This is a genomic window from Micromonospora sp. NPDC047730 (genome assembly GCF_043204765.1).
In the GTDB taxonomy this organism is placed as follows: Bacteria; Actinomycetota; Actinomycetes; order Mycobacteriales; family Micromonosporaceae; genus Micromonospora.
Map to the genome: position 1 here is coordinate 213,297 of NZ_JBIDCU010000009.1, position 57,417 is coordinate 270,713.

The 57,417-nt window shown below is 74.4% G+C and carries 50 protein-coding genes and 1 riboswitch (2 of these 51 running past the window's edge); of the genes, 17 read left to right on the forward strand and 33 right to left on the reverse strand.

Annotation, left to right across the window (positions count from 1 at the left end; all coding sequences use genetic code 11):
- Positions 1-433: the 5' portion of a class III extradiol dioxygenase subunit B-like domain-containing protein gene (locus ACGF5G_RS21975; protein ID WP_393265437.1), read on the reverse strand. It extends 338 nt beyond the left edge of the window; only the first 433 of its 771 coding nucleotides appear in the window; it begins with the start codon at positions 431-433; its stop codon lies off the left edge, out of view.
- Positions 434-583: 150 nt separating this feature from the next.
- Here ACGF5G_RS21975 and ACGF5G_RS21980 point away from each other — a divergent pair, with 150 nt between their 5' ends.
- On the forward strand, positions 584-1,792 hold the full coding sequence (locus ACGF5G_RS21980; RefSeq protein ID WP_363704966.1) for a DUF349 domain-containing protein: 1,209 nt from the start codon (positions 584-586) through the stop codon (positions 1,790-1,792).
- A gap of 96 nt (positions 1,793-1,888) precedes the next feature.
- Here ACGF5G_RS21980 and miaB read toward each other — a convergent pair whose 3' ends face one another.
- Positions 1,889-3,388, reverse strand: coding sequence for a tRNA (N6-isopentenyl adenosine(37)-C2)-methylthiotransferase MiaB (miaB, locus tag ACGF5G_RS21985; RefSeq protein ID WP_393265439.1), 1,500 nt, complete (start codon positions 3,386-3,388; stop codon positions 1,889-1,891).
- Between the two features lie 51 nt (positions 3,389-3,439).
- Here miaB and ACGF5G_RS21990 point away from each other — a divergent pair, with 51 nt between their 5' ends.
- On the forward strand, positions 3,440-3,670 hold the full coding sequence (locus tag ACGF5G_RS21990) for a DUF2277 family protein (RefSeq protein ID WP_393265442.1): 231 nt from the start codon (positions 3,440-3,442) through the stop codon (positions 3,668-3,670).
- A gap of 55 nt (positions 3,671-3,725) precedes the next feature.
- Here ACGF5G_RS21990 and ACGF5G_RS21995 read toward each other — a convergent pair whose 3' ends face one another.
- Both ACGF5G_RS21995 and selD read right to left on the reverse strand, forming a co-directional pair.
- Positions 3,726-4,205 carry a hypothetical protein gene (locus ACGF5G_RS21995; protein WP_393265444.1) on the reverse strand — a complete coding sequence of 160 codons (480 nt, stop codon included), beginning with the start codon at positions 4,203-4,205 and terminating at the stop codon, positions 3,726-3,728.
- A 226-nt stretch (positions 4,206-4,431) separates the two neighbouring features.
- Complete coding sequence (gene selD, locus ACGF5G_RS22000) at positions 4,432-5,421, reverse strand: selenide, water dikinase SelD (protein WP_393265446.1); 990 nt, start codon at positions 5,419-5,421, stop codon at positions 4,432-4,434.
- A 192-nt stretch (positions 5,422-5,613) separates the two neighbouring features.
- Here selD and ACGF5G_RS22005 point away from each other — a divergent pair, with 192 nt between their 5' ends.
- The 4 genes from ACGF5G_RS22005 to ACGF5G_RS22020 are packed head-to-tail and all read left to right on the forward strand — an operon-like array spanning position 5,614 to position 9,035.
- Positions 5,614-6,369 (forward strand): amino acid ABC transporter ATP-binding protein, encoded by a 756-nt coding sequence (locus ACGF5G_RS22005; RefSeq protein ID WP_393265449.1) that lies wholly within the window; start codon positions 5,614-5,616, stop codon positions 6,367-6,369.
- Between the two features lie 57 nt (positions 6,370-6,426).
- Positions 6,427-7,305 (forward strand): glutamate ABC transporter substrate-binding protein, encoded by an 879-nt coding sequence (locus tag ACGF5G_RS22010; protein WP_393265452.1) that lies wholly within the window; start codon positions 6,427-6,429, stop codon positions 7,303-7,305.
- Between the two features lie 42 nt (positions 7,306-7,347).
- Complete coding sequence (locus ACGF5G_RS22015) at positions 7,348-8,055, forward strand: amino acid ABC transporter permease (RefSeq protein ID WP_357454096.1); 708 nt, start codon at positions 7,348-7,350, stop codon at positions 8,053-8,055.
- Positions 8,052-9,035, forward strand: a complete 984-nt coding sequence (locus ACGF5G_RS22020; protein WP_393265455.1) for an amino acid ABC transporter permease — start codon at positions 8,052-8,054, stop codon at positions 9,033-9,035. Before ACGF5G_RS22015 ends, ACGF5G_RS22020 begins: the two co-directional genes overlap by 4 nt.
- Positions 9,036-9,140: 105 nt before the next feature.
- Here ACGF5G_RS22020 and rny read toward each other — a convergent pair whose 3' ends face one another.
- From rny to ACGF5G_RS22065, 9 genes are all read right to left on the reverse strand, one after another.
- Positions 9,141-10,907 carry a ribonuclease Y gene (gene rny / locus ACGF5G_RS22025; protein WP_393265458.1) on the reverse strand — a complete coding sequence of 589 codons (1,767 nt, stop codon included), beginning with the start codon at positions 10,905-10,907 and terminating at the stop codon, positions 9,141-9,143.
- Positions 10,908-11,558: 651 nt separating this feature from the next.
- Positions 11,559-12,272 carry a 3-keto-5-aminohexanoate cleavage protein gene (locus ACGF5G_RS22030; protein WP_393265460.1) on the reverse strand — a complete coding sequence of 238 codons (714 nt, stop codon included), beginning with the start codon at positions 12,270-12,272 and terminating at the stop codon, positions 11,559-11,561.
- Between the two features lie 48 nt (positions 12,273-12,320).
- Entirely contained in the window at positions 12,321-13,022 is a 702-nt protein-coding gene (locus ACGF5G_RS22035) for a regulatory protein RecX (protein ID WP_393265463.1), read from the reverse strand.
- Positions 13,023-13,036: 14 nt separating this feature from the next.
- Positions 13,037-14,083, reverse strand: a complete 1,047-nt coding sequence (gene recA, locus ACGF5G_RS22040; RefSeq protein ID WP_088995380.1) for a recombinase RecA — start codon at positions 14,081-14,083, stop codon at positions 13,037-13,039.
- 184 nt (positions 14,084-14,267) lie between these two features.
- On the reverse strand, positions 14,268-14,468 hold the full coding sequence (locus tag ACGF5G_RS22045) for a DUF3046 domain-containing protein (RefSeq protein WP_350705093.1): 201 nt from the start codon (positions 14,466-14,468) through the stop codon (positions 14,268-14,270).
- Positions 14,469-14,472: 4 nt separating this feature from the next.
- Positions 14,473-15,855, reverse strand: a complete 1,383-nt coding sequence (locus ACGF5G_RS22050; protein WP_393265466.1) for an MFS transporter — start codon at positions 15,853-15,855, stop codon at positions 14,473-14,475.
- A 107-nt stretch (positions 15,856-15,962) separates the two neighbouring features.
- Complete coding sequence (locus tag ACGF5G_RS22055) at positions 15,963-17,105, reverse strand: acyl-CoA dehydrogenase family protein (RefSeq protein WP_393265469.1); 1,143 nt, start codon at positions 17,103-17,105, stop codon at positions 15,963-15,965.
- Between the two features lie 95 nt (positions 17,106-17,200).
- Entirely contained in the window at positions 17,201-17,905 is a 705-nt protein-coding gene (locus ACGF5G_RS22060; RefSeq protein ID WP_357693765.1) for a UdgX family uracil-DNA binding protein, read from the reverse strand.
- A gap of 282 nt (positions 17,906-18,187) precedes the next feature.
- Positions 18,188-19,528: an aminotransferase class I/II-fold pyridoxal phosphate-dependent enzyme gene (locus tag ACGF5G_RS22065; protein ID WP_393265472.1), complete on the reverse strand. Its 1,341-nt coding sequence runs from the start codon at positions 19,526-19,528 to the stop codon at positions 18,188-18,190.
- 34 nt (positions 19,529-19,562) lie between these two features.
- Between ACGF5G_RS22065 and ACGF5G_RS22070 the strand changes: the two genes are divergently transcribed.
- Positions 19,563-20,807, forward strand: coding sequence for a bifunctional pyridoxamine 5'-phosphate oxidase family protein/GNAT family N-acetyltransferase (locus tag ACGF5G_RS22070; protein WP_393265474.1), 1,245 nt, complete (start codon positions 19,563-19,565; stop codon positions 20,805-20,807).
- Positions 20,804-21,472, forward strand: a complete 669-nt coding sequence (gene leuE / locus ACGF5G_RS22075; RefSeq protein WP_350705081.1) for a leucine efflux protein LeuE — start codon at positions 20,804-20,806, stop codon at positions 21,470-21,472. The genes ACGF5G_RS22070 and leuE overlap by 4 nt, the downstream gene beginning before the upstream one ends.
- Before the next feature lie 176 nt (positions 21,473-21,648).
- Here leuE and ACGF5G_RS22080 read toward each other — a convergent pair whose 3' ends face one another.
- The 11 genes from ACGF5G_RS22080 to ACGF5G_RS22130 all read right to left on the reverse strand — a co-directional run bounded on the left by ACGF5G_RS22080 (position 21,649) and on the right by ACGF5G_RS22130 (position 33,876).
- Entirely contained in the window at positions 21,649-22,569 is a 921-nt protein-coding gene (locus ACGF5G_RS22080) for a sporulation protein (protein ID WP_393265477.1), read from the reverse strand.
- A 316-nt stretch (positions 22,570-22,885) separates the two neighbouring features.
- The gene (locus tag ACGF5G_RS22085; protein ID WP_393265479.1) at positions 22,886-23,950 is read right to left on the reverse strand and encodes a hemolysin family protein; all 1,065 of its coding nucleotides are present in this window, start codon (positions 23,948-23,950) and stop codon (positions 22,886-22,888) included.
- The gene (locus tag ACGF5G_RS22090; protein ID WP_393265481.1) at positions 23,947-25,296 is read right to left on the reverse strand and encodes a hemolysin family protein; all 1,350 of its coding nucleotides are present in this window, start codon (positions 25,294-25,296) and stop codon (positions 23,947-23,949) included. The genes ACGF5G_RS22085 and ACGF5G_RS22090 overlap by 4 nt, the downstream gene beginning before the upstream one ends.
- 216 nt (positions 25,297-25,512) lie before the next feature.
- A complete protein-coding gene (locus tag ACGF5G_RS22095; RefSeq protein WP_393265483.1) occupies positions 25,513-27,105 on the reverse strand; it encodes a M28 family peptidase in 1,593 nt (530 codons plus the stop codon).
- Positions 27,106-27,291: 186 nt separating this feature from the next.
- Positions 27,292-27,624, reverse strand: coding sequence for a monovalent cation/H(+) antiporter subunit G (gene mnhG, locus ACGF5G_RS22100; protein ID WP_393265486.1), 333 nt, complete (start codon positions 27,622-27,624; stop codon positions 27,292-27,294).
- Entirely contained in the window at positions 27,624-27,893 is a 270-nt protein-coding gene (locus tag ACGF5G_RS22105) for a monovalent cation/H+ antiporter complex subunit F (protein WP_393265488.1), read from the reverse strand. Before ACGF5G_RS22105 ends, mnhG begins: the two co-directional genes overlap by 1 nt.
- Entirely contained in the window at positions 27,890-28,474 is a 585-nt protein-coding gene (locus ACGF5G_RS22110; RefSeq protein WP_393265490.1) for a Na+/H+ antiporter subunit E, read from the reverse strand. The genes ACGF5G_RS22105 and ACGF5G_RS22110 overlap by 4 nt, the downstream gene beginning before the upstream one ends.
- On the reverse strand, positions 28,471-29,976 hold the full coding sequence (locus ACGF5G_RS22115; protein ID WP_393265493.1) for a Na+/H+ antiporter subunit D: 1,506 nt from the start codon (positions 29,974-29,976) through the stop codon (positions 28,471-28,473). Before ACGF5G_RS22115 ends, ACGF5G_RS22110 begins: the two co-directional genes overlap by 4 nt.
- A gap of 25 nt (positions 29,977-30,001) precedes the next feature.
- Positions 30,002-30,481 (reverse strand): Na(+)/H(+) antiporter subunit C, encoded by a 480-nt coding sequence (locus tag ACGF5G_RS22120; protein ID WP_393265495.1) that lies wholly within the window; start codon positions 30,479-30,481, stop codon positions 30,002-30,004.
- On the reverse strand, positions 30,478-33,312 hold the full coding sequence (locus tag ACGF5G_RS22125) for a Na+/H+ antiporter subunit A (protein ID WP_393265497.1): 2,835 nt from the start codon (positions 33,310-33,312) through the stop codon (positions 30,478-30,480). Before ACGF5G_RS22125 ends, ACGF5G_RS22120 begins: the two co-directional genes overlap by 4 nt.
- Positions 33,313-33,489: 177 nt before the next feature.
- Entirely contained in the window at positions 33,490-33,876 is a 387-nt protein-coding gene (locus ACGF5G_RS22130) for a hypothetical protein (protein WP_393265499.1), read from the reverse strand.
- A 150-nt stretch (positions 33,877-34,026) separates the two neighbouring features.
- Here ACGF5G_RS22130 and ACGF5G_RS22135 point away from each other — a divergent pair, with 150 nt between their 5' ends.
- The 4 genes from ACGF5G_RS22135 (at position 34,027) to ACGF5G_RS22150 (ending at position 41,202) form a co-directional block, all read left to right on the forward strand.
- On the forward strand, positions 34,027-38,811 hold the full coding sequence (locus ACGF5G_RS22135; protein ID WP_393265501.1) for a DEAD/DEAH box helicase: 4,785 nt from the start codon (positions 34,027-34,029) through the stop codon (positions 38,809-38,811).
- Between the two features lie 142 nt (positions 38,812-38,953).
- The gene (locus ACGF5G_RS22140) at positions 38,954-39,697 is read left to right on the forward strand and encodes an SDR family oxidoreductase (protein ID WP_393265504.1); all 744 of its coding nucleotides are present in this window, start codon (positions 38,954-38,956) and stop codon (positions 39,695-39,697) included.
- Positions 39,698-39,756: 59 nt separating this feature from the next.
- A complete protein-coding gene (locus tag ACGF5G_RS22145; RefSeq protein ID WP_393265506.1) occupies positions 39,757-40,680 on the forward strand; it encodes an RNA polymerase sigma-70 factor in 924 nt (307 codons plus the stop codon).
- Between the two features lie 129 nt (positions 40,681-40,809).
- Positions 40,810-41,202: a DoxX family protein gene (locus tag ACGF5G_RS22150; protein ID WP_393265508.1), complete on the forward strand. Its 393-nt coding sequence runs from the start codon at positions 40,810-40,812 to the stop codon at positions 41,200-41,202.
- A 176-nt stretch (positions 41,203-41,378) separates the two neighbouring features.
- Here ACGF5G_RS22150 and ACGF5G_RS22155 read toward each other — a convergent pair whose 3' ends face one another.
- A complete protein-coding gene (locus tag ACGF5G_RS22155) occupies positions 41,379-41,969 on the reverse strand; it encodes a hypothetical protein (RefSeq protein WP_393265511.1) in 591 nt (196 codons plus the stop codon).
- Between the two features lie 155 nt (positions 41,970-42,124).
- Between ACGF5G_RS22155 and ACGF5G_RS22160 the strand changes: the two genes are divergently transcribed.
- From ACGF5G_RS22160 to ACGF5G_RS22170, 3 genes are all read left to right on the forward strand, one after another.
- A complete protein-coding gene (locus tag ACGF5G_RS22160) occupies positions 42,125-42,931 on the forward strand; it encodes an S-adenosyl-l-methionine hydroxide adenosyltransferase family protein (protein WP_393265512.1) in 807 nt (268 codons plus the stop codon).
- 40 nt (positions 42,932-42,971) lie between these two features.
- Positions 42,972-43,823 (forward strand): zinc finger domain-containing protein, encoded by an 852-nt coding sequence (locus ACGF5G_RS22165; RefSeq protein WP_393265515.1) that lies wholly within the window; start codon positions 42,972-42,974, stop codon positions 43,821-43,823.
- Between the two features lie 248 nt (positions 43,824-44,071).
- Positions 44,072-47,716: a hypothetical protein gene (locus ACGF5G_RS22170; RefSeq protein ID WP_393265518.1), complete on the forward strand. Its 3,645-nt coding sequence runs from the start codon at positions 44,072-44,074 to the stop codon at positions 47,714-47,716.
- Here the strand turns inward: ACGF5G_RS22170 and ACGF5G_RS22175 are convergent, their stop codons facing one another.
- From ACGF5G_RS22175 to ACGF5G_RS22205, 7 genes are all read right to left on the reverse strand, one after another.
- Positions 47,717-48,496, reverse strand: coding sequence for a hypothetical protein (locus tag ACGF5G_RS22175; RefSeq protein WP_393265520.1), 780 nt, complete (start codon positions 48,494-48,496; stop codon positions 47,717-47,719). It abuts the gene before it with no gap.
- A gap of 28 nt (positions 48,497-48,524) precedes the next feature.
- Positions 48,525-49,397, reverse strand: coding sequence for a PspA/IM30 family protein (locus ACGF5G_RS22180; protein ID WP_350705048.1), 873 nt, complete (start codon positions 49,395-49,397; stop codon positions 48,525-48,527).
- Positions 49,398-49,606: 209 nt separating this feature from the next.
- On the reverse strand, positions 49,607-50,050 hold the full coding sequence (locus ACGF5G_RS22185) for a helix-turn-helix transcriptional regulator (protein WP_350705047.1): 444 nt from the start codon (positions 50,048-50,050) through the stop codon (positions 49,607-49,609).
- A gap of 317 nt (positions 50,051-50,367) precedes the next feature.
- Entirely contained in the window at positions 50,368-50,925 is a 558-nt protein-coding gene (locus tag ACGF5G_RS22190; protein ID WP_393265524.1) for a CinA family protein, read from the reverse strand.
- 110 nt (positions 50,926-51,035) lie between these two features.
- On the reverse strand, positions 51,036-51,629 hold the full coding sequence (gene pgsA, locus ACGF5G_RS22195; RefSeq protein WP_393265525.1) for a CDP-diacylglycerol--glycerol-3-phosphate 3-phosphatidyltransferase: 594 nt from the start codon (positions 51,627-51,629) through the stop codon (positions 51,036-51,038).
- 77 nt (positions 51,630-51,706) lie between these two features.
- A complete protein-coding gene (rimO, locus tag ACGF5G_RS22200; RefSeq protein WP_393265528.1) occupies positions 51,707-53,209 on the reverse strand; it encodes a 30S ribosomal protein S12 methylthiotransferase RimO in 1,503 nt (500 codons plus the stop codon).
- A gap of 133 nt (positions 53,210-53,342) precedes the next feature.
- Positions 53,343-54,266 (reverse strand): ornithine cyclodeaminase family protein, encoded by a 924-nt coding sequence (locus ACGF5G_RS22205; protein ID WP_393265531.1) that lies wholly within the window; start codon positions 54,264-54,266, stop codon positions 53,343-53,345.
- A 97-nt stretch (positions 54,267-54,363) separates the two neighbouring features.
- Positions 54,364-54,428, forward strand: a riboswitch (guanidine-III (ykkC-III) riboswitch).
- A 62-nt stretch (positions 54,429-54,490) separates the two neighbouring features.
- On the opposite strand from ACGF5G_RS22205, the gene ACGF5G_RS22210 reads away from it, so the two are divergent.
- Together ACGF5G_RS22210 and ACGF5G_RS22215 are read left to right on the forward strand one after the other, a co-directional pair.
- Positions 54,491-54,805 carry a multidrug efflux SMR transporter gene (locus tag ACGF5G_RS22210; protein ID WP_350705037.1) on the forward strand — a complete coding sequence of 105 codons (315 nt, stop codon included), beginning with the start codon at positions 54,491-54,493 and terminating at the stop codon, positions 54,803-54,805.
- 84 nt (positions 54,806-54,889) lie between these two features.
- The gene (locus tag ACGF5G_RS22215) at positions 54,890-55,135 is read left to right on the forward strand and encodes a hypothetical protein (RefSeq protein WP_393265533.1); all 246 of its coding nucleotides are present in this window, start codon (positions 54,890-54,892) and stop codon (positions 55,133-55,135) included.
- Between the two features lie 112 nt (positions 55,136-55,247).
- Here ACGF5G_RS22215 and ACGF5G_RS22220 read toward each other — a convergent pair whose 3' ends face one another.
- Positions 55,248-57,417, reverse strand: partial view of a DNA translocase FtsK gene (locus tag ACGF5G_RS22220; RefSeq protein ID WP_393265535.1) — the 3' portion only. 287 nt of this gene lie beyond the right edge of the window; only the last 2,170 of its 2,457 coding nucleotides appear in the window; the start codon falls outside the window, past its right edge; its stop codon occupies positions 55,248-55,250.

A 57,417-nucleotide genomic window follows, 5' to 3' on the forward strand; every position in this document is an offset into this window, starting at 1 on the left:
GCGCGGCGCACTCGCCCGGGGAGGCGTCGGCGGCGACCGACTGGGCGAACCGGGGCAGGTCGGTCCCCGCCCTGCCGAGCAGCCACGCGCCGACGGTCAGGCTCAGCGGCAGCCGCTCCCCACCGCCGCAGTTGGTCTTCCACAGCCGGACGTGGCGGTCGACGCCGTAGGCGCGCAGGGAGCCGTAGTCGGCGGCCCGGAAGCGGACGGTCTCCGGCCCGGCGCCGACCAGCACGATCTGGTCAGGCGAGGCGGCGAGCAGCCGGCCGACGGCCGCGTCGCAGGCCGTGCGGAGTTCGTCCAGCTCAGCGGCGGCGGCACCGGCCACCTCGGGCACGAGCAGGGGCGGATGCGGGCAGACGGCGGCGGCGACCAGGGGCACCCGTTCACCGTAGCGGGACCCCCCGGTGCGTCCCCGCGCCGATCCGGTCATTCGGGGGCTAGGACACCGTATGGTCACGGTCGGCGATAGGCGCTCGACGCGGACGGGGGCGGACCTGTGACAATGCCGGGAGTAACTTTGCTGCGCCGTGGCGGCGATCGTGGGACCGGTCCCCGACGCCGGGAGAACGAGGATGGGCACATGAGCGACTGGACTGCCTTCGGACGGGTGGACGCGGACGGCACCGTGTACGTCAAGACCGCCGACGGCGAGCGGGTGGTCGGATCCTGGCAGGCGGGAGCGCCCGAGGAGGGGCTTGCCCACTTCGCCCGCCGCTTCGACGACCTGGTGACCGAGGTCAACCTGACGGAGGCGCGGCTCAACTCGGGTGCGGCGGACGCCGGCCACTCGCTGACGACGATCCGCCGGATCCGCGCCTCGCTCGCCGAGGCGCACGTCGTCGGCGACATCGACGCGTTGGCCGCGCGGCTGGACCGACTCGCCGCCGTCGCCGAGGAGAAGGCCGGCGAGGCCAAGGCCGCCCGGGACGCCGCCCGGGGCGAGGCACTCGCCCGCAAGCAGGCGCTGGTGGAGGAGGCGGAGAAGCTGGCCGCCGAGTCGACCGGCTGGAAGACCGCCGGCGACCGGCTCAAGGAGATCCTCGAGGAGTGGAAGACCATCCGCGGGGTCGACAAGAAGACCGACGGTGAGCTGTGGAAGCGGTTCGCCGCGGCCCGGGACGGCTTCACCCGCCGCCGGGGCGCCCACTTCGCCTCACTGGACTCGCAGCGCAAGCAGGCGCAGTCGGTCAAGGAGGAGCTGGTCGCCGAGGCCGAGAAGCTGAAGGACTCCACGGACTGGGCGGCGACCGCCAACCAGCTCAAGGACCTGATGAACCAGTGGAAGGCCGCCCCGCGCGCCTCCAAGGAGGCGGAGCAGAAGCTCTGGGAGAGGTTCCGGGCCGCGCAGGACGAGTTCTTCACCCGGCGCAGCGAGGTCTTCTCGGCCCGCGACAACGAGCAGCGGGCCAACCTGGAGCGCAAGCAGGCGCTGCTCGCCGAGGCCGAGGCGCTGGACGTCGACGGCGACCCGAAGGGCGCGCAGGCCAAGCTGCGGGAGATCCAGGCGCAGTGGCACGAGGCCGGCCGGGTGCCCCGCGAGGCGGCGGCCGGGCTGGAGCGCCGGCTGCGGGCGGTCGACGACAAGGTCCGCGAGGTGATGGACTCCGCGTGGCGACGCACCACCAAGGAGGACAACCCGCTGCTGGCCCAGATGCGGACGCAGGTCGCCGAGGCCGAGGAGCGGCTGGCCCGGGCCCAGGCGGCCGGGGACGCCCGGCGGATCAAGGAGGCCGAGCAGGCGCTCGCCTCGAAGCGGCAGTTCCTCCAGCTCGCCGAGCAGGCCGGCTGAGCTGAGCCACGCGAGAGCCCCCGGTCCGCGCGGACCGGGGGCTCTCGCGTGTCCGGGCAGCCGCCGCGGCGGTGGGAGCGGCCGGCCCGTCGTGGGTCAGTGGGCGGCGCAGCCCGTCGTCGGCGCGGGCGCCGCGGCCGGCGCGCCGATCGTGGGCAGCCCGAGCAGCACCCCGGGCGTACGCGGGGAGCGCCCCGCCTCGGCCGCGTCGCCGGCCCGGGTGCGCCGGTGCGACAGCGGCTCGCCGTCGGCGTTGAGGTGGTGCGGGGCCGCGTACGTGACGGTGGTGTGCACGATGTCGCCGGGGCGGATCTGCCCGGCGAGGGAACCCGCGTCGAAGTGGACGAGGCGGCCGTCACGGGCGCGGCCGGACATCCGGCCGGTGCGCTCGTCCTTGCGCCCCTCGCCGACGGCGACCAGCACCTCGACGGTCTCCCCCACGAGCCGCTTGTTCTCCGCCCAGGTGATCTCCTCCACGCAGGCGACCAGCCGCTCGTAGCGCTCCTGGACGACCTGCTTGGGGAGCTGGCCCTCCATCGTGGCGGCGGGGGTGCCGGGGCGCTTCGAGTACTGGAAGGTGAACGCGGAGGAGAACCGGGCCTCGCGGACCACGTCGAGGGTGCGCTCGAAGTCGGCGTCGGTCTCGCCGGGGAAGCCGACGATGATGTCCGTGGTGATCGCCGCGTCCGGCATCGCCGCCCGGACCTTCTCGATGATGCCGAGGTAGCGGTCGGCCCGGTACGAGCGGCGCATGGCGCGCAGCACGTCGTCCGAGCCGGACTGCAGCGGCATGTGCAGCGAGTGGCAGACGTTCGGCGTCTCGGCCATCGCGGCGATCACGTCGTCGGTGAAGTCCTTGGGGTGCGGGCTGGTGAACCGGACCCGCTCCAGGCCGTCGACGTCGCCGCAGGCGCGCAGCAGCTTGCCGAAGGCGAGCCGGTCGCCGAACTCCACGCCGTAGGAGTTGACGTTCTGCCCGAGCAGGGTCACCTCCAGCACGCCCTCGTCGACCAGGGCGCGCACCTCGGAGAGGATGTCTCCGGGGCGGCGGTCCTTCTCCTTGCCGCGCAGGGAGGGCACGATGCAGAACGTGCAGGTGTTGTTGCAGCCGACGGAGATCGACACCCAGCCGGCGTACGTGGACTCGCGCCGGGTGGGCAGCGTCGAGGGGAAGACGTCGAGGGACTCGATGATCTCCACCTCGGCGGCGGCGTTGTGCCGGGCCCGCTCCAGCAGCACCGGCAGCGACCCGATGTTGTGCGTGCCGAAGACCACGTCCACCCAGGGCGCCTTGCGGACGATCTCGCCGCGGTCCTTCTGGGCGAGGCAGCCGCCGACGGCGATCTGCATCCCCGGGTGCCTGTCCTTGACGGGACGCAGGTGACCGAGGTTGCCGTAGAGCCGGTTGTCGGCATTCTCCCGGACCGCGCAGGTGTTGAACACCACCACGTCCGGGTTGTCGTCGGCCTCGGCGGCGCGCACGTAGCCCGCCTGCTCCAGCAGCCCGGAGATGCGCTCGGAGTCGTGCACGTTCATCTGGCAGCCGTACGTGCGCACCTGGTAGGTGCGCGGGCTGCTCGCCGCTGCGGTAGTCATGACCCGGACAGCGTATCCGGGCGAGAATCCCGAACCGAACGAGGAGGAGCCGTGTGCCGGAGCATCAAGACCCTTCGTGAGCCGTACGTCGCCGAGGTGAGCCCGGCCGACGTCGAGGCCGCCGCCCTGCAGTACGTCCGGAAGATCTCGGGCTTCCGCAGGCCCGCCGCGCACAACGCCGCGGCCTTCGACGCGGCGGTCGCCGCGGTCGCCGCGGCCACCGCGACCCTGCTGAACGAGCTGGAGGTACGCGGCGGCCGCTCCGCCCGCCCAGCGAGCTAACCCGCCGCCCGCTGGGCCGCCGAGGGAGCCGCCCCGCGTGCTGGCGCGGCTGGTCTCAGGCGGCGGCGAGCGCGGGCAGCACCGAGTCGGGGGCCCAGCGTGAGCGGTGGCACTGCGACCAGCCGCGGCAGCGGGGATCGGCCTCGGTGCAGAGCCGCTGGTTGCCGAGCACCTCGCCGTCGTCGGTCTCGCGGACGTCGAAGTGCACCGGCCGGATCGTGCCGTCGGGGGCCACGAGCAGGTGCCGGCCGGCGTCGAGGGTGTCGTCGCGCAGCAGGCAGTTGCGGTCCAGCAGCCGCGCCAGCGCGGCGATGCTGGCGTGCTCGGGGAGCCCGTCGGGCACGCCGTAGCAGTCCACGATGGTGGCGAACTCCCCCGGCGCCTGCCAGACGTCGCAGATCACCGCGTGCGTCGGCAGCCGGGCCGGGTCGGCCGCCGCCAGGGGCATCACCACCCGACCGAGTGCCTCGGCCAGTGCCGGGTAGACCTCCACCGGCCGCACCTGGTCGATTCTCCAGTTCCACAGCTCGGTCATGCCGCCTCCTCGCTGTGCTCGTCCCACCGGCCTCCGGATCGGGCCTTACTGACGATGGTGGGGGGCATATGACCTCAGCCGGGGGCAAGTTACCGGTCTGTGACCATTCCGGGCAAAATTTCCTCGGGCACCATCGCTCCGAGTGGCCGAAAGATGACAGTTTATCGGGTACGGTGCCCCGCCCGGAACTTCCCGCTCCGCGGCGCGCCCGTTCCGACCGGGTCGGTCAGCGCACGACGACCCGGTGCTCGCCGGGGGGCAGCAGCTCGCCGACCACGGTGGCGCCCGGCAGTTCGCCGGCGACCAGCAGGCCGCCCGACGTCTGCGCGTCGGCCAGCAGCAGCCGGTCGTCCTCGGCGATCCCGCCGAAGTCCGTCCACCCGGCGACCCACTCCAGGTTGCGGCGGCTGCCGCCGCTGACGTACCCGTCGCGCACCGCCTCCCGGGCGCCGGCCAGGTAGGGCACCCGGGCCGCGTCGATCGCCACCGTCAGCCGGCTCGCCCGGGCCATCTTGGACGCGTGCCCGAGCAGACCGAAGCCGGTCACGTCGGTGCCGCAGCGCACACCGGCCGCCACCGCGGCCCGCGCGGCGTCCCGGTTGAGGGTGGTCATGGCGGCGACCGCCTCGGGGAAGCTCTCGCCGGTGGCCTTGTGCCTGGTGTTGAGCACCCCGACGCCCAGCGGCTTGGTCAGCGACAGCGGCAGCCCCGCCCGGCCCGCGTCCAGGGTGATCAGCTCCTCGGGCCGAACCACCCCGGTGACGGCCAGCCCGTACTTGGGGCCCTCGTCGTCGACGCTGTGCCCGCCGGCGAGGTGGCATCCCGCGTGCCGGGCCACGTCCTGCCCGCCGCGCAGCACCTCCCGGGCCAGCTCCAGCGGCAGCACGTCGCGCGGCCAGCAGAGCAGGTTGAGCGCGACGAGCGGGGTGCCACCCATCGCGTACACGTCGGAGAGCGCGTTGGTCGCGGCGATCCGCCCCCAGTCGTACGCGTCGTCGACGACCGGGGTGAAGAAGTCGGCGGTGGTGACCAGGCCGGTCCGTTCGTCGAGCCGGACCACCGCGGCGTCGTCGCCGTGGTCCAGGCCGACGAGCAGGTCCGAAGTGCCGGTGGCCGGGCCGAGGCCGGCGACCATCTTCTCCAGCTCGCCGGGTGGGATCTTGCAGGCACAACCGCCGCCGCGGGCGTACCGGGTCAGCCGTACCGGGTCCGTCATGCCCCGTATGATCTTTTACACACCCCCGCGCCGCCAACGGGCGGACCGGTTTCGGAGTCAAAATCCGACTCCCGGCCCCGAGCGGCAAGGGTGTTACCGCTCCGTGACCAACTGACTTGCGTTCCGCCACATCCACCCGCCTAAAGTTGCCGCACCGGGGGTCAACGGACCCCGTGCGCGACGACAGGGACGGTGGACGACGTGGCGACGGGCGAACCGCTCATCGTGCTGGAATCGGTCAACAAGTGGTTCGGGCCGCTGCACGTGCTGGACGACGTCTCGCTGTCGGTCGGGCGCGGCGAGGTGGTCGTGGTCATCGGGCCGTCCGGCTCCGGCAAGTCGACGCTCTGCCGCACCATCAACCGGCTCGAGCCGATCACCTCCGGCACGATCACCTTCGACGGGCAGCCGCTGCCGGCCGAGGGCAAGGCGCTGGCGAAGCTGCGCAGCGAGGTCGGCATGGTGTTCCAGTCGTTCAACCTCTTCGCGCACAAGACGATCCTCGAGAACGTCACCCTCGGGCCGGTCAAGGTCCGCAAGGAGAAGCCGGCGGCGGCCCGCGAGCGCGGCCTGGCCCTGCTGGACCGGGTCGGCATCGCCAACCAGGCCGACAAGTTCCCCGCCCAGCTCTCCGGCGGCCAGCAGCAGCGCGTCGCGATCGCGCGCGCGCTGGCCATGCAGCCCAAGGCGATGCTCTTCGACGAGCCGACCAGCGCGCTCGACCCGGAGATGGTCGGCGAGGTGCTGGACGTGATGACGTCGCTGGCGCGCGAGGGCATGACGATGGTCGTGGTCACCCACGAGATGGGCTTCGCCCGGCACGCGGCGAACCGGGTCATCTTCATGGCCGACGGGCAGCTGGTCGAGGACGCCCCGCCCGCCGAGTTCTTCGCCAACCCGCGCAGCGAGCGGGCCAGGGACTTCCTCTCCAAGATCCTCACGCACTAGGCGTCCGTACCTGGAGCGCGCCGTCCCCCGGCGGTTCCGTCGAAGAAGGAGATGAGTATGCGTATCACGCGCGTAGCGGCGCTCGCCGCGGCCGCCACCCTGGCGCTCGGCATGACCGCCTGCGGTGGCGACGACGCCGAGGAGGGCACCGGCGCCGGCAGCAAGTCCTTCGCCGCCGGCAGCACGATGGAGCGCCTGAACAAGGCCCAGTCCATCAAGATCGGCACTAAGTTCGACCAGCCCGGCTTCGGCCAGAAGGGCCTGTCGGGCGACCCGGAGGGCTTCGACGTCGAGGTCGCGAAGATCATCGTCAAGGAGCTCGGCATCCCCGAGGACAAGATCGAGTGGGTCGAGGCCCCCTCGAAGGTCCGCGAGGACGTCATCGTGAACGGCACGGTCGACCTGGTCGCCGCGACCTACACGATCAACGACAAGCGCAAGGAGCGCATCGCGTTCGCCGGGCCGTACTACGAGGCCGGCCAGAACATCATGGTGAAGAAGGACGACACCACGATCACCGGGCCGGACTCCTTCAAGGACGGCACCAAGAAGGTCTGCTCGGTCACCGGCTCCACCCCGGCCGAGGAGATCAAGAAGCACGTCAAGGACGTCGCCACCCAGCTGGTGCTGTTCGACACCTACGACAAGTGCCGCGACGCCCTCAAGGGCGGCCAGGTCGACGCCGTCACCACGGACAACGTGATCCTGCTCGGCTACGTCGCCAAGGACGAGGCGTCCTTCAAGCTGGCCGGCGACAACTTCACCAAGGAGCCGTACGGCATCGGGGTGAAGAAGGAGGACACCGCCTTCCGCAACTTCATCAACGACACGCTGGAGAAGGCGTTCGCCGACGGTAGCTGGCAGAAGGCCTGGGACGGCACCGCCGGCAAGTTCGGCGCCCAGCTGGGCTCCGCCCCGACCGTCAACCGCTACTGATCTAATTCCTTCGATCTGGAGGGTGGGGAGGAAGACCGACCCGTGAGTGTGCTCATCGACAAGTTCGACGTCTTCGCGGGTGGTTTCTGGCTCACCCTCCAGATCTGCGTACTCGCCGCGATCGGTGCCCTGATCCTGGGCGCCGTCGTGGCGGTACTGCGGATCTCCCCGGTGCCGCCGCTGCGGGCGGTCGGCACCGCGTACGTCAACATCTTCCGGAACATGCCGCTGACCGTGGTGATGTTCTTCGCCGCGTTCGGCCTGCCGGCCCTCGGCTCCAACGCGGACTTCCTGCGCATCCCCGGCCTGGACGCGGTGTTCAGCCGGCTCGACACGGACCTGCCGTACTTCCGCTTCGCGCTGATCGCGCTGGTGCTCTACACCGCCGCGTTCGTCTGCGAGGCGCTGCGGTCCGGCGTGAACGCCGTCCCCGCCGGCCAGGCGGAGGCCGCCCGGTCGCTCGGCCTCACCTTCGGCCAGAACCTGCGGTACGTGGTGCTGCCGCAGTCCTGGAAGGCCTCCGTGGTGCCCCTCGGTTCGGTCATCATCGCGATGATCAAGAACTCGGCCCTGATCGGCTTCTTCGGCGTGGTCGGCGACCTCTCGCAGACCGCCGACCAGCTCACCTCGGCCGAGGGCTACGCCTTCGTCCCCGTCGCCATCGGCATCTCGATCGGATACCTGATCATGACCGTCCCCCTCGGCGCGCTCCTCGACCGGATCGAGAAGCGGCAGGCGGTGGCCCGATGAGCCAGCAGACCGTCCTCTACGACGTCCCCGGCCCCCGGCAGCGCCGGATCACCCTCGTCAGCAGCCTGGTCGCGACGGTGCTGCTGCTCGCGGGCGCGTACTTCCTGATCTACAAGCCGCTGGACGCCAAGGGCCAGTTCTCGATGGAGCTCTGGGGGCCCCTGCTCGACCCCTCCAACGAGAACTTCTCGCAGGTGTGGGAGCGGATCGGCCTCGGCTTCAAGAACACGCTGACCGCCGCCGCCCTGGCGATCGTCGCCTCGCTGGTGGTCGGCACCCTGCTCGCGGTGCTGCGGATCCAGCTCAAGAGCCTGACCCGCCGCCGGTTCACCGGGGTCGCCACGCCGCTGGCCTACCTGCTGCGCGGGCTGAGCGTGCTGCTGTCGGCGGTCACCCGGGTCTGCGTCGAGGTGTTCCGGGGCCTGCCCGTGGTCATCACGATCTTCTTCGTGGCGCGCGGCTTCCCCGAGTTCGGCGTCTCGTTCGACACGCTGTGGTACCTGGTCATCGGCCTGACCATCTACAACTCGGTGGTCATCGCCGAGATCCTCCGCTCCGGCATGGAGGGCCTGCCCGGCGGGCAGGCCGAGGCGGCGGCCGCGATCGGCCTCTCCCCGCTGCAGACCACCCGGATGATCCTGCTGCCGCAGGCCTTCCGGATCATGCTGCCGGCGCTGATCAGCCAGCTCGTCGTGGTGCTCAAGGACACCTCGCTGGGCTTCATCATCAGCTACGAGGAGACCCTGAACATCGGCAAGCAGCTCATCGGCGTGCTGGACAACCCGATCCAGGTCTACGTCGTGATCGCGGTGATGTTCATCCTGGTGAACTACTCGCTGTCGAAGCTGGCCCAGTACGTCCAGCACCGGCTCTCCCGGGGCCGCAAGACCGCCGGCACCCCGGCGCAGCAGCCTCCGGCCGCCGCCCTCATCGCGCAGGCCGAGGGCGGCGGCGCGGGCGGCGGCGCGGGCGGCAACTGACCCGAACCCACGACGCCGAAAGGGCCGGCCCGGGAAACCGGGCCGGCCCTTTCGCAGTCCCTCGGCCTGGTGGCCGCCTCCCCCGGGTGCCCGGGGGTCAGGTGTTCAGCGCGCGATCTCGGTGACCCGGGACTCGCGGACCACGGTCACCCGGATCTGCCCCGGGTACGTCAGCTCCTCCTCGATCTGCTTCGCCACGTCCCGGGCCAGCACGGCGGCGCCGATGTCGTCCACGTCGTCCGGCTTGACCATCACCCGGATCTCGCGGCCGGCCTGCATGGCGAAGACCTTCTCCACGCCGAGCTTGCCGGCCGCGATCTCCTCGATCCGCTCCAGCCGCTTGACGTACGCCTCCAGGCTCTCCCGCCGCGCCCCGGGCCGCCCGCCGGAGCAGGCGTCGGACGCCTGGGTGAGGACGGCCTCGATGGTCTGCGGCGGCACCTCGTTGTGGTGCGCCTCGATGGCGTGGACGACGTCCTCGCTCTCGCCGTACTTGCGGGCGAGATCGGCGCCGATGATGGCGTGGCTGCCCTCCACCTCGTGGGTCAGCGCCTTGCCGATGTCGTGCAGGAACGCCGAGCGCTTGATGGTCGGCACGTCGAGCCGCAGCTCGGCCGCCATGATCCCGGCGATGTGCGCGGTCTCCACCAGGTGCTTGAGCACGTTCTGCCCGTACGACGTCCGGTAGCGCAGCCGGCCGAGCAGGGTGACCAGCTCCGGGTGGATCTCGGTGATGCCGACCTCGACCAGGGCGTCCTCGGCGGCCCGCTGGCACAGCTCCTCCACCTCGTGCCGGGCCAGGTCGTAGACCTCCTCGATCCGGTGCGGGTGGATCCGCCCGTCCAGCACCAGCTTCTCCAGGGTGAGCCGGCCGACCTCCCGGCGCACCGGGTCGAAGCAGGAGAGCAGCACCGCCTCGGGGGTGTCGTCGATGATCAGGTTGACCCCGGTGACCGACTCGAAGGCGCGGATGTTGCGGCCCTCCCGGCCGATGATCCGCCCCTTCATCTCGTCGCCGGGCAGGTGCAGGACGCTGACCACGCTCTCCGCGGTCTGCTCGCTGGCGACCCGCTGGATCGCGTCGACGACGATGTGCCGGGCGCGCTGCTCGGCGGTGTTGCGCGCGTCGGACTCGATGTCCCGGACCAGCAGCGCGGCCTCCCGCTTGGCCTGGCCCTCGATCGCCTCGATCAACTCCGCCCGGGCCGTGTCGGCGGTGAGCCCGGCGACCCGCTCCAACTCCCGGCGCCGCTGCTCCTCCGCCTCGGCCAGCTCCGCCTCCCGCTGGTCGAGCGCGGCGCCGCGGGCGGCCAGGGCCGCGCTGGCGGCCGTGAGCTGGCGCTCCCGCTCGGCGAGCCGCTCCACCTCCTCGGTGTGCAGCCGCTCGCGCTCGTCCATCCGGGCCGCCCGCCGCTCCACCTCGGCGGCCTGCTCCCGGGTGGTGGCGGCGAGGACCGCGACCTCGCGTTCGCCGCTGCGCCGGGCCGTGGTCCGTAGCTGCTCCGCATCCGCCTCGGCCTGCTTGTGGGCCCGTTCCAGGATGGTGTCGGCCTCCGCCCGGGCGTCGTCGAGCACCCGGCGTGCCTCGGCGCGGGCCGCCTTCGCCTCGGCCTTCGCGGCAGCCGCCTCGGCCCGGGCCGCCGCGGCGGCGGACTTCGCCACGTCGATCGTGCTGTTGGCCTCGTCGGCGGCGCTGCGCAGCGCGGCCAGGGACTGTTCCTGCCGGTCCTTCTCGGCGATGAAGGCGGGATCCTCGGGTGCCGGCGCCGAGCCGAGGCGGCGCAGCGTCCGTACGCCCAGCAGCACCGCCCCGAGCACGACCACGGTCAGGACCAGCACCACCGCGAGGATCACGACGTCGAAGCCGCTCATGCCGGCGCCCCGTTCCGCACGGCCGTCACACGGTCGGCCACACCCCGGTCGGCTCGGGACCGGTGCGGGCCCGGCCCGACGTTCAGCCCGCTCATGTCGGCACCCCGGTGGACCTGCGCCGCCTCGCCATGGCCGCCTCCCCTGAACGTCGGGACCGCAGCGACGGTGCCGGTGGGCACGCACCCTGCGGCTGTGGACGCCCGACCGGAGCGACTGGCCGTGGGTAGGTTCCGTCGGCGGTGCCCACGCGGGGCATCGCCGGCGGCCGGGTGCAGTTGTCGCGCCAGCCCCGGACCGGCCTGTCCGAAGCTGCCGCCAGCGGCCGACGAGTCGGCCAAAGTGATGCTGTTCCGTTACGCGATCTATGTTGTGCGCTTAGCCTGCGCTGGTCGGGCAATGTGAGCCTGTATGGCGAGGCTAGGTCTCCCGGGGCCGTCTGGTCAAGAACTCATGATCAAACCCCCCGAACGGAGAGAAGTTGTCGCGTCACCGTGCGCTCACTGCACGACGGACACCAGCGGACAACCCGGGCAGCCAGCGGGGCCTCACGACCCATCGGCCCTGCTCAGGCCGGACCGCCCGCCGCGGCTCGACCCGACGACCCGGCGTCCGGAGTCGTGCGGAAAACGCGGCTTCGTCGCCGGGGCGGAGTCAGCGGGCGCCGGCGGCCACCGCCGCCGTCACCAGGTCGGCGTTGCCGGGCGTGACCACCCCGTCGGGCAGCCGCAGCGTGTCCTCCAAGCCGATGCGGCTGTGCAGGCCCCGGCGGACCGCCTCGGCGAGGATCGGCCACGTCGCCGGCCCCTCGGCGTGCAGCAGCACCGGCGGCGGCCCGGCGGCCGGGGACGGCAGCGCGGCGAGCATGCCCGCCGCGTCCGCCAGCGCCACCGCCGGTTCCTCGGCCATGCACTCGACGAGGACGCGCCCCGCCGGTACCCGCCAGCCCCTGTACGCCTCGACCGCGTCGACCGTCCAGAGCCCCGCCTCCACCACGACACCCCGCTCGTGCAGCGCCGCCGCGACCGCCTCGGCGCCCGGCTCGTGCGCGTTGACCGAGGCGAAATCCGGCAGCACCGTCCAGGCCCGGACGGCGGCCACCCGAGCGGCCGGGTCCGGCTCGATCCAGGCCCCGGTGCTCACCCCGACCGGCAGGCCCGGGCTGGCCGCCCGGATCGCGTCCAGCGCGGCGGCGATCACCGACGGGTGCAGGGACTCCCGGCCATCGGCGCCGCGGGGGTGCACGTGCACCGCCCCGGCGCCGAGCCTGGCACAGCGGGCCGCGTCGGCGGCCAGGTCGGCCGGCGTGACCGGCACCGACGGGTGCTCGTCGCACCCACGGGCGCCGTTGAGGCACGCCTTGAGCACAGACCCTCCCCTCCGGCCGCCGCTCCGCTCAGTCGACGGAGCGGCTGTTCAGTCGACTGGGCGGCTGTCGCGGTCGAGCTCGCCCTCGGCGTCGGCGAGCGCGTCGGCGTCGATCTGCTCGGCGAACTCGGCCGCCTCGGCGCTCTGCGCGGCGAGCGCGTCCTTCACCGCCCGGATCGCCACGCCGGGCGGGTAGCCCTTGCGGGCCAGCATCGCCACCAGCCGCCGAAAGACCGCGTCCGGCTCGCCGCGGGCGGACCGCAGCTTCCGCTCCACCAGGGCGCGGGCGGTCTCGGCCTCGGTCTCCTCGTCCAGCTCGCCGAGGGCCTCGCTGGCGACCTCGCCGTCGACACCGCGCTGACGCAGCTCGTTGGCGAGCGCCCGGCGGGCCAGGCCCCGGCCGGCGTGCCGGCTGGACACCCAGGCCCGCGCGAAGGCGGCGTCGTCGATGATGCCGACCTCGTCGTAGCGGTCGAGCACCATCGCGGAGACCTCCTCGGAGATCCCCCGCTTCGCCAGTGCCCCGGCCAGCTCGGCCCGGGTGCGCGGCCGGACGGCGAGCTGGCGCAGGCAGATCTCCCGCGCCAGCTCCGACTCGTCGGGCGGCGCGGCGGCGGGCGCCTCGGGGTCGATCTCCTCGGCACGGGGGCCACGGCGACCCCGCCGGGGTCGGGGCGTCGTCGTGCCGTCACCCGCGCGGGGCGGACTGGCATCCCAGCCCCGCCCCGTGCGGGCGCGTCGTCCTGCCACGGGTCAGCGACCGGTCAGAAGTCGACCGGCGGCAGCTCCGGGCCACCGGCGGCGTCGCCCGCGCCGACCCCGACGCCGAGCTTCTCCAGGATCTTCTTCTCGATCTCGGCGGCCACGTCCGGGTTCTCCCGGAGGAACTCGCGGGCCTTCTCCTTGCCTTGGCCCAGCTGGTCGCCGTCGTAGGTGTACCAGGCGCCGGACTTGCGGATGATCGCCTGCTCGACGCCGACGTCGATCAGCGAGCCCTCGCGGGAGATGCCCTTGCCGTACATGATGTCGAACTCGGCCTGCTTGAACGGCGCGGCGACCTTGTTCTTCACGACCTTGACCCGGGTGCGGTTACCGACCACGTCGGTGCCGTCCTTGAGGCTCTCGATGCGGCGCACGTCGAGCCGGACCGAGGCGTAGAACTTCAGCGCCCGGCCGCCCGTGGTGGTCTCGGGGCTGCCGAACATCACGCCGATCTTCTCGCGGAGCTGGTTGATGAAGATCGCGGTGGTGCCGGTGTTGTTGAGCACACCGGTGATCTTCCGCAGCGCCTGGCTCATCAGCCGGGCCTGCAGACCCACGTGGCTGTCGCCCATCTCGCCCTCGATCTCGGCGCGCGGCACCAGCGCGGCCACCGAGTCGATCACGATGATGTCGAGCGCGCCAGAGCGGACCAGCATGTCCGCGATCTCCAGCGCCTGCTCACCGGTGTCGGGCTGGGAGACCAGCAGGGCGTCGGTGTCGACGCCGAGGGCCTTCGCGTATTCCGGGTCGAGCGCGTGCTCGGCGTCGACGAAGGCGGCGATGCCGCCGGCCCGCTGGGCGTTGGCCACGGCGTGCAGCGCCACGGTGGTCTTACCGCTGGACTCCGGACCGTAGATCTCGACCACCCGGCCGCGGGGCAGGCCGCCCACGCCGAGCGCCACGTCGAGGGCGATCGACCCGGTGGGGATGACCGCGGTCTGGATGACCGGCCGCTCCCCGAGCCGCATCACCGAGCCCTTGCCGAACTGCTTGTCGATCTGAGCGAGAGCAAGGTCGAGTGCCTTCTCCCGGTCAGGCCCTGCTGCCATCGTTGCCACCCCTGCCTTCGCCGGCGTCTTTCCTGAGCTTCGCGTCACGCGGACACGCTAGGCGCTGGGTCCGACAGAAAACCAGCCGACGGGCCGTGAGCTGTGGACGAGCACCCCGCTGTGGACAATAGCCGAACAGGTGTACGAGTCGGCAAGCGACACGCGGGAGCGACGAAATGGCTGCTCAGCGTAGTCGCGCGGGCACCCGGTCGGGATAGGCGGCGCAGACCGCCCGCCACACGACGTGCGCCTGCTCACCCGATGCCAGCGCCTGCTCGACGGTCCGGCCGCCGAGCTGGGAGAGCACCTGGTCGCGGGCGATGCTGGCCGCGTAGGCGGGGCCGAACGCCTCCTCCAACCGCGACCAGAAGTCGGTCAGCCGCACGTGATCAGTCCTCCTCCTCCGGTGCGCCCGCCGGCACCGGACGCAACGCTAGCGCCACCAGGGGCACCGCCGCGACCGCCGCGAGCAGGGCGAGCACCGGATAACCCGCCACCTCCATGACAAACCCGCTGACCGCCCCGGCGGCGGCGCCGGCCAGTCCCATGGTCAGGTCGGAGAGCCCCTGGACGCTCGGCCGGATCCCCACCGGCACCGACTCCGACAGCAGGGTGGAACCGGCCACCATGGTCCCCGACCAGCCCAGGCCGAGCAGGAACAGCCCGATCGAGAGCCGGGCCGTGTGGTGCCCGGCGGTGCCGGCGACCGCGCACGCCACGAGCAGCAGCCCGACGCCGCCGAGGATCACCGCCCGGCGGCCGAGCCGGTCCGTGAGCCAGCCGGCCACCGGGGCGAGGGCGTACATGCCGGCGATGTGCAGGCTCAGCACGAGACCGACCACCCGCAGCACGTCGGCGTCGGCGTGCCACTCGTGCAGGCGCACCGGGGTCATCACCATCACCGCGACCATGACCAGGTGCCCGACCGCCACCGCGGCGATGCCGAGCCGGGCGGCCGGGCGCGCGCGTACGACCGACCAGGCGGCCCGCATGCCCACGCCGCGCCGGCCGGTCGGTGCCGGCGCGACGACGGCGTCCGGCGGCGGGGTGACGGCGGGAACGGCGTCCGGCGACGGGGCGGCCGGGACGACGGCGTCCGGCCCCGGGGCGACCGGCGGGACGACAACGGCCGCCAGCCGGCGCGCGGTCAGCAGCGGGTCGGGCCGCAGCAGCGCCAGGATCACGCCGGCGGCCAGCGCCAGCGCGACGGCGCTGAACGCGAACGGACCGGCCAGCGTCGGCAGTCCCCAGCCGCTGGTGGTGCGGTCCGCGAACGCGGCGAAGTTCGGCGCGGCGACCGCGCCGATGGTGGTGGCCCAGACGATCAGGGCGAGCTGGCGACCCCGTCGCGCCGGCTCGGCCAGGTCGACCGCGGCGTAGCGGGCCTGGAGGTTGGCCGCGCTGCCGCCGCCGAAGAGGAGCATGCCGAGGAAGAGCAGTGGGATCCAGCGGGTGACGGCGGCCAACACCACCAGGCCGCCGCCGGCCGCGCCGGCGAGATAGGCCACGACCAGGCCGGGCCGCCGGCCGTGGCCGTTCATGATCCGGGTGACCGGCACCGCGAGCAGGGCCCCGCCCACCACGGCGGCGCTGCTCACCAGCCCGGCCATGGCGGTGCCGGCGATGTCCGCGGCGAGCAGCGCCCCGACGGCGACGCCGACCGTCACCCCGATCCCGCCGACGATCTGGGTGACGAAGAGCAGCCGCAGGGTACGCCGCTGGATCGGCGTGACGTCGGGCGCGGCGAGTGGCGCGGCGAGGTCGGTGGCCATCGGCGGCTCCTTCGGCGGTAAGGGGCGGGGGCCCGTCTCATCCTTGCGCACCCGGCGCGCCACCCCGCAGCCGGTCGCCTCCCGACTGCGCCCCTCCCCCGGCTGCGCTACAGGCCCAGGCCGCGGCCGATGATCTCCTTCATGATCTCGGTGGTGCCGCCGTAGATCGTCTGCACCCGCCCGTCCAACCAGGCCTTCGCCACCGGGTACTCCAGCATGTAGCCGTAGCCGCCGTGCAGTTGCACGCAGCGGTCGGCGACCTTGTTCTGCAGCTCGGTGGTCCACCACTTCGCCTTGGCCGCGTCGGTGACCGAGAGCCGGCCGGCGTTGTACTCCGCGACGCAGTGGTTGACGAAGGTGCGCGCGATGGTGACCTCGGTGTCCAGCTCCGCCAGGAGGAAGCGGTTGTGCTGGAACGCGCCGATCGGCCGGCCGAACGCCTGCCGGGAGCGGGCGTAGTCGAGGGTGACGGCGAGCAGCCGCTCGGCGGCGGCCACCGCGGCGACCGCGATGCTGAGCCGCTCCCGGGGCAGGTTGGCCATCAGGTGGTAGAAGCCGTGGTTCTCGGTGCCGATCAGGTTCTCCACCGGCACCCGGCAGTCGGAGAAGAACAGCTCGGCGGTGTCGTTGGCTTTCAGCCCGACCTTGGCCAGCCGTCGGCCGCGGGAGAAGCCGGGGGTGCCGTCCTCCACGGCGACCAGGCTCACCCCGTGCGCGCCCTGGTCCGGCGCGGTGCGGACGACCACGACCACCAGGTCGGCCATCTCCCCGTTGGTGATGAAGGTCTTCTGGCCGTTGAGCACCCAACTGTCGCCGTCGCGGACCGCGCTCGTGCGGATCCCGGCGAGGTCGGAGCCGGCGCCGGGCTCGCTCATCGCGATCGCCGTGACGAGGTCGCCGGAGCAGAACCCGGGCAGCCAGCGCTTGCGCTGGTCCTCCGTGGTCAGCTCGGTCAGGTACGGCGCCACCACGTCGTTGTGCAGCCCGAAGCCGAGGCCGGTGCAGCCGGCGGCGACGATCTCCTCGGCCAGCACCGCGTTGAACCGGAAGTCCCGCTGCCCGCCGCCGCCGTACTCCGGGTCGACGTCCGTGCCCAGCAGGCCGGCCGCCCCGGCCCGGCGCCACACCTCGCGGTCGACGATCCCGGCGGCCTCCCAACGCTCGTGGTGGGGCACGGCCTCCCGGTCCAGGAACTCGCGGCACAGCTCGCGGAAGTCCTCGTGGTCGCGCTCGTAGAGATGCTGATCCATGGCCGCCAGTGTGGCACCGCGCACCCGCCCTGCCCAGGGGCCGGCGGGTGACCCGGTGACGGCTCAGCCGGTGAGGGCGGGGGCCCGGCGACGGCTCAGCCGGCGAGGGCGCGGGCGGCCACGGCGAGGTCGGCGACCAGCCCCTCGTACGCCTTGTCCTGGTCGTCGGCGCGGAGCACGGCGGACGGGTGGATGGTGGCCAGCAGCCGGGCCGGCGGGGCGTCGGCGACCGTGCCCTTCGCGTCCACCGGTACCCGCTGGAAATCCTCCGGGTGCTGGGCCGACGCCGGCCAGGGCAGCAGCTCGCCGCGCTGCCGGGTGACCCGGAACGTGGGGCCGAGCAGCGCCTTGGCCGCGGTCGCGCCGAGCACCACCACGATCTCCGGGCGCAACTGGGCGAACTCGGCCACCAGCCAGGGCCGGCAGGCGGTGACGTGCACCCGGTCCGGGGTCTGGTGGATGCGCCGTTTGCCGCGCAACTCGAACCTGAAGTGCTTCACGGCGTTCGTGAGGTAGATGTGCCCGGGATCGAGCCCGGCGTCGTCGACCGCCTTGCGGAGCAGCCGACCGGCGGGGCCGACGAACGGCAGCCCCTTCTGGTCCTCCATGTCACCGGGCTGCTCGCCGACGAAGACCACCCGCGCGCCGGCGTCGCCGCGGCCGAACACGGTCTGCGACGCGTCCCGGTACAGCTCGCAGCCCCGGCAGCCGGCGGCTGCGGCGCGCAGGTCGTCGAGGGTGTCGGCCTGCGGCGGGATGAACTGCTGCGCGCCCGGCGCGGTCTCGGTCTGCTCGGCCATGTCGACTGTTATATACCCGTTCGGGCCGCGATGCCGGTCCGCCCTGCCTCCGCACGACGTCCCACCGCGGCCAACCGTCAGTATCCGCCGCCGCCGTCGCCGCCGCCGGACGCCAGCGCGATCACCACGATCACGAGCACGATCACCGCCACCACGACGGCGATCCAGACGCCCCTCCTCGATCCCGACGAAGCCATGGTCGCCCACCTCCGGCACCGCGCTTACCCGCCCGGCGTCCGGTCACGCCCGCGCCCGGCACACCGACAGGTCGCCGCCAGAGGGTCATGCGGTGAAACCGGAGGACACGGCGGGCCGGACGGCGCGGGCGACGGCGTCGGCGAGCGGTGCCACCTCGCCGTCGTCCAGCGAGCTGACGGTGATCCGCAGCCCCGGCGGGCCGGCGATCCGGTAGAGCGCGCCGGGCGCGACCGCCCAACCGGCGTCGCGCAGTGCGGTCAGCGCGCTGGTCTCGTCCGCCACCGGCAGCCACACGTTGATGCCGCTGCGCCCGTGGGCGGCGAGGCCGTGGCCGGCGAGCGCGTCGACCAGCGCCCCGCGCCGCCGCTCGTAGCTGGCGGCGGCCCGGTCCACCAGCCCGGCCACCGCCGGGTCGCGCCACAGCGACAGCACCAGCCGTTGCAGCACGGTGGAGACCCAGCCGGCGCCGACCCGGGCCCGGCCGGCCACCCGGGCCACCGTGGTCTCGTCCCCCACCAGCACGGCCAGCCGCAGGTCGGGACCGAGCGGCTTGCTCACCGAGCGGACGAAGGCCCACGTCGGGGTCGCCCCGGCGAGCGGGTGCAGCGGTACGCGGGCCAGCTCGGCGGCGTGGTCGTCCTCGATCAGCAGCAGGTCGGACCGGCCGGCGAGCAGCGTACGCAGCTCCTCGGCCCGCCCGGCGGAGACCGCCGCGCCGGTGGGGTTCTGCGCCCGGCTGGTCACGATCAGCGCCCGGGTCCCGGCGGCGAGCGCGGCCCGGACGCCCTCGACGAGCGGACCGTCGTCGTCGACCGGCACCCCGATCGGCCGCAGCCCGAGCGCGGCGACCAGGTCGAGCAGGTTGGCCCACCCCGGGTCCTCGACGGCGACCGCGTCGCCGGGGCGCAGGTGCGCGCCGAGCAGCCGCTCGATGCCGTCCAGCGCGCCGCCGGTGAGGGTCAGCTCCGCCGACGGCACGCCGTCGGCGGCCAGCCGCTCGCGGGCCGCCTCGGCCAGTTCGGGCAGCACCCCGGCGGCCGAGTACCCGACGGGCGGCCCGGCGTCGGCCGCGAGCCCGGCCAGGTGCGCCCCCAGCGGCGGCAGCAGCCGCGGGTCGGGCTCGCCCAGGGAGAGGTCGCGCAGGCCGGGGGCGGGTGGCGGGTGCAGCGCGGAGCGGCGGGCCGCCACCGGCGGGCGGGGCCGGACCCGGGTGCCGTGCCGGCCGGCGGTGACCACCAGGCCCCGCTGGCGCAGCTCCTGATAGGCCCGGGCCACGGTGGCCGGGCTGACCGCGAGCTGGGCGGCGAGCGCGCGCACCGCCGGCAGGGCGGCGCCGGGGGCGAGGGCGGCGGAACGGATGCCCGACTCGATGCTGGCCGAAATCTCGACGGCCGTCGCGCCGGTGACCTGATAGCGTGCTGACACAAATCAGAGATTGTACTAGAACAAAGGCGGGAGCATGTACGCACGCACCGACCGGACCACCGCCAGCCGCTCCCGGGACCGGATGAGCTACGACGCCGACGCCGCGCACGCGGTCCTCGACGAGGCGTACCACTGCGCGCTCGGGTTCACCGTCGACGGCGAGCCCCGGGTGCTGCCCACCCTGCACGTCCGCATCGGCGACACCCTCTACCTGCACGGATCCACCGGCAGCCGGCCGCTGCTCGCCGCCCGGGGCGACGGGCTGCCGGTCTGCGTCACGGTGACCCTGCTCGACGGCCTGGTCTACGCACGCTCCCAGTTCCACCACAGCGCCAACTACCGGTCGGTCGTCGCGCACGGCACCGCGCACCTGGTCACCGACGAGCGGGAGAAGGCGCGGGTGCTCACCGCGCTGGTGGAGAAGGTCGGCGCCGGGCGCAGCGCCGACAGCCGACCGCCGTCGCGCCGGGAGCTGGCCGAGACCGCCGTGCTGGCCCTGCCGCTGCGGGAGGTCTCCGTCCGCGCCCGCACCGGCGGCGTACGCGACGACGAGGCCGACCTCGCCCTGCCGCACTGGGCCGGGGTGGTGCCGCTGCGGCTCACCGCCGGGCTGCCCGAGCCGGACGCCGGGGTGACCGCGCCGGTGCCGGCATACCTGCGGCCGGCCCCCACGCCGTGGCTGGAACCGGCAGTGCTGCGCGGGGAGCACGTGGTGCTGGAACCCCTCGACCTCGCGCACGCCGACGAGCTGCACGCGGCGACCGCCGATCCGGAGGTCTGGCAGCACCTGGGCAGCCCGCTGCCGGCCGACCCCGCCGGCACCGCCGAGGTGGTCGCCGCCGCGCTGGCCGCCCACCGCCGGGGCGAGCGGGTGCCGTGGGTGCAGCGTTGCGCCGTCACCGGCGCGGTGGTCGGCACCACCTCCTACTACGAGGTGGACCCGGAGCGCCGGTCGGTCGCGATCGGCTACACCTTCCTGGGCCGGCCGTGGTGGCGCACCGGGATCAACACCGAGGCGAAGCTGCTGCTGCTCACCCGCGCCTTCGAGGAACTGGGCGCGGTGCGGGTGGTCTGGCACACCGACATCCGCAACGAGCGCTCCCAGCGGGCGATCGAGCGCCTCGGCGCGTCCCGCGAGGGGGTGCTGCGGATGCACAAGCTCCGCCCGGACGGCTCGTGGCGGGACACCGTGCAGTATTCGATGACCGTCGACGAGTGGCCAAACGCACAGGTCGCGCTGCGGGAAAGGCTTCGCCGGACGGCACCGGTGGCCCGATGATGTCGGGCGTGCTGGGCATCACCGACATCTGGACGTACGTGCTGGGCACCGTGGCGATCGTGCTGTTGCCCGGGCCCAACTCCCTCTTCGTGCTCTCCACCGCCGCGCAGCGCGGTGTGGCCGCCGGCTACCGGGCCGCCGGCGGGGTCTTCGTCGGCGACGGGGTGCTGATGTTCCTCTCCGCCGCCGGGGTGGCGTCGCTGCTCAAGGCGTACCCGCCACTCTTCCTGGTGATCAAGTACGCCGGCGCCGCGTACCTCGGCTACGTGGGGTTGACGATGCTGCGCGGCGCGTGGCGGCGCTGGCGCGACCGCAACGACCCGGCCACGCCGCGGCTGATCGACGCCGCGGAGCCGGTGGCGATGCGCAGCCCGTTCCGCAAGGCGCTCGTGGTCAGCCTGCTCAACCCGAAGGCGATCCTGTTCTTCGTCTCGTTCTTCATCCAGTTCGTCGACCCGGGCTACGCGTGGCCGGCGCTGTCGTTCCTCCTGCTCGGGCTGATCGCCCAGGTCACCAGCGCGCTCTACCTGACCGCGCTGATCTTCGCCGGGACCTTCCTGGCGGCCCAGTTCCGCCAGCGCCGCCGCCTCGCCGCCGGCGCCACCACCGGCGTCGCCGCCCTCTTCCTCGGCTTCAGCCTGAAACTCGCCACCGCCACCGTCTGACCTTCCGACCCTTCCGACCCTTCCCCCTCCCCGCCCTGACCTCCCGCGATCTTGCACTTTCGGCCCTCGTTACGGGCGATAAGTCCGATATACCGGGACACAAAGTGCAAGATCGCGGGAGCGAGGGTGGGGCGGGGCGGGAGTGCGGGTGGGCGGGGGTGGGGTGGGGTGGGGGGTCAGGTGCCGTCGCCGGAGCCGCCGATGCCGGCTCCGCCGGCGGTGCCGCCCAGGCCGAAACCGGGGCGGGTGGGCTCGTCCGGCGGGCGGCTGACGTGCGCCGACTCCGCGATGGTCGCGGACCAGTCGGCGTGCGCGGCGGCCGCGGCGTGCCGGTTGATCGCCGCGCGCAGCCAGCCGTCCACCGTCGCCACCCAGTCCCGCCGGTCGGCGCCGACGTGCCAGATCCGGAATCGACTGATGCTCTGGTGGGTGATCCCGGCCAGGGCCAGCCGCCGGTCCAGCCAGAAGATGACCTCCAGGCCGGCCGGGTTGGCGATGAAGATCAGCTCCAGCTCGGTGATCGGCCCGGCGTAGAGCGGCGCCACCCAGAATCCCAGCCGCTGGTGCAGCGGCAGGGTCTGTTCCACCCCCGGCAGCCGGGCGTCGACCAGGCCGGCCTGGCGCAGGCTGAAGCCCAGCGTGTCGAGGGCGGCCAGGATGTGCGCCTGGGTGGGTAGCGGGTGCACGAAGACCGGCACCATCGCGCCCTGGTCGAGCTGCGGCTCGACCGCCACCTCGGTGCGCAGCCCCATCCGCAGGCTGAGCAGGGGCACCCCGCCGAAGATGGTCACCGGGGTCTCCCAGGGCAGCGGGAACTCGAACGGGATCGTGCGGCCCCGCCCGGCCCGCAGCACGAAGCCGTCGGCGAGGGTCGCCTGGTGGAACTGCACCAGGCGGCGGGGCGCCTCCGGGTCGTCCGGCTCCGCCGTGGTGACCAGGCCGAGCCGGACGTGCAGCACCGGCACGTCGGTCGAGCCGGCGATGACCGTGACCCGCCCGGGCAGCCGCAGCCCGGGGCGGGTGCTCGGGTTGGCCAGGGCGGTGCGGACGGAGAGCCCGGTCCACCCGGACTCCGGCGACACCCCGGTCAACCGCACCCGCACTCCCCCGTCCGCATCCCGCGTTCCGGCGGACCCGCTGGGGACCGGGCCTCGCCGCGATCGGGCGCGCGAGTCACCCCGCGCAGCCCGTGCGCCACCCGCCCCCGGCCCGTGTCCCACCCGGTACCGACCTGAGCGTCACCAGGCCCCGGCCCGAGCGCCACCCGGTACCGGCACGAGCGCACCCGGCCCGGTCCCTCCAGCCTTGCGGACCTGGCGGACGTCCGTGCGGTCTTCGCCGAAGACCGCACGGTCCGACGTGCCGGACCACGCCGGGCCGCCCCCACGCCTCACCGGGGGCGGCCCGCGGGTCTCACCTCATGCGTCGGCCGCGCGGCACCGGGTCGGTCTCGTCGTCGAACTCGCCGATGACCTCCTCCAGGAGGTCCTCCAGCGCGACGAACCCGATCGGCCGGGTCGGGCCGCCGCCGTTGCGCACGAGCGCGAGCTGGGACTGCCGGGCCCGCATCGCCGCCACCGCGTCGGTCACCGTGGCCGCGGCGGGCAGGGTGAACGCGCTGGTCATCAGGTCGCCGGCGGTGACGCTGCGGCCCGTGGTGGTGGCCCGCACCGCCTCCCGGACGTGGACGAGGCCGCAGACGTCGCCGTTCGCGTCCAGCACGGCCAGCCGCGACCGGCCGCTGTCCCGGCTGACCTGCTCGATCCGGGCGGCGTCCTCGTCCCGGCGGACCGTCACCATCTGGTGGAACGGCTCCATCACCTGGGCCACCGTGGTGCCCTGCAATTCCAGCATGCTGGTCAGCAACTGGTGCTGCTCGACGCCGAGCAGCCCGTGCTCGCGGGACTGCTCCAGCAGGATGCGCAGCTCGTCGGGGCCGTGCACCTGGGCGAGCTGGTCCTGCGGGTTGACCTTGACGAGCCGCAGCATCGCGTTGGCCAGGGCGTTCATCACCGACAGCACCGGCCGGGCGACCCGCGCGAAGGCGCGGAACGGCAACGCCAGCAGCATCGCCGAGCGCTCGGCGTCGGTGATCGCCCAGGACTTCGGCGCCATCTCGCCGACCACCAGGTGCAGGAAGGTGACCAGGCTGAGGGCGAAGACCAACGCGACCGCGTGGCTCGCGGCGTCCGGCAGCCCGACCGCGTGCAGCAGCGGGCTGAGCAGGTGCTCGATCGCCGGCTCGGCGAGCGCACCGAGCCCCAGGGTGCACAGCGTGATGCCGAGTTGCGCGCCGGCGAGCATCAGCGACAGCTCGCGTACGCCCTCCAGGGCGGCCCGGGCGGCCCGGCCGCCACCGGCCGCCGCCTGCTCCAGGCGGTAGCGCTTGCTGGCCACCAGGGCGAACTCGGCGGCCACGAAGAAGCCGTTCAGCGCCAGCAGGATCACCGACGTGAACAGCGCTATGCCCGGACTCACTCGGACACCTCCCGGGACTCGGCGAGCCGCAGCCGGACCGAATCGGCCACGTGCCGGTCGACGGCCAGCACCTCGACCAGGGCGCGCGGCTCGACCGCGCCGTCCTCGCCGTCGGCGAGCAGGCTGATCTCCAGCCGGTCACCGACCTCGGGCACCCGGCCCAGCTCCCGCATGACCAGGCCGGAGAGGGTGTCGTACTCCGGGGCCTCGGGCAGCTCGATGCCGGTGCTGTCGGCGACCTCGTCGATGCGCCAGCGCGCGGGCACCACCCAGGAGCCGTCCTCCTGCCGGGCCGGGGCCCGCTCGGGCGGGTCGTCCTCGTCCCGGATCGGGCCGACCAGCTCCTCGGCGATGTCCTCCAGCGTGATCACGCCGGCGAAGCCGCCGTACTCGTCGACCACGCAGGCGAGCTGCCGGTGGCCGGAGCGGAGTCGGTCCAGCACGGTCGGCAGCGGCAGCGTCTCCGGCACCAGCAGCGGCGGGCCGGCGACCGCGCTGACCGGGGTGGTCGCGCGCCGCTCGGGGGGCACCCCGAGCACGTCGGCGATGCCGATGACGCCGATCAGGTCGTCGACGCCCTCCGCGCCGCGCACGGGGAAGCGGGACTTGCCGGTGTCCAGCAGCTCCACCACCCGGCTGACCGGCTCGTGCGCGCGTACGGTGTGCACGTCGACGCGGGGCACCATGGCCTCGCCCGCGGTCAGCTCGCGGAAGTCGAGCCCCCGGTCGAGCAGCGTGGACATCTCGGCGGTCAGGTGCCCCTCCTGGCGGGACTCGGCGATGATCTGTTCCAGGTCCTCCGGGGTGGCGCCGCTGGGCAGCTCCTCGATCGGCTCGATGCCGACGCGGCGGAGCAGCCGCACCGCGGCGCGGTCGAAGAGCTTGATCAGCGGACCGGCCACCTTGAGGTACATCAGGGTGGAGCGGCTCAGGGCCTTGGCCAGCGGTTCGGCCCGGGCGATGGCGAGGTTCTTCGGGGCCAGCTCGCCCAGGACCATCTGCACCACGGTCGCGATGACCAGGGCCAGGGCGACCGAGAGCGGCAGGCTGACCGCCGTGGAGACGCCGGCCACGCCGAGGAGTTCGGCCAGCCCGGCGCCGAGGAACGGCTCGGCGACGTAACCGACCAGCAGGGCGGTGACGGTGATGCCGAGCTGCGCGCCGGAGAGCATGAACGACAGCCGTCCGGTCACTTCCAGGGCCCGGGCGGCGGCCTTGTCGCCGTCGTCGGCGAGCTGCTTGAGCCTGCCCCGGTCGACGGTGACGTAACCGAACTCCTGGGCCACGAAGTAACCGGTGGCGGCGGTGAGCACGATGATGAAGAGGAGACCAACGACGATCAACACGGGTCGCTCAGGGCTCCCGGGGACGTCGGGGTCGGGATACGCCGGGCAGGACCCGGCTGGCTACTGCTGCCCTCCTGGGCAGAGGAGTCGATCATGCAGCCATTTTATCCGCGCCGGCTGTACGCCCGCTGAAGGTGCGTCGAAGGCCCCCTGTCGTCCGGTTACCCGGCGTGGACAGGGGGCCGTCACCCGGCGTGGACAGGGGGCCGTGCCGGCTCAGCTCTGGGTGATCCGCACGTCGTCCACGGCCGCCTCGACGAGGCTGGCGCCGCTGGCATCCGCCGCGTCGACGACGATCCGTACGGTCTGTCCCCGCAGGGCCGAGACGTCAACGCCGGCGCTCTGCCAGGCCGCCGCCCGGTCGGTCGCGGCCCCGGTCACGTTCAGCGCCGTGACGGTGCCGCTGCCCACCACCCGCACGCGCAGGTAGTCGGCGCTGCTGGCGTTGTTCAGGTGGGCCAGGTACCAGGAGAACGAGAGGGTCAGCGTGCCGGTCGACGGCAGCGTGATCGCCGGCGACTGGATGGTGCTCACCCCGCCGTCGAGGTCGTACGCCCCGGCGCTGCTGCCGGCGAGCGGCCCGGTGACCAGGTCGTAGCTGCCGCTGACGGTTGTGCCGAGCTGGGTGGCCACGCCGGAGCTGGTGGCCGCGGGGTCGCCGCGCTCCCACCGGCCGAGGGTGGCGGTGTCGGTGCCGGCCGGGTTCGCGGTCCATCCGGTCGCGGTCTCGAAGGTGTCGCTCCAGACCGTGCTGCCCGGCGGGGCCCCGGCCCCGGCCAGCGCCCACACCGTGTACGCGATCGCGTCGGCGTTGCGGTCCAGCGCGGTGTCGTTGATGTTGGCGGTGGTGTCGCAGGACCGGTGGTAGCACGGGTCGAACGCCTGGCCGGCCGTGCCGCCCCAGAGCGAGGCGTGGGTGCTGGACTTGATCCCCTCGGCCCCGGTGAAGGTGCCGCCGGCCGGGATGCCGACGTTGATGAACGGCCCGTAGTCGCTGCGGCCGTCGAAGTCGGTGCCCCGGGTGGGCACGCCGATCGAGGTGAAGTACGCCTGGATGGTCTGCTCGATCTGCGCCGAGCCGGCCGGGCCCGGCCCGGAGCCCACCCCGTCGGAGTTGTCGCCGTCGTAGACGAAGTAACCGGCGTTGGGCGAGCCGACCATGTCGAAGTTGAGGTACTGCTTGATCTTGGTGCGCTCGGTCGACGGCAGGTTGTTCACGTAGTACTGCGAGCCGCGCAGCCCCAGTTCCTCGGCGCCCCACCAACCGAAGCGCAGGTGCTTCGTGGGGGTGAGGCCGCTGCGGGCCACCGCGAGGGCGGTCTCCAGGATCGCCGCCGAGCCGGAGCCGTTGTCGTTGATGCCGGGACCGGCGGAGACGCTGTCCAGGTGCGCCCCGGTCATGACCACCTGGTTCGGGTCGCCGCCGGGCCAGTCGGCGATCAGGTTGTAGCCGGTGGCGCCGTTGTAGGTGAACGACTGCACCACGGTGCTGAACCCGGCCGCGTCGAGCTGGCCTTTGACGTAGTTGACGGAGGCGAGGTAGCCGGGGCGGCCGTGCGCCCGGTTGCCGCCGTTGGCGGTGGCGATGGACTGGAACTGGGACAGGTGTGCCTTCACGTTGGCCAGCGGGACGTCGGGCGCGGCCAGCGCCGCGGACCCGCCGGCACGGGCGGCGGGAGCGGCGGGAGCGGCCGGGGCGGCGGCGCCGGCCGCTCCGGTGGGCGCGACGGTCGCCGAGGAGGCGGTCAGGGCCGCCGCCGCCACGGCCACCGCGGCCAGCCAGGCGGAGCGGGGGGTACGAGGTCTCATGGGTCCTCCGGGTGGGGGGCGGGGTCCGGCTCCCGCCGGGTGGGTGGTCACCGGGGACGGCCATCGATCGATAGCCATCATTGCGAAGCGTGCAGCGGGACCGGCCACCCGGCAAGACGCAAGACTCAGAATCGCCGCATTCCCCGAATTGGGACGCCCGCGGCCCGGCGGTGCGGACGGCGCACGTCAGCGGTCGGCGAGCTCGTCGGCGTCGAGGAGGTCGGGGTCCACCCGGCCGGCGCGGTAGGCGGCCCGGCCGATCATCTGCGCGGCCACCGGAGCGGTCGCCAGCTGGAAGATCCCGACCAGGGCCACCATGCCCAGGTCGGCCGGGGCGCGCAGTCGCAGGGCCACGCCGAGCAGCAGGAGCAGCACCCCGAGCACCTGCGGCTTGGTGGCCGCGTGCATCCGGTCCAGCGTGGCCGGGAAGCGCAGCACCCCGATGCCGGCGGCGAGACTCAGCAGCGCGCCGGCCACCAGGCAGCCGGCGCCGACCCAGTCGGCGACGGTGCCGAACATCACCCCTCCTCCTTCTCGCGGACGGCGAAGCGGACCAGCGACACCGAGCCGACGAAGCCGAGCAGGGAGAGCACCACCAGCACCGGCAGGGTGCTGGCGTGGCGGTTCACCGCCGCCTCGGCGCCGACGGCGCCGACCATGGTGGCGAGCAGCATGTCGGCGGCGACCACGCGGTCGATCAGGGACGGCCCCCGGTAGAGCCGGGCCAGCGCGAGCAGCGCGGTCACCGAGAACAGGACGGTGAGGACGACGACGAGGAACGCGGTCACGGTCCAGAGCCCCTCTCGACGGGATCGGTGGCCACCTGGCGCAGCTCCGCGGTGGAGCCCACCGCCCGGACGATCCGCCGCTCGACGGCGAGGATCCGCTCCCGGCTGTCGGTCAGGTCCTGCGGGCCGTGGACGTCGAGCACGTGCACGTAGAGGACCCCGGCGTCCCGGTCCACCTCGACGATCAGGGTGCCCGGCACCAACGAGACCGCCTCGGCGGTGAGCGCCAGATTCAGGTCGGTACGCACGCGCAGCCGAACCGCGATGATCGCGCCCCGCGGCCGGTAGCCCGGCTGCACCGCGATCCGGGCGACGTGCAGGCTGGCGCTGACCAGCTCGCCGACGAAACGCACCAGGAAGACCAGCAGCGGCCCGGGGCGCAGCCGCCCGCCGAAGGTGACCGGCGGCAGCGGGAAGAACAGCAGCACCGCCCCGGCCACCAGCACCCCGCCGACCAGGTTGCCCCAGGAGAACTTGCCCCAGAGCAGGCTCCAGACCAGCACCAGCCAGCCGAGGGCGATCAGTTGGTCCCGCCACCTCGCCGCCCGCTCCCGAGGCGACGCGCCGGACTCCGGGTTCACGGGGCACCGCCGGGCAGCACGGAACGGATGTACGGGGTGCGTTCGCGCAGGTCGACGGCCGCGTCGGCGGTGACGTCGAAGAGCGGCCCGGCGACGACGGTCAGCACCAGCCCCAGCGCGACCAGCGCGACCGTCGCGCCGACCATCAGCCGGGGGAGCCGGACCGCCGGCTCGGCGGTGGCCAGCCGGGGGGCGCGCCAGAAGGCGATGTTCCACACCCGCGAGGCCACGTAGAGGGTGAGCAGGCTGGTCACGGCGCCGGCCGCGACCAGCGCGCCGGGCAGCGGGCCGCCGGCCGCCACCCCGGCCTGGAGCAGGCCGAGCTTGCCGAGGAACCCGGAGAACGGCGGCACGCCGGCGAGGTTCATGGCCGGCACGAAGAAGAGCGTCCCGAGCAACGGCGCCACCCGGGCCAGCCCGCCGAGGCGGCGCAGGTCGGTGCTGCCCGCCCGCTCCTCGACCAGCCCGGCGACCAGGAACAGCGTGGTCTGGATGGTGATGTGGTGCACCACGTAGAAGATCGCGCCGGACAGCCCGGCCACGGTGCTCAGCGCCACCCCGAAGATCATGTAGCCGATGTGGCTGACCAGGGTGAACGAGAAGAGCCGCTTCATGTCGGACTGGGCCACCGCGCCGAGGATGCCGACCACCATGGTCAGCCCGGCCACCACCATCAGCAGCCCGGCCACCTGGCCGTCGGGGAAGAGCAGCGTCTCGGTCCGGATGATCGCGTAGACGCCGACCTTGGTGAGCAGGCCGGCGAAGACCGCCGTGACCGGGGCCGGTGCGGTCGGATAGCTGTCCGGCAGCCACGCCGAGAGCGGGAAGACCGCCGCCTTGACCCCGAAGGCGAGCAGCAGCATCAGCTGCAGACTGAGCCGTACGCCGTCCGGCAGGACGTCCAGCCGGTGGGCGAGCTGGGCCATGTTCAGCGTGCCGGTGGCCGCGTACACGAGGCCCACCGCGGTGAGGAACAGCATCGAGGAGAGGATGCTGACCACCACGTACGTCGAGCCGGTGCGGATCCGCGTCTCGGTGCCGCCGAGGGTGATCAGCACGAAGCTCGCGGCCAGCAGGATCTCGAACCCGACGAAGAGGTTGAACAGGTCGCCCGCGAGGAACGCGTTCGTCACGCCGGCGGTCAGCACCAGGTAGGTGGGGTGGTAGATGGTCACGGGAACGGTCTCACCGAAGTCCCCCTGGCCCTGCCCGACGGAGTAGAGCAGCACGCACAGCGTCACCGCCGACGAGACCACCAGCATCAGCGCGGCCAACTGGTCGGCGACCAGCACGATGCCCACCGGTGCCGGCCACCCGCCGACCTGCACCACCACCGGCCCGTGCCGGTACGCCTGCACCAGCAGCAGCGCCGCCACCGCCAGCGTGCCGGCGAGGCAGGCCACGCTGACCACCCGTTGCAGCCCCGGCCACCGGGCCAGCAGCAGGGTCAGCGCCGCGCCCAGCAGCGGCACCACCACCGGCAGCGGCACGAGGGCGTTCACGGGGCGATCCCGTCCGCGTACCCGGTCATCCGGGACCGTCCCCGGGCCGGAGCCGGCGCGGCAGCTCGGGGTCGACCTGCTCGGGGTCGGCGTCCGGGCCCTCGCCGCCGAGGTCGGCGGTGGCCACCTCGTTGCGCTCCGCCGCCCGCCTGATCTGCCGGTCCTCGATGTCGTCGGGGACCTCGTCGTCGCCGGTCAGGTACCAGCTGCGGTAGCTCACGGCCAGCAGGAACGCGGTCAGCCCGAAGGTGATCACGATCGCGGTGAGGATCATGGCCTGCGGCAGCGCGTCACTCAGCCGGCCGGCGGGCGCGGCGCCGACCACCGGGGCGGCGCCCGCCCGCCCACCCATCAGGATGAGCGCGTTGACCCCGTTGCCGAGCAGGATGACGCCGAGCAGGATCCGGGTCAGGCTGCGCTCCAGCAGCAGGGTGACCCCGCAGCCGACCAGCACGCCGACGGCGACGACCAGCACCAGGGTCGGTCCCTCCACCCCCGGCCTCACGTCCGCTCCCCGCCCCGGTCGACGCGCAGCCCGCCGCCGGACGCGCTGGCCGCCTCGATGTGCCGGTCCACCTCGGCGCCGAGACTGCGCAGGATGTCCAGCACCAGCCCGACCACGACGAGGTAGACCCCGACGTCGAAGAAGAGGGACGTGACCAGGTAGAAGTCGCCGATCAGCGGCAGCCACAGGTCGATCCGGGCGCTCTCGAGCACCGATCCGCCCGCGAGCAGCGCGACCACCCCGGTGCCGATCGAGACGAGGAGGCCGGCGCCGAGCACCGTGCCGGCGCCGACCGGCGCGGCCTCGGCCAGCTCGTCGCGGCCGCCGGCCAGGTAGCGCACGACCAGCGCCAGGCTCGCCACCAGGCCGCCGGCGAACCCGCCGCCCGGGGCGTTGTGGCCGGAGAAGAGCAGGAACAGGGAGAAGACCACCACGGTGTGGAAGATCAGCCGGGTGACCACCTCCAGCACGATGGAACGCCGCCGCTCGTGCAGGGTCGCGCCGCCGCGCAGCCAGACCGGGCGGCCCGGCCGGCGCGCCGGACCGGACGGCTCGGGGCGGCGGGGACGCGGCCCCGTCCGGGACCGCTGGAAGATCAGGCTGGCCACGCCGGTCGCGGCCACCACCAGCACCGCCAGCTCCCCCATCGTGTCCCAGGCCCGGATGTCGACGAGGGTCACGTTGACCACGTTGCGGCCGCACCCCTGGCTGACGGCGAGGTCGGGGAAGGCGTCGGAGATGGTGGGCGCGTTCCGGGCCGCCGCGGCGGTCAGCGCCAGCCCGGCCGCCACCACGCCGGCCGCCACGCCGATCGCCCGGCGCACCCAGCGGCGCCGGCGCGGGCGGGCCGAGAACCGCTCGGGCAGCCGGCGCAGCACCAGTACGAACACCGCGATGGTCGCGGTCTCCACGAGGAACTGCGTCAGCGCCAGGTCCGGCGCGCCGTAGAGCACGAAGAGCATCGCGCTGCCGTAGCCCGTCATCCCCACCAGCAGCATCGCCGTCAGCCGTCGCCGGGCGCCCACCCCGAGCACCGCCGCCACGGTCACCACGGCCACCACCACGACCTGCAACGGGCTGTCCCAGAGGTCGATCCGGTCCCGCCACGGCCGGGTGGCCAGCATCGCCCCACCGGGCAGCACCGTGAGGGCGAGCAGGATGATCCCGAGGTACTGCGGCAGCGAACCCCGCTGGGTAACGCTGGTGACCTCGATGGCCAGCCGGTCGAACCGGCCGATGACCCACTCGTACCCCTGGTTGCCGCTGACCGGGACGTGCAGCCGGGCCAGCGCCGGGGCGAGGGGGCCGCGCAGCGCGTGCAGCGCCGCGCCGCCGGCCACGGCGAGGGCGGAGAAGCCGAGCGCGGGGCTGAGGCCGTGCCACAGCGCCAGGTGCCCGCCGACCGTGCCGAAGAGTTCGGCGTACGGGGCGAGCAGGCCGTCGAGGATCCCGGCGGCCGGGCCGGCGACCAGCCCGAGGACGGCCAGCAGGGCCGGCGGGGCAAGCATCGGCACGGCGATCCGCCCCGGGTCGGACGGCTCCACGCCGGGCCGGGTGGCGAACGCGCCCCAGACGAACCGGGCGCTGTAGGCGACGGTGAGCGCGGTGCCGGCCACCAGCACGGCGAGCACCACCGGCCGGTCGGTGAAGGCGGCCAGCACGGCCTCCTTCGCGACGAAGCCGACCAGCGGCGGCAGGCCGGCCATCGACGCGGCGGCGAGCACCGCGACGGTGGCCAGCAGCGGCGCCCGCCGGCCCAGGCCGGACAACTCCCGCAGGTCGCGGGTGCCGGCATCGTGGTCGACGATGCCGACGACGAGGAACAGCGCCGCCTTGAACAGGGCGTGGGCCAGCAGCATGGCCACGCCGGCCAGCGCGGCGTCCGGGGTGCCCGCCCCGACGACCACGGCGAGCAGGCCGAGCTGGCTGACCGTGCCGTACGCCAGCAGCAGCTTCAGGTCGGTCTGCCGCAGCGCCGCCCAGCCGCCCGCCAGCATGGTCGCCAGGCCGGCGACCACCACCACCGGCCGCCACGGGCCGACGCCCGCCAGCACCGGGGCGAGCAGCCCGATCAGGTAGACGCCGGCCTTCACCATCGCGGCGGCGTGCAGGTACGCGCTCACCGGCGTGGGGGCCGCCATCGCCACCGGCAGCCAGGAGCTGAACGGCAGCACCGCCGACTTGGACAGCGCCCCGGCCAGGATCAGCAGCACCGCCGTGACCAGGTACGCCCCGCCGGGCAGCGGACCGGCAGCGATCTCGGACCACCGGTAGCTGCCGGCGTGGTGGCCGAGCATGATGAACCCGACCAGCATGGCCAGCCCGCCGAGAGTGGTCACGGTCAGCGCCTGGGCGGCCGCCCAGCGGCTGGCACGCCGCTCCGTGCTGTGCCCGATCAGCAGGTACGAGAAGATCGTGGTCAGCTCCCAGCAGACGTAGAGCAGCAGCAGGTCGTCGGCGAGGACGAGCCCGAGCATCGCCCCGGCGAAGGCCACCAGCACGGCCGCGAACCGGGCCATCCCGACCGACCCGGGGCCGAAGTAGCGGGCGCTGTAGACGAGGACCAGCGCGCCGACGCCGCCGACGAGCAGGGTCATCAGCCAGGACAGGGTGGTCAGCCGCAGCGCCAGGTCGAGCCCGAGCTGCCGGATCCACGGGTACGTCTCCACCACCGCCCCGCCGTCGCGGACGGCCGGCGTGCGGGCCAGCGCCCAGCCGACGGCGGCGGCTGGCGCCAGCGCCAGCGCGTAGCAGGCACGCGGACCCCACCGCCGGACCAGCAGCGGCGCCAGGAGGGCCGCCACGAGGTGGAGGATCAGCAGTACGAGCACCCGCACTCCCGGTCGAGGTGGCAGCGGCGCGCGCCGGAGGTGGGCCGGCACCTAGGTGCGATCAGACGCCAGATGACCGCCCGTCGGGCCGTTTTGCGGGAATTCGTACCCTTGGCCGGCTTTGCCGTTCTCCCGTGGACTGCCCGGTGCGGGGCCGAAGGGCGTGGTGCGGCGCGGTCAGCCGACGGTGATGTCGGCGGCGGGGACGGCGGGCTCCCGGGCGGGGCGCTCCCGGCGGGTCTCCACCAGCAGGTCGGGGCGGTCGAGCTGGAGCACCACCTTGTTGACCACCCGCTGGGCGGCGGCGAGCGACCGCACCGACAGCAGCCGGCCCCGGCTCTCCCGGCGCAGCACGAAGTAGTGCACCGCGGCACGCACCTGGCCCCGGTCGGCGGCGCTGGCCTGGGCGGTGGAGACGACCAGCTCCCGCAGCGCCGCGGCCAGCCGCTCGGCCAGCTCCAGCTCCGGCCCGGCGAGACCGGCGCGGACGGCGGCGAGATGGCTGTCGACCTTGCGGATGAGCACGTCGGTGCCGGGCTCGAAGCTCCGCTCCTCGACGGTCATCCGATCCCCTCCACCCCGGCCGGCTCCCGAGTGAAGTTACTTTACGTTGCACGCTACAAGCAAGCAGTTAAGTAAGACTTAACGCATTCAACGGCACAACCATCGCGTATGAGCCGGACCAGGACACATCAGCGCCCGCCAGGGGAACGGATGTCAGACGGCCGGGGCAGGATGGATGGCGTGACGGATGCGATGGCGGGTTTCGGCGCGGCCACCCGGGAATGGTTCACCGCCGCCTTCGCCGCGCCCACCGCCGCCCAGGCCGGTGCCTGGAGTTCCGTCGCCGCCGGCCGCAACGCGCTGGTGGTGGCGCCCACCGGCTCCGGCAAGACGCTCGCCGCGTTCCTCTGGTCGCTCGACCGGCTGGCCCGCGAGCCGGCCCCGGCCGACCGCCGGCACCGGTGCCGGGTGCTCTACGTCAGCCCGCTCAAGGCGCTCGCGGTCGACGTCGAGCGCAACCTGCGCACGCCGCTGGCCGGGATCCGGCAGGCCGCCACCCGGTTGGGCGTCGCCCCGCCGGAGATCACCGTGGGGATGCGCACCGGCGACACCCCGGCCGACGAGCGGCGCGCGTTCGCCCGCACCCCGCCCGACATCCTCATCACCACGCCCGAGTCGCTGTTCCTGCTGCTGACCTCCGCCGCCCGCGACTCCCTGCGCGGCGTCGAGACGGTCATCCTCGACGAGGTGCACGCGGTGGCCGGCACCAAGCGCGGGGCGCACCTCGCGCTCTCCCTGGAGCGCCTCGACGGGTTGCTGCCCGCGCCGGCGCAGCGGATCGGCCTGTCCGCCACGGTCCGGCCGGTCGACGCGTGCGCCCGCTTCCTCGGCGGCGCCCGGCCCGTCGACGTCGTCGCCCCGCCCACCGCCAAGACGATCGAGGTCAGCGTCCAGGTCCCGGTGGAGGACATGACCCGCCTCGACGAGCAGGAGCCGCCGGAGGACGACCTCGGTGGGCCCGGGCCGCGCCGGGCGTCGATCTGGCCGGCGGTCGAGGAGCGCGTCTTCTCCCTGATCCGGGCGCACCGCTCGACCATCGTCTTCACCAACTCGCGGCGCTCCGCCGAGCGGCTCTGCGCGCGGCTCAACGAGCTGGCCGCCGACGAGTTGGCCGGCCCGCCCGCCGTCCCCGGCGCCGGGGACGACCGGGCCGTGCCGGCCCGGGAGGCCGACGCGTGGGACGGCCCCACCGGCCCGGACCGGGGCAGGGGCGCACGGGGCGGGCCCGCCGGTGCGGACCGGGGCACCGGCGCGTGGGGCGGCCCCACCGGCCCGGACCGGGGCACCGGCACGTGGGGCGGCCCCACCGGCCCGGACCGGGGCACCGGCACGTGGGGCGGCCCGGCGCGCCGCACTCCAGCGGAGATGATGGCCCAGGCCGGTGGGGCGGCCGGCGCGCCGACCGTGATCGCCCGAGCCCACCACGGCAGCGTCTCCCGGGAGGAACGCAAGCACATCGAGGAGGCGCTCAAGTCCGGCCAGCTGCCCGCCGTGGTGGCCACCTCCAGCCTCGAGCTGGGCATCGACATGGGCGCGGTCGACCTGGTCGTGCAGATCGAGGCGCCGCCCAGCGTGGCCGCCGGCCTGCAGCGGGTGGGTCGGGCCGGGCACCAGGTCGGCGCGGTCTCCCGGGGCGTCGTCTTTCCCAAGCACCGGGGCGACCTGCTGTCCTGCACCGTCGTGGCCGAGCGGATGGGCGGCGGCGCCATCGAGGAGCTGCACTACCCGCGCAACCCGCTCGACGTGCTCGCCCAGCAGATCGTCGCCATGGTCGCGCTGGAGCCGTGGCACGTCGGCGACCTGGCCGTCCTGGTCCGCCGGGCGGCGCCCTTCGCCGAGCTGCCCGACTCGGCCCTGCACGCCGTGCTCGACATGCTCTCCGGCCGCTACCCGTCCACCGCGTTCGCCGAGCTGCGGCCCCGGCTGGTCTGGGACCGCGCCACCGACACGCTCACCGGCCGGCCCGGCGCGCAGCGGCTCGCGGTGACCAGCGGCGGCACCATCCCCGACCGGGGGCTCTTCGGCGTCTTCCTGGCCGGCGCCGAACGGGCCGCCCGGGTCGGCGAGCTGGACGAGGAGATGGTCTACGAGTCGCGGGTCGGCGACGTGTTCCTGCTCGGCTCCTCGTCCTGGCGGATCGAGGAGATCACGCCCGACCGGGTGCTGGTCTCCCCAGCCCCCGGGCAGGCGGCGAAGATGCCCTTCTGGAAGGGCGACCAGCTCGGCCGGCCCGTCGAGCTGGGCCGGGCCATCGGCGCCAGGGTCCGCGCCCTGCTGCGGCAGGACGACAGGTCCGCCGTCGCCACGCTGCGGGCCGGCGGGCTCGACGACTGGGCCGCCGGCAACCTGATGGCCTACCTGCGCGAGCAGAAGGAGGCCACCCGGTCCCTGCCCGACGACCGCACCGTGGTGGTCGAGCGCTTCCGCGACGAGCTGGGCGACTGGCGGCTGGCCGTCCACAGCGTGCTCGGCGCCCGGGTCAACGGGCCGTGGGCGCTGGCGATCGGCCGCCGGCTCACCGAGCGCTACGGCGTGGACGCCCAGGTGATGCCGTCCGACGACGGCATCGTCGTCCGCCTGCCGGACACGGCCGACGAGCCGCCGGGCGCGGACGTGGTGGTCTTCGAGCCGGAGGAGATCGCACAGCTCGTCGAGGAGTCCGTCGGCACCTCCGCGCTGTTCGCGTCCCGGTTCCGGGAGTGCGCCGCCCGGTCGCTGCTGCTGCCCCGCCGCGACCCGCGCCGCCGCCAGCCGCTGTGGCAGCAGCGCCAGCGCGCCGCCCAGCTGCTCGACGTCGCCCGCGAGTACGCCGACTTCCCGGTCACCCTCGAGGCCGCCCGGGAGTGCCTCCAGGACGTCTTCGACCAGCCCGCGCTGGCGGAGCTGATGCGCGACCTGGCCGCCCGCAAGGTACGCCTGGTCGAGGTGGAGACCGCCCAGCCGTCGCCGTTCGCCCGGTCGCTGCTGTTCGGCTACGTCGGGGCCTTCCTCTACGAGGGCGACGCCCCCCTCGCGGAGCGACGGGCGGCCGCGCTGGCGCTGGACTCGGCCCTGCTCGGCGAGCTGCTCGGCCGCGTCGACCTGCGCGAGCTGCTCGACCCGGCGGTGCTGGCCGAGACCGAACGGCAGCTGCGCTGGCTGACCGAGCAGCGCCGCCCGCGCGACGCGGAGGACGTGGTCGAGCTGCTCCGGGTGGTCGGCGACCTGTCCGAGGCCGAGCTGGCCGAGCGGGGCGCGCCCGTGGAATGGCTGACCGGGCTGGCGGCCGCCCGCCGGGTGCTGCGGGTGCGCATCGCCGGCGAGGAGCGCTGGGTGGGCGTCGAGGACGCGGCCCGGCTGCGCGACGCCCTCGGCGTGGCCCTGCCGGTCGGGGTCGCCGAGGCGTACCTCGCCCCGGTGGCCGACCCGCTGGGCGACCTGGTCGCCCGCTACGCGCGTACGCACGGCCCGTTCGCGGCCGCCACCTGCGCCGCCCGGCTCGGGCTCGGGGTGGCCGTGGTGGAGCAGGCGCTGCGCCGGCTCGCCGCCACCGGCCGGGTCGTCTCCGGCGAGTTCACCCCGGACACGGCCGGCGCCCAGTGGTGCGACGCGGAGGTGCTGCGCCTGCTGCGCCGCCGGTCCCTCGCCGCGCTACGCCGGGAGATCGAGCCGGTGCCGCCCCGCGCGCTGGCCGCGTTCCTGCCCCGGTGGCAGCAGGTCGGCTCGTCGGCGCGCGGCGTGGAGGCGCTGGCCGCGGCGGTCGAGCAGCTCCAGGGGGCGGCGGTGCCGGCGTCGGCCCTGGAACGCCTGGTGCTGCCCGGCCGGGTCGCCGACTACTCCCCCGCCCAGCTCGACGAGCTGTGCGCCAGCGGCGAGGTGCTCTGGGCCGGCTCGGGGGCGATCTCCGGCGGGGACGGCTGGGTCACCCTCGCGTACGCGGACGCCGCCCCGCTGCTGCTGCCCCCGCCCGACGAGGCGCTCACCCGCACCCCGCTGCACGACGCGGTGCTGGAGGCGCTCGGCGACGGGCAGGCGTTGTTCTTCCGGTCGCTGTCCGACCGGGTGGGCTCGACGGACGACGCCGCGTTGACCGCGGTCGTCTGGGATCTGGTCTGGGCCGGCCAGCTCACCAACGACACCCTGGCCCCGCTGCGGGCGGTGCTCGGCGCCGGCGGGGCGCACCGGTCTCGCCCGACCGCGCCGCGCACCCGCTACCGCCGCCCCGGGCGGGTGGCCCTGCCGACCCGAGGCGGCCCGCCGACCGTTGCCGGGCGCTGGTCGCGCCTGCCGGAACGCGACACCGACCCCACCCGCCGCGCCGCCGCCCTGGCCGACGTGTTGCTCGAACGGCACGGCGTGGTGACCCGGGGGGCGGTCGTGGCCGAGCAGGTGGCCGGCGGGTTCGCGGCGGTCTATCCGGTGCTCTCCGCGCTCGAGGAGCGCGGCGCGGCCCGGCGGGGCTACTTCGTCGAGGGGCTGGGTGCGGCGCAGTTCGCGGTGCCGGGCGCGGTGGACCGGATCCGGGCGCTGGCGGAGCCGGCCGACGGCGGGCGGGGGCGCGGCGGGCCCACCCTGGTGCTCGCCGCGACGGACCCGGCCAACCCGTACGGGGCGGCGCTGCCCTGGCCGGAACGGGTGGTCGACTCGGGCGACGGGGCCGCCCCGGCGACCGGGCACCGGGCGGGGCGCAAGGCCGGCGCCCTGGTGGTGCTGGTCGCTGGCGACCTGGCGCTCTACGTCGAGCGCGGCGGGCGGACCATCCTCTCCTTCAGCGACGACGCCGACACGCTGGCGGCGGCCGGCAAGGCACTCGCCGACGCGGTCCACTCCGGCGCACTGGGGGCGATGTCGGTCGAGCGGGCCGACGGCGGGGCGGTGCGCTCCTCGCCGCTGCGCGACGCGCTCACCGCCGCCGGCTTCCGGGCCACCCCACGCGGCCTGCGCCTGCGCGGCTGAACCGCACCCGGGCCCCATGACCGGCGACTGCGTCGACGCGGGACGTGGTGGCGGGGCGGCAGCCGTGCAAGGCTCCTGGTGGAGTGGTTGTGACGCGGCGCTCACCGTGTCACAGCCGGGCCGGCGTATGTGTCTCGGGGGTATGACGAACTCGGAACAGACCTCTGTGTTGATCACCGGAGGCAACAAAGGACTTGGTCTCGAGGCCGCCCGGCGGCTCGGGGAGCAGGGCTGGACGATCTTCCTCGGCTCGCGTGACCAGGGTCGAGGACGAGCAGCCGCCGACAGGCTGACCGCCGGCGGCGCGAACGTGATCATGGTCCCGCTCGACGTGACGTCGGAGGAGTCGGTGACCGCCGCCGTACGACGTGTGCGGGAGCACACCGACCGGCTGGACGTGTTGATCAACAACGCGGGCGCCAGCGGGAACGGTGTCGCGCCAGCGGACGCGACGGCCGACGAAGTTCACTCCGTCTACGACACGAACGTGTACGGACCGATCAGGGTCACGCACGCCTTCCTTCCCCTGCTGCGGGCGGCGAAGAATCCGCGGGTGGTCATGGTGTCCAGTGGTGCCGGGTCCATGACGGTCGTGACCGATCCGGACCAGCCCGTCTCGAAGATGCACGAGCTTGCCTACAGCTCGTCGAAATACGCCCTGAACATGATCACCGTCCGGTACGCCCAGGCGCTTCCGGAGATCAAGTTCAACATCGCCACTCCCGGGGAGATCGCCGCTCGCAAGTTCGCCGCGACCGACATGAACAATCACACCGGTCAGCTGACCGTCACTGAGGGCACCGACTCGATCGTCAAACTCGCGATGATCGATGCCGACGGGCCGACCGGAATCTTCATCGATCGCAACGGCCCCGCCCCGTGGTGACCGAAGTCGGCGGAGAGGCGCGAAGCGTCGGGGCGGCAGTGCCTCAAGGAGGAGCCGGCGTGACCCGGGCCGAGGAGTTCGAAGAACTGCGGGCGCTGCTGTTCGCGATCGCCTACCGGATTCTCGGCAGCGTGAGCGAGGCCGAGGACGCGGTCCAGGAGACCTGGCTGCGCTACGAGACCTCCCCGACACGACCCACGTCGACCAAGGCGTTTCTCTCGGCCGTGGTCACCCGGGTCGCGATCAACGTGCTGCGCTCGGCCCGCCTACGGCGGGAGGAGTACGTCGGGCAGTGGTTGCCCGAACCGCTGCTGGCCGACCCGTACGAGGATCCGGAGCGGTCGGCGGAGCTGGCCGACTCGGTGTCGATGGCGGCGCTGTTGCTGCTCGAGCGGCTCAGTCCGCTCGAGCGCGCGGTCTTCGTGCTGCGGGAGGTGTTCGGGTTCGGCTTCGGGGAGATCGCGTCGACGGTGGGCCGCTCGGAGGCGGCCTGCCGCCAGCTCGCGGTGCGGGCGCGCCGCCACATGGACGCGGGCCGGCCCCGGTTCGAGGCAGACCGCAGGGAGCGCGAGGAACTCGCCGAGCGCTTCTTCGACGCCTTCAGGGAAGGCGATCTCGACGGGCTACGGGAACTCCTCGCCGCCGACGTGCAGATGATCAGCGACGGCGGTGGCAAGGCCCCGCAACTGCCCCGGGCCATCATCGGCGCCGACAACGTGGCCCGGGTGCTCGCCGCGGCCGCTGCGCCGATGGTCCGGATCGGCGGCGTCCTCGAGCCACACGAGGTGAACGGCCAGCCGGGCGCGATCTTCCGCGACCGGGACGACAAGGCGGTCAACACCTTGGCGCTCGACATCCTCGACGGGCAGATCCAGGCGATCCGCTTGGTGATCAACCCCGCCAAGCTCCAGCACCTGGGTTCGGTGGCCGACGCCTGGGCGGTCGCCCGCAGGTTTCACCAGGCTCGCCGGCCCACGGAGTGACGTGAGGCCGAGGCCGCCGGATGGGTGGCGGCTCCGCCATCGTCGACGTCGGAGTCGCTGACGCGCAGCCGGCACCGGCCACCGCACCGCAGGAAACGACAATCTCTACGACTCTGCAAGGAGCAACCGATGGACCTCGACCGCTGGCTGTGGATCGCCACCGGGCTGCTGACCGTTGTCCTCCTGGTCAGCACCTCCAAGATGTTCGTACCCAGGGAGAAGATGGCCTCCATGGGGGGCCACGCCGCGGAATGGGTCCTGGATTTCAGCCCCGGCACCCTCAGGGCCATCGGGACCCTCGAAATCCTGGCTGCGGCGGGCCTGGTCCTGCCCGCGGTCCTCGACATCGCGCCGGTTCTGGTGCCCGTGACCGCCACCTGCGTGGCGTTGCTGTTCGTCGGCGCGGCGGCCATGCGCCTTCGCCGTGGCGAGACGGTGACGATCGTGCCCGACCTGGTCTATCTCGCCATCGCCGCCTTCGTGGCCTGGGGCCGCTTCGGCCCCGAGTCCTTCACGGGCTGACGGGGTCAGCGGGGTCCACAGGTGCGGGCTCGGTGCGGCGGTCCCACAGACGGGGCAGCTCGAGTGCTACCGGGGCAAGCCTGCCGGGCAGCCCGCCACACGACCGACGCGGCCGTGCTCGGCACCACACGTCCGACGACGGATGGGCGGCCGGGGTTGCCGGATGCCCGGGCGCGTCAGCGCAGGCCGGTAAGGACCTTCTCGTACCCGGGGCGGTCAGCCTTGGGCGTCCTCGCCTCCAGGTAGTTGAGCACCACCGTGCCGCGCCGGAAGGACTGACCGCCCCAGGCCTCGGCGATGTCGCTGGCGCTCGACTCGTCCGGGAAGACGTAGACGGTGACGGCGTCGGTGGCGATCAGCTCGGAGCAGCCCAGGCCGAGGCCGTCCGGCCCGCAGTCGACCGAGCGGTCCCGAGGGTTCGGCACCTTCAGCCCGGCCGCCTTGAACGCGTCGACGACCTGCCGCGCGCCCGGCGTCCCGGACGGCCGGGCGGGCAACTCCACCGGCGGCGGGCTGGCCGGGCGGCGTTCGGTGGTCCCGGCGCTCGGCCCGGCCGGCCCCCCGCCGGTGGGCGGTGCGGCGGACGTGGTGGCCGTCGTGGCCGTCCCCGGCGCCGTGGGGCCCGACGGCACGTCGGCGGCCGGCGTCGACGCCGAGGCGGCCGGGGGCGCGGCGCGCGAGGGCTCCTCCGCGTCGTCTCCGCAGGCGGCGGTCAGGGCGGCGGCGATCACGAGCACCGCGACGGCGGGCAGGCTGCGGTTGGTCACCCCTGGCAGTCTGCCCAACCCGGTCCCGTCCCGGCAGTGGCCGGTCGGCCATCCGGCTGTCCCATATCCGCCAGCGCCGCCCCAGGCCGGGGACCGCGCCGCACGAGGGCTGATCGTCGAACTGCGGCTCACCGCCGGCGACTAACCTGCCCGGCATGGACCGCACCCCCTGGATCTCGCTGACCACCGACTACGGTCTCGCCGACGGCTTCGTGGCCGCCTGCCACGGGGTGATCGCCCGGCTGGCGCCGGCCGCCCGGGTGATCGACGTGACCCACCTGGTGCCGCCGGCCGACGTGCGCCGGGGCGCGGCGGTGCTGGCGCAGACCGTGCCCCACCTGCCCGAGGGCGTGCACGTGGCGGTGGTCGACCCCGGCGTCGGCACCGCCCGCCGGGGCGTCGCCCTGGCCGCGCCGCGCGGGCTGCTGGTGGGGCCGGACAACGGCCTGCTCGTCGACGCCGCCGAGGCGCTGGGCGGGGTCACGGCGGCCGTCGAGCTGACCGCGCCGGACTGGCTCGCGCCCGAGGTGTCCCGCACGTTCCACGGCCGGGACGTCTTCGCGCCCGTGGCCGCGCGGCTGGCGCTCGGCGCCCCGCTGTCCGGCGCCGGCCCGACCATCGACCCGGCGACCCTGGTCCGGCTGCCGACGCCGGTCGTCCGGCCGGAGGCGGCGGGCTTCACCGCCGAGGTGCTGACCGTGGACCACTTCGGCAACGTGCAACTGGCCGCGCCGGCCGACCTGCTGGCGCCGCTGCCGGCCCGGGTGCGGGTGCGGCCGGACGTCGAGCCGGGGGCCGGGCGCGAGGCGGTGCACGGCCGCACCTTCGGGGACGCCCCGGCGGGCCGGCTGGTGGTGCACGCCGACTCGGCCGGCCTGGTCGCCGTGGCGGTCAACGGCGGCCGGGCGGTCGACCTGCTCACGGTGGCACCGGGCGACCTGCTGCGCGTCGCGGCCCGGTGACCGCCGCGCCGGGTCCCGGCCGGCGAGGGAGGATGGACGGGTGCCCGAAGGCGACACCGTCTGGAACACCGCCCGCGTCCTGCACCGCGCGCTGGCGGGCGCCCGCCTCACCGGCAGCGACTTCCGGGTGCCCCGGCTCGCCGCGACCGACCTCACCGGCTGGACGGTGCGGGAGTCCGCCAGCCGGGGCAAACACCTGCTGCTCCGCCTCGTCGCACCGCCGGGAGACGCACCGCCGGGAGACACGCCGCCGGGAGACGCCGCCACGGGAGGCGGCGGGGCCCGCTGGACGCTGCACTCCCACCTGCGTATGGAGGGCGCCTGGCGGGCGTACGCGCCGGGGGAACGGTGGACCGCCCGGCCGGCGCACCTGATCCGGGCGGTGCTGCGCGCCCCGCAGGCGGTCGCCGTCGGCTACCACCTGCACGAGCTGGCGCTGGTGCCGACGGCCGAGGAGGACTCGCTGGTCGGCCACCTCGGCCCCGACCTGCTCGGCACGGACTGGGACCCGGCCGAGGCGGTACGCCGGCTGGCCGCCCACCCGGACGTCACCATCGGCGAGGCCCTGCTGGACCAGCGCAACCTGGCCGGCGTCGGCAACCTCTACAAGTGCGAGATCCTGTTCCTGCGCGGCGTGTCGCCGTGGACGCCGGTACGCGCCGTGCCGGATCTCGCCGGCACCGTGGCCCTGGCGCAGAAGCTGCTCGCGGCCAACCGGGGCCGCTGGACGCAGAGCACCACCGGGTCGCTGCACCGGGGGCAGACCAGCTACGTCTACGGGCGGCGCGCCCAGCCCTGCCGCCGGTGCGGCACCCCGATCCGCAAGGAGGAGCTGGGCGAGCGGGTCACCTACTGGTGCCCCGTCTGCCAGCCCGAACGCCCGGCCGGCTGACGATCCCGGGGGCACGTCGGCCCTCCCTCCGCCACCGGTCGACCGGCGTGGGGCCGGCGTGTCGGGCGGGACACTCCGCCGGTGCGGCGGGAAGGTCGCGTCCCCGCCACAGATACGGACGATTGGGTACTTCCTAACCCCGCCGTCGCGTCGCATGCTGCGGTTGACTCCTCACGCATCGTCAGCGACGCGCGACCGGGCCGCCACGGCGCCGTGGCGGGCCCCGCGCCCGGACACCGGGGAGAGCCATGGACCTGTTCCGCAGACTCCGGATCCCGTGGGAGCGGGCGGCGCCCCGCACCGGGAACGGCGCCACCGCCGGATCCCGTCCGGCGGGGCCGGTCCCGGCGGCCCGGCGCGTGGAGGAGCCGGTCGTGGTGCCGGCCAGCCTCGACCCGGCGGCCGTCCCGCGCTGCTTCGGTCCGGTGCCGAACTACGCCCGCAGCCCGCTGCCGGTCGTCGGGGCCGACGGCCGGGTGGTGCCCGGCACCGGCATCCGCAAGTTCGTCGACGCGCTGCCCGGCCTCGGCACACTCGGCCGCACCCAGCTGGGCGGCCACCTCCCCGTGGCCGTGCCCGACACCATCAGCTACCCGGGCTGCGACTACTACGAGATCGTCCTGGAGCAGTACGCGCAGCGACTGCACCGGGACCTGCCGGCGACCCGGCTGCGCGGCTACCGCCAGCTCAACCTCGGCACGGACGCCAACGGGCACAACACGGTCGTGCCGGCGGGGCGCCCCTGGCACCTCGGCCCGGTCATCCTGGCCCGCCGGGGCCGCCCGGTCCGGGTCAAGTTCATCAACCACCTCCCCACCGGCCGGGCCGGGGAACTCTTCCTGCCGGTCGACCCGACGGTGGCGGGCGCGGGGACGGGCCCGCTCGACGGCCCCGCGCCCTACCCGCAGAACCGGGCGGTGCTGCGCCTGGCTGGCGCGCACACCGGGTGGATCAGCGCCGGCAACCCCTGGCAGTGGGTGACCCCGGCGGGCGAGATCACCCCGTACCCGAACGGGACCGGCCTGGCCCACGTCCCCGACATGCCGCCGCCCGGCGCGGGCGCCACCACGCTCTACTACCCGAACGAGCAGAGCGGGCGGCTGTGCTGGTTCCACGACAACACCGTCGGCCTGGCCCGGCTGACCGTCTACTCCGGGCAGCTCGCGCTCTACCTGCTCACCGACCCGGCCGAGGAGGAACTCGTCGCCGACGGCGTGCTGCCCGCCGACCAGCTCCCGCTGGTGATCGAGGACAAGACGTTCGTGCCGGACGACACCCAGCTCGCCGGGGAGGACCCGACCTGGGACCGGGACCGCTGGGGCTCCCGGGGCAGCCTCTGGCACCCGCACGTCTACCAGCCCCGGCAGAACCCGCACCGGGCCGACGGGACGAACCCGACCGGCCGGTGGGACTACGGCCCGTGGTCGCGTACGGCCGACGAGCCCGGGCCGCGGGAGCACCCCGGGACGCCCGACGCGGGCCCGGTGCCGAACCCGCACCACGACCCGGTCACGGACCCGGAGGAGCCGCCGCTGACGCCCGGCGTCCCGCACCCGTCGGCGGTGCCGGACGCGTTCGGCGACACCATGCTGGTCAACGGGATCGCGTACCCGTACCTGGAGGTCGCGCCGCGGACGTACCGCTTCCGGATCCTCAACGCCTGCCTGGACCGCGGCCTGAACCTCCAGCTCTACCGGGCCCGCTCCGACGGCCCGATGTGGGACCCGGAGGGCGACCTGGCCGACGCGGACGCCGGCGAGGTGCCGATGGTGGAGGCGGTCCGCGCGCCGGACCGTCCGGCGGGCTGGCCGACGGACGGGCGCGAGGGCGGGGTCCCCGACCCGCGCGCCGCCGGCCCGGCGCTGGTCCAGATCGGCAACGAGGGCGGCCTGCTCCCCGCGCCGGTGGTCGTGCCCAACCAGCCGGTCGGCTACCGGTACGACCGCCGGGACCCGACCGTGCTCAACGTCGACTCGCACGCGCTGCTGCTCGCCCCGGGCGAGGTGGCCGACGTGCTGGTCGACTTCTCGGCCGTGCCGCCGGGCGGCACGGTGATCCTCTACAACGACTGCCCCGCCCCGCTGCCCGGCTTCGACCCGCGCGCCGACCACCACACGGGTGCCCCGGACCGCACCGCCGAGGGCGGCCCGCCGCCGACCCGCCCCGGGTACGGCCCGAACACCCGCACGCTGCTCCAGTTCCGGGTCGCCGGCACCCCGGCGCCGCCGTACGACCTGGCCCGGCTGCGGGACCGCCTGCCCCGCGCGTACGCGGCCAGCCAGCGCCCGCCGATCGTGCCGCAGGCGGCGTACGACGCGGCGTTCGGCACCCGTACCGGCCGGGGAACGGTCGTCCCGGTGCACGCCACCACGGTCAGCTTCGTGCCGACCGCCGGCGCCGCCCCGGTGCTCCTCCCGTTGCAGGTCAAGGCGGTGCAGCAGGTCTTCGAACCGGAGCACGGCCGGCTGGTCGGCCGGCTGGGCGTCGGGCACCCGCACGCCGGGCCGCTCGCCCCCATCACCCTGCCGCTCGGCCCGACCGATCCGGCCACCGAGGTGCTGCACGTGAGCGATCCGGCGATCGGAGTGGGCGCGCCCGCCGACGGCACCCAGCTCTGGCGCATCCGCGGCAACAGCCGGCAGACCCAGCCGGTGCGGTTCGCCGGCTGCGACGTCCAACTGGTCAACCGGGTCGGCTGGGACGGCGCCACCCGCCTGCCGCACCCCGCCGAGCGGGGCTGGAAGCAGGTGGTCCGGGTCGACCCGCGGGAAGACGTGATCGTCGCCCTGCGGCCCGTCGCGCCGCCCCTGCCGTTCAAGATCGGCGACAGCGTACGGCTGCTCGACCCGGCCCGCCCGGCCGGCGCCCGGACCGGCTCGACCCCGGTCAGCCCGGTCGACGGCCGGCCGTCGCTGGTGGTGAACCAGCTCGTCAACCTGGGCTGGGAGTACCACTGGCACAGCCAGCTCGCCGGGCACCGCGACCAGGGCATGATCCGGCCCCTGGTGCTGCGGGTCTCGCCCAGGGCGCCGACCGGGCTGACCGCGACGCCGGCCCCGGGCTCGGCGACCGCGCTGCCGGCGATCGCGCTGGCCTGGACGGGCAACGGCAGCCGCCCGGCGGCCACCAGCCACCTGCTCCAGCGGGCCACCGACGCCACCTTCACGCAGGGGCTGACCGCGATCACCGTGGCGGCCACGGCGAACCGCTACACCGACGCCACCGTCACCCCCGGGGTGACCTACCACTACCGGATCCGGGCGGAGAACGCGGTGAGCTGCTCCACCTGGTCCAACAGCGTGCCGGCGTCGGTGCAACTCGCCGCGCCGGCGGGGCTGACCGCGGCGATCCCGCCGGCCGCTCCACTGCGGATCGCGCTGCGCTGGACCAACCGTTCCTTCGCCACCGGCATCGACGTGCAGCGGGCCACCAACCCGACCTTCAGCAGCGGGCCGGGCACCACCGCGATCGGGGTCGGCGACAACCACCTCGACGCGGCGGTCGCCCCGGACACCACGTACTACTACCGGGTGCGGACCACCTATCTCGGGGCCGCGTCACCCTGGTCGACGGTGGCCCGGGCGACCACGCCGCCAGCCCCGGGCCTGCCCACGGGGGTGACCGCCACCGCCACGGCGCCCGGGCCCGACACGGCGACGGTGATCCTCGGCTGGTCGTCGAGCACCCCCGCCGGACCGGGGGCCGGGTTCATCGTGCAGCGGGCGCTGGACCCGGCGTTCAGCCGGGAGGTGTCGACCTTCACCGTCACCGGCCGCGGCTTCACCAACACCGGCCTGGCGCGGGGCGCCACCTACCACTACCGCATCCGGTCGTTCAACGTCGTCGGCAGCTCCCCGTTCACCGGCCCGGTGCCGGTCACGACGCCGCCCTGATCAGGGAGCGCGCAGCGGCGCGCCCACGCCGCGCAACTCGGCCAGCGCCGAGGCGACCCCGTGCAGCAGGTCGGTCGCCTCGGTCAGCCGGGAGGCGGCCGGGTGGTCGGCGTCGGGACGCGCGTCCTCGGCGACGTAGCCGGCGGCGGCCACGACCAGCCGCTCGTACGCCGCGACACCCTGCTCCAGTTGGCCGGCCAACGCCCGGTGCGCCTCGGCCAGCGGCGGCCGGGCGTCGGCGGGGGCGAGCCGCAGCGCGCGTTCGACACTGGCCACCCGGCCGGCGAGGTCCCGCAGCGAGCGGTCGGCGTCGGCCGCCTCCGACACGGCGGGCCCGGCCAGCCCGGTCAGCCGGCCGGCCATCCCGGCGAGGGTGAGGGCGGCCCGGTCCAGCCGGGCCCACGGCTCGGCGGCGCTGGTGCCGCGCAGCGCCACCCGGGAGCGCACCCGACGCACCTCGGCCAGCACGCCGGGGCCGGCGGGGAGCCGCTCCACGGCGGCGACGAAGCGGGCGCGTGACCGGGCGGCGGCCTCGGCCGGGTCGAGCGTGGGCGGCGCCGGCTGGGCGGCCAGCGCGCGCAGGTCGACCCAGCGCCAGGCGGCGAGCACCAGCGCCCCGCCCGCCCCGGCCGCCCAGGCCGCGTCGGGCAGCCCGAGCCCGGCGTACGGGGTCAGCACGGCGGCCGCGCCGCCGAGGCCCCCTGCCGTGACGCTCCACCGGCGGGCGGACCGCCGCAACCGACTCAGGCGCCGGAAGTACCGCGTACGCTCGTCTGCCACCTCTGCTGCCTCCTCGACCTGACCGGCCTCAGCCGGCGGCGGTGGTGTCCCCGGTGCCGCGTTCCCGGCCCATGCTGGCCCGGATCTCGTCCAGCCGGGCGGCGGCGGCCGGGTCGGCTGCCGGCGCGGCGGGCTCCGTACGCGCGACGGGCGGTCGTTCCTGCCTGCCGCCGAGCTGCTCACCGGCCATGCTCGACCGGATCTGCTCCAACCGGGCGGAGCCGGCCGAGTCGAGGGTCGCCTTCTGGATCTCCAGCATCCGGCCCTCGACGGAGTTGCCGGCCAGCTCGGCGCGGCCCATCGCGGTGGCGTACCGCTGCTCGATCCGGTCGCGCACCTCGTCGAGCGAGGGGGTGTTGGCGGGCGCGGTCAGCGCCGACATCGACTCCAGCGAGCGGGCCACGCTCTCCTGCATCTTGGCCTGCTCCAGCTGGCTGAGCAGCTTGGTGCGCTCGGCGAGCTTCTGCTGGAGGATCATCGAGTTGTTCTCGACCGCCCGGCGGGCCTGGGCGGCGGCGCCCAGCGCCTGGTCGTGCAGGGTCTTCAGGTCCTCGGTGGCCTGCTCGGCGGAGACCAGTTGGGTGGCCAGGGTCTGCGCGGAGTGCTCGTAGCGGTTGGCCTCGGCCTCGTCGCCCTTGGCGCGGGCCTGGTCGGCGAGGACGAGGGCCTGGCGCGCGTTGGCCTGGAGCCGCTCGACCTCCGACATCTGGCGGGACAGCTTCATCTCGAGCTGCCGCTGGTTGCCGATCACCGCGGCGGCCTGCTGGACGAGCGCCTGGTGCTGGCGCTGGGCCTCCTCGATGGCCTGCTGGATCTGCACCTTGGGATCGGCGTGCTCGTCGATCCTGGCGCCGAACAGCGCCATCAGGTACTTCCAACCCTTGACGAACGGGTTAGCCATCTCCGCGGTATCCCCTCAGTAGCGTCGCTCCGCCTCGACCGGGCCGGGCGGACCCGGCCGGCTGCGGCGCGGCAGTGGCTCCATCGTCCCAGCCGGACGCCACCAGGGCATCCGCACCGACCAGCGAAGCGAGCGCCGACGCCGTCCGCGATCAACCCTACGCGGCGGTCGCCACCGCGACCATGGGACACGGACGGGGGTGGGGTGGGTCAGGCGGCGCAGACCACGTCGCGGTCGCCCCCGCGGACGCGGGAGGTGCGCAGCGTGGCCTTCAGCGGCGAATCCTGGCGGACCTGGACGGCGACCTTGCCGTCGGAGCTGACCTGGTGCACGCCCCGGCCCGTGGCCTTGCGCACCGTGGTCACCCCGGTGGTGTCGACGGTCTCGTCCTGCACCGGCACGAGCACGCCCGGCATCTGCTCGGCGAGCGCGACCGTGTCGCTGACCTCGCGCAGCAGCTCGGACAGGCGCGCGCCCAGCGCGTCGCAGATCGCCGCCAGCAGCTCGCTGGACGGCTCCTTCTGGCCGCGCTCGATCTCGGAGAGGTAGCCCAGGCTGACGTTGGCGGCGGAGGAGACCTCGCGCAGGGTGCGATGCTGCCCCTGCCGGCGCGCCCGCAGTGCGTCACCGATAACCCGGCGTAGCAGGACCATTCGCACCTCCCCTGAGGGACACCACTGTTTCGTGCGGCCGTCCGGCACGTCGTGCCGGCTCCGACCGTCGGAGCCTTCCCGCAACCGTACCCGTTGCCGGCCCCGCCGACATCCCACCCCGCCTCTCGGATTGCGGAGTCTGCTCAGCCTGTGGGATCGGCTCGGCGTGGGACGTGGGCCCGCGTTGCGGGGGTCGGCTCGGCTTGCGGGGCCGGGCCAGGCCCGGCTCGGCCGCGCGAGACGGCCCGGCCGCGCGAGACGGCCCGGCCGCGCGAGACGGCCCGGCCGCGCGAGACGGCCCGGCCGCGCGAGACGGCTCAGCGCCGCCCGGCGGCGGCGGTGTCGGTCCGCCCGGCTTCGGCCCCGCCCGCGTCGGCGTGGTGGATCCGCTCGGCGAGCAGCCGCAGCGCCTCGACGACCGCCGCGGAGCGGATGTGGTCGCGGCCACCGTCCAGGTCGAGCTGCCGGACGTCGACCCCGGCGGGCCCGGCCACCGCCACGTAGACCAGCCCGACCGGCTTGCCGTCCTGCGGCTCCGGGCCGGCCACCCCGGTCGTGGCCAGGCCCCAGTCGGCTCCGCAGCGCTGTCGCCCGCCCTCCGCGAGGGCCACCGCCACATCCGGGTCGACGGGCCCGCGGTCGGCCAGCAGATCCTCCGCCACGCCGGCGAGCTGCGACTTCAGCTCGGTGGCGTAGACCACCAGCCCGCCCCGGAAGATGCCGCTCACCCCGGCGATCTCCACGATCGAGGCGGCCAGCAGCCCCCCGGTCAGCGACTCCACCGTGGCCAGGGTCTCGTGGCGCTCCGCCAGCCGGTGCACCACGCCCGCCGCCGGGCTGCCCACCGGCCGCGCGCCGTCCGCGTCACTCTCCATGTCCCAGATCCTTCCCGCGCCCCGCCGGGCGTACTCATCCTCCCCGAGCCGACAGGATCACAGGGTGGGCGGCCTGGATCCCCGGCCCGCCGCCCGGCCGGGAGACCGGGTCAGGAGGCGGGCCGGCGCAGGCGCAGGGCCTGGGCGACGTAGTCGAAACCGGTGACCACCGTGACCCCGACCGCCGCGGCCATGATCCACGGACCGACGGCGGCGAGGGCGGCCGGCATCGGCCACAGGTACCAGGTGATCGCGAGGATCTGGAGCGCTGTCTTGATCTTGCCGCCCCGGCTGGCCGCGATCACCCCGTGCCGAATCACCCAGAAGCGCAGCCCGGTGATGCCCAGCTCGCGGACGAGGATCACCGTGGTCACCCACCAGGGCAGCCGGTCGTACCAGGAGAGCAGCAGCAACGCGGCGCCGGTGAGCGCCTTGTCGGCGATCGGGTCGGCGACCTTGCCGACCGAGGTGACCAGGGCGAAGCGGCGGGCGATCCAGCCGTCGACCAGGTCGGTCACCGAGGCGACGGCGAAGATCAGGCAGGCGGCCATCTGCCAGCCGGCGTGGGTCATCCCCGAGACGACCAGGGACGCGCCGAAGATCGGCACCAGGACCAGCCGCAGCGCGGTGAGCGCGTTCGCCGCGTTCAGCACGGGCACCCGGGCCACCACCGGCGCCGGCGTGGAATCCGTCGCCCCGGTCACCGCCGTCCCCCGCTCCGGCCGCCGTGGCGCATCTGGCACCCCACCACGTGGCTCCCCCGCTCTGTCCGGGCCCGCCGTCACCGTGCCGCGCCGGGCGCAGCCGAGATCATCTCATCCGGGACCGCGACGAGGTCCACCCCTTCGGTGCCCGTCACCGTCGCCCGCACCAGGTCGCCGGGGCGCAGCGCGGCGAGGTCCACCCCGCCGCCGGACGGCGCGACGAGGGTGGTCGAGCCGTCGACCTCGGGGGCCTGGTGGGCCGCCCGCCCCTCGACCACGCCGTCGGCGACCGAGTCGACCAGCACCTCGACGGTCGAGCCGAGCCGCTCCTCGGCCCGCTGCGAACAGAGCTCGTCGGCGAGCGCGCCGAGCCGGTCGTAGCGGCGCTTGACGGTGGCGGCGGAGACCTTGCCGGGCAGCCCGGCGGCCTCGGTGCCATCCTCGTCGCTGTAGTCGAACACGCCGATCGCGTCGAGCCGCGCCTCGGTCAGGAAGCGGACCAGCTCCTGGTAGTCGGCGCGGGTCTCGCCCGGGAAGCCGACGATGAAGTTGCTCCGCGCGCCCGCCTCCGGGGCCAGGGCGCGGGCGCTCGCCAGCAGCTCCAGGAACCGGTCGGTGGAGCCGAAGCGGCGCATCCGGCGCAGCACCGACTCGCTGGAGTGCTGGAACGACAGGTCGAAGTACGGGGCCACGCCGGGCGTGGTGGCGATCGCCTCGACCAGGCCGGGCCGGGTCTCGGCCGGCTGGAGGTAGCTCGCCCGCACCCGGACGATGCCGTCGATCGCGGCGAGCTGCGGCAGCAGCTTCTCCAGCGCCCGGGGATCACCCAGGTCCTTGCCGTACGAGGTCGAGTTCTCGCTGACCAGCACCAGCTCGCGGACGCCGGTCTTGGCCAGCCACTCCGCCTCGGCGAGCAGCTCGTCCGGCGTACGCGAGACGAAGGCGCCGCGGAAGGCGGGGATGGCGCAGAACGCGCAGCGCCGGTCGCAGCCGCTGGCGAGCTTCAGCGAGGCGACCGGGCCGGTGTCGAGCCGGCGGCGCAGCACCTGGCGCAGGTGCGCCGGGGTGTGCTCGTCGGTCTCGGTGACGCCCCGGGCGGGGGTGCCGTGGCCGGGCAGCGACACCGCGCTGTCCCGGCGGGAGACCGGGGTCAGCGGGAGCAGCTCGCGGCGGTCGCGCGGGGTGTGCGCGTGGATCGCCTCGCCGGCGACCACGGCGTCCAGCCGGGCGGCGATGTCCGGGTAGTCGTCGAAGCTGAGCACGGCCTGCGCCTCGGGGAGGCTGTCGGCCAGCTCACGGCCGTACCGCTCGGCCATGCAGCCGGCCGCGACCACCTTCGCGCCGGTGTCGGCGGCGGCCAGCAGGGTCTGGATGGAGTCCTGCTTCGCCTTCTCCACGAAGCCGCAGGTGTTCACGACCACCACGTCGGCGCCCTCGCCGTCGGTGGTGACCTGCCAGCCGTCAGCGTGCAGCCGGGCGGCCAACTCCTCCGAGTCGACCTCGTTGCGGGCGCAGCCCAGCGTCAGCAGGGCGACCCGGCGGCCATCGGAGTTGTCGGAAGAGGAGGTGGCAGACACCATCCGAGGGTACCGGGCCGCCCGCGACCCCCCACGCACGCCCGTCCTGCAAGGAAGGGCACCTTGTTAACGGATTCGGTAGAGGAAGGGGCCCTTCCTTCGTGGCTCGGCGCCGGGGTGACGGACGCCGCGCCGCTCAGACGGTCGCCGCGCCGACCCGGACCAGGCGGTCGAGCAGGAACACCTCGGTTCCGGCCAGGCCGGTCGAGCAGAAGACCGAGACCTGGTCCGCGCCGGTCCGGCCCGGCACCGCGCCGGCCAGCACCCCGCCCAGGTCGCGCAGCCGCCCGGCGTACGCCGGGAGCGCCGCGAGCATCGGCGGATCGTACGCGGCGGCCTGCGCCGGCGAGTCGGTGACCAGCAGGTCGGCGGCGTCCAGCAGGTCGGGGCCGAACTCGTGCCGGTCGGCCTGCTTGAAGCCGACCGTGTTGACGTGGGTGCCGGGAGCGAGGTCGGCGGCGTCGAGCACCGGGGTGACGCTGGTGGTGGCGAGCACCACGACGTCGCGGTCGGCCACGGCGGCCCGGGCCGACGCCACGGCGCGCGCCGGCACGCCCAGCTCGGCGCGCACCCGGGCGGCGAACGCCTCTCGCCGGACGGCGGAGCGGCTGTGCACCGTGACCTCGCGCAGCGGGCGGACCGCAGCCGCCGCCCAGACCTGCGTCCACGCCTGCCGGCCCGAACCGACCACGCCCAGGGTGGCGGCGTCCGGGCGGGCCAGGGCGTCCACGGCGGCCCCGCCGAGCCCGCCGGTGCGGCGGGAGCCCAGCTCCTCCCCGACCGCCACCGCCCGGACCGCCCCCGTACGCCCGTCGTGCAGCACCACCACCTGCTCGCTCTCCGGGTGCCCGAACGTGTCGTACGAGCGGAAGCCGTACCACTCGCCGGTGAGGTGCCCGGCGGTGAGCACCATCCGCCCCCCACCCAGCGGCGCGGCGGCCCGGGGCGGGGCCACCAGGCGGCCGGCGTACGCGGCGAGCAGGGCGTCCCGCATGGCCGCCACGGTGGTGGGGGCGTCCAGCGCGGCGGTGACCTCGGCGTCGGAGAAGAGCAGCGGCATGCGCCCATACTGCAAGTTGAAGTCAAGTTAAGGTCAACGAGGGGTGGCGGGGCTCACCACCCTCCTCCGGCACGTCCCGTTCGGTGCTAGCGTCGGCCCTGACGGCCACGGCCGTCCCGGACGAGTGGTGGGCGTACCCGGTCAGGCCAAGACGCCCGCGTGACGTGCAGACCCGACTCGTCCCGGCCCCGGAGGTCCGGGCGCAACCGCAGAGGTGATCTTCAATGGCCTGGATCGTGCTGGTGATCTCCGGACTCCTGGAGACGGCGTGGGCGATCGCCCTCGACCGCAGCGCCGGCTTCAGCCGTCCCGTCCCGTCGGCGGTCTTCGTGGTGACGCTGGTGCTCAGCATGGCCGGGCTGGGGTACGCGCTGCGCGAGATCCCGGTCGGCACCGGCTACGCCGTCTGGGTCGGCATCGGGACGGTCGGCACCGCCCTGGTCGGGATGCTCGCGCTGAACGAGCCGGCCAACCTGCCCCGGATCGCCTGCCTCCTGCTGGTGATCGCCGGCATCGTGGGCCTGAAGATCTTCCACTGAGGACACGGGCCCGAGGCGTGACGAACGGCCACAGTGGGTAGAGGTCGGCCTGGTAACGCAGGCTCTCACCCACAGGAGGCAGACATGGCCGACATGCACACCACCGCCCGCCCGCGCAGTGGCGCCGCCCGCATCTGCACCATCCTGGGCTTCGTCTTCGCGGTCATCGCGATCCTGTTCCTGCCGCCGCTGTTCGGCCTCGCCGGCCTGATCCTCGGGATCGTCGGCGCCGTGCTCGGCGACAAGCCGCTCGGCTGGTACGCCGCCGTCGCCAGCGTGGCCGGCGCGATCATCGGCATGGTCATCGGCGCCGCCATCTACAACTCCTGACCGCCGCTCCCCCACGGACGGGCCCGCCGGCTTCCGGCGGGCCCGTCCGTGTCCTACCCGGCCGACCAGGGCGGGCCGAAGGAGCCGGCAACGCGTCGGCGCCCGGTCGGCGTCACTCCTCGCCGCCGCGCAGGCCGACCAGGACCTCCTCCAGCTCGTCGGGCTTGACCAGCACGTCGCGGGCCTTGGAGCCCTCCGACGGGCCGACCACGCCCCGGGTCTCCATCAGGTCCATCAGCCGCCCCGCCTTGGCGAAGCCGACCCGCAGCTTGCGCTGCAACATGGAGGTCGAGCCGAACTGCGAGGTGACCACCAGCTCGACGGCCTGCACCAGCAGGTCGAGGTCGTCGCCGATGTCCTCGTCGATCTTCTTCTTGCCGCTGTCCGGCGCGGCGAGCACATCGGGGCGGAACTCCGGCTCGCGCTGGCTCTTGCAGAACTTCACCACGTCGGCGATCTCGCGCTCGGTCACCCAGGCGCCCTGGATCCGGATCGGCTTCGAGGCGCCCATCGGCAGGAAGAGACCGTCGCCGCGGCCGAGCAGCTTCTCCGCGCCCGGCTGGTCGAGGATGACCCGCGAGTCAGCCAGGGAGGAGGTGGCGAACGCCAGCCGGGACGGCACGTTCGCCTTGATCAGGCCGGTGACCACGTCGACCGACGGGCGCTGGGTGGCCAGCACCAGGTGGATGCCGGCCGCGCGGGCGAGCTGGGTGATCCGGACGACCGAGTCCTCCACGTCGCGCGGGGCGACCATCATCAGGTCGGCCAGCTCGTCCACGATCACCAGCAGGTACGGGTACGGGCGCATCTCCCGCTCGCTGCCCGGCGGGGCCTTGATCTCGCCGTTGCGCACCTTGCGGTTGAAGTCGTCGATGTGCCGGACCCCGTTGGCGGCGAGGTCGTCGTAGCGCATGTCCATCTCGCGGACGACCCACTCCAGCGAGTCGGCCGCCTTCTTGGCGTTGGTCACGATCGGCGTGACCAGGTGCGGGATGCCCTCGTAGCCGGTCATCTCGACGCGCTTCGGATCGATCAGCAGCAGCCGCACCTCGTCCGGCGTGGCCCGGGTGAGAATGGACACCAGCAGCGAGTTCAGGCAGGACGACTTGCCCGCGCCGGTCGCGCCGGCGATCAGGATGTGCGGCATCTTGGCGAGGTTGGCCACCACGTAGCCGCCCTCGATGTCCTTGCCGAGCGCCACCACCATCGGGTGGTGGTCGCCGGTGGCGGCCCGCGAGCGCAGCACGTCGCCGAGCGCCACGTTCTCCGGGTCGGTGTTCGGGATCTCCACGCCGACCGCGCTCTTGCCCGGGATCGGGCTCAGGATCCGCACGTCCGGCGACTTCACCGCGTACGCGATGTTGCGGGAGAGCTGGGTGATCCGCTCGACCTTGACGCCCGGGCCCAGCTCCACCTCGTAGCGGGTGACGGTCGGCCCGCGGGTGAAGCCGGTGACGGCGGCGTCCACGTCGAACTGCTCGAAGACGCCGGTGAGCGCGGCGATCACCTCGTCGTTGGCCCGGCTCCGGCTCTTCGGGGCCGCGCCGCTGCTGAGCATGTTCGCCGGCGGCAGGGTGTAGTCGCCGGCCAGCCCGGTCAGCGCGAGCTGCTCGGCCCGGGTCGGTGCGGGCGAGTGCTCCGGCGGCTCGACCGGCTTGCGGCTGGCCGGGACCTTGCCGGGGCGCTTGCGGGGCAGCACGAGGGTTTCCTGGAGGTCCGCCCCGTCAAGTTCGTCGTCGAACTCCGCCGGGTCGACCGGCGGCGGCGCCGCCCGCTTCGTCGCGCGCTTGCGGGCGGGCTTCGCGGGCGCCTCGTCCGTCTCCTCCTCCGCCGGCGGGGCGACCAGGGTGCCAGCGAGCAGGCCGAGCCGCTCCGGGATCTTGTTGATCGGCGTCGCGGTGACCACCAGCAGGCCGAAGACCAGCAGGAGGATCAGCAGCGGCACGGCGACCCAGGCGGTGACGGCCCGCTCCAACAGGCTGCCCACGCCCGCGCCGACCAGGCCGCCGGCGAAGTCGCGCTGGACCGCGTCGACCGGGTTCTGCCCGATGTGCAGCATCGCGGCGGTGGCGACCAGCATCGAGCCCCAGCCGACCAGCCCCCGGCCGCGGTGCTCCGGGTCGCCGGGCTCGCGCATGAGACGCCAGGCCCCGATCATCAGCAGCACCGGCACCACGATGGCGATCGCGCCGAGGAAGAGCCGGACGGTGTCGGCCAGCTGCTCGCCGACCGGGCCGGCGCCGGAGAACCAGATGGCCACCGCGCTGAGCAGGGCGAGACCG

Excerpts from the sequence above, each read along its gene's own strand:
- ACGF5G_RS21980 (WP_363704966.1), top strand. The coding sequence starts at position 584 with ATGAGCGACTGGACTGCCTTCGGACGGGTGGACGCGGACGGCACCGTG.
- miaB (WP_393265439.1), bottom strand. The coding sequence starts at position 3,388 with ATGACTACCGCAGCGGCGAGCAGCCCGCGCACCTACCAGGTGCGCACG.
- ACGF5G_RS21995 (WP_393265444.1), bottom strand. The coding sequence starts at position 4,205 with ATGACCGAGCTGTGGAACTGGAGAATCGACCAGGTGCGGCCGGTGGAG.
- selD (WP_393265446.1), bottom strand. The coding sequence starts at position 5,421 with ATGACGGACCCGGTACGGCTGACCCGGTACGCCCGCGGCGGCGGTTGT.
- ACGF5G_RS22010 (WP_393265452.1), top strand. The coding sequence starts at position 6,427 with ATGCGTATCACGCGCGTAGCGGCGCTCGCCGCGGCCGCCACCCTGGCG.
- ACGF5G_RS22020 (WP_393265455.1), top strand. The coding sequence starts at position 8,052 with ATGAGCCAGCAGACCGTCCTCTACGACGTCCCCGGCCCCCGGCAGCGC.
- rny (WP_393265458.1), bottom strand. The coding sequence starts at position 10,907 with ATGAGCGGCTTCGACGTCGTGATCCTCGCGGTGGTGCTGGTCCTGACC.
- recA (WP_088995380.1), bottom strand. The coding sequence starts at position 14,083 with ATGGCAGCAGGGCCTGACCGGGAGAAGGCACTCGACCTTGCTCTCGCT.
- ACGF5G_RS22050 (WP_393265466.1), bottom strand. The coding sequence starts at position 15,855 with ATGGCCACCGACCTCGCCGCGCCACTCGCCGCGCCCGACGTCACGCCG.
- ACGF5G_RS22055 (WP_393265469.1), bottom strand. The coding sequence starts at position 17,105 with ATGGATCAGCATCTCTACGAGCGCGACCACGAGGACTTCCGCGAGCTG.
- ACGF5G_RS22060 (WP_357693765.1), bottom strand. The coding sequence starts at position 17,905 with ATGGCCGAGCAGACCGAGACCGCGCCGGGCGCGCAGCAGTTCATCCCG.
- ACGF5G_RS22070 (WP_393265474.1), top strand. The coding sequence starts at position 19,563 with ATGTACGCACGCACCGACCGGACCACCGCCAGCCGCTCCCGGGACCGG.
- leuE (WP_350705081.1), top strand. The coding sequence starts at position 20,804 with ATGATGTCGGGCGTGCTGGGCATCACCGACATCTGGACGTACGTGCTG.
- ACGF5G_RS22095 (WP_393265483.1), bottom strand. The coding sequence starts at position 27,105 with ATGAGACCTCGTACCCCCCGCTCCGCCTGGCTGGCCGCGGTGGCCGTG.
- mnhG (WP_393265486.1), bottom strand. The coding sequence starts at position 27,624 with ATGTTCGGCACCGTCGCCGACTGGGTCGGCGCCGGCTGCCTGGTGGCC.
- ACGF5G_RS22130 (WP_393265499.1), bottom strand. The coding sequence starts at position 33,876 with ATGACCGTCGAGGAGCGGAGCTTCGAGCCCGGCACCGACGTGCTCATC.
- ACGF5G_RS22135 (WP_393265501.1), top strand. The coding sequence starts at position 34,027 with ATGTCAGACGGCCGGGGCAGGATGGATGGCGTGACGGATGCGATGGCG.
- ACGF5G_RS22140 (WP_393265504.1), top strand. The coding sequence starts at position 38,954 with ATGACGAACTCGGAACAGACCTCTGTGTTGATCACCGGAGGCAACAAA.
- ACGF5G_RS22150 (WP_393265508.1), top strand. The coding sequence starts at position 40,810 with ATGGACCTCGACCGCTGGCTGTGGATCGCCACCGGGCTGCTGACCGTT.
- ACGF5G_RS22160 (WP_393265512.1), top strand. The coding sequence starts at position 42,125 with ATGGACCGCACCCCCTGGATCTCGCTGACCACCGACTACGGTCTCGCC.
- ACGF5G_RS22170 (WP_393265518.1), top strand. The coding sequence starts at position 44,072 with ATGGACCTGTTCCGCAGACTCCGGATCCCGTGGGAGCGGGCGGCGCCC.
- ACGF5G_RS22180 (WP_350705048.1), bottom strand. The coding sequence starts at position 49,397 with ATGGCTAACCCGTTCGTCAAGGGTTGGAAGTACCTGATGGCGCTGTTC.
- ACGF5G_RS22185 (WP_350705047.1), bottom strand. The coding sequence starts at position 50,050 with ATGGTCCTGCTACGCCGGGTTATCGGTGACGCACTGCGGGCGCGCCGG.
- ACGF5G_RS22190 (WP_393265524.1), bottom strand. The coding sequence starts at position 50,925 with ATGGAGAGTGACGCGGACGGCGCGCGGCCGGTGGGCAGCCCGGCGGCG.
- rimO (WP_393265528.1), bottom strand. The coding sequence starts at position 53,209 with ATGGTGTCTGCCACCTCCTCTTCCGACAACTCCGATGGCCGCCGGGTC.
- ACGF5G_RS22205 (WP_393265531.1), bottom strand. The coding sequence starts at position 54,266 with ATGCCGCTGCTCTTCTCCGACGCCGAGGTCACCGCCGCGCTGGACGCC.
- ACGF5G_RS22210 (WP_350705037.1), top strand. The coding sequence starts at position 54,491 with ATGGCCTGGATCGTGCTGGTGATCTCCGGACTCCTGGAGACGGCGTGG.
- ACGF5G_RS22215 (WP_393265533.1), top strand. The coding sequence starts at position 54,890 with ATGGCCGACATGCACACCACCGCCCGCCCGCGCAGTGGCGCCGCCCGC.